This window comes from Citrobacter sp. Cy070 (assembly GCF_030332245.1).
Classification (GTDB): Bacteria; Pseudomonadota; Gammaproteobacteria; order Enterobacterales; family Enterobacteriaceae; genus Citrobacter; species Citrobacter youngae.
The window spans coordinates 57,672-100,147 of record NZ_JAOWIG010000043.1 but is presented as its reverse complement, the minus strand read 5'-3'; the positions used below and the strand labels follow the sequence as shown (position 1 = coordinate 100,147).

Here is a 42,476-nt window from a genome sequence, read left to right as displayed (position 1 = left end):
TCGGTCACATTGTCGTGACGTATGCCATTTTTCTCGTAATGCCAGGTCATTGTTTTTCCTTCTTAACAGAGGTCATTAAATCAGTGTGTTGCCCGGCTCCTCAGAGGGCCCAGGAGACAGGACTTCGCGGATACAGCTGAAGTGCGGAAGGGCCCGGATAAAGCCCGCCTGTATGGTTAACTGGCTGAGACGTTTTTGCGGGGTAAAAGTGGTGTTCAGAACTGTCACCGCATGGATGGTCGCCAGAGGATGCACGGTGATATGCCCGTTAAGTTCACCGGTAAGGTACCAGCAGCCATCGAGTGATATCAGGCGGTACGGAGCCAGTCCGTCACAGCGTTCACCATCAGCGAGCAGCAGTACCCGCTGGCAGGCGGTAATGGCACTGACGAGACGGTAGAAGACCAGTGAGCTGGTCGGTGACACAGACTGTGGCGGCTGCCATACCAGACACGGCATCCCTCCTGCAGTGAGCAGCATGCCCGCCAGACGCCGGTCCAGCCCCGGAAAAATATCGGCCAGTCCAGCCCGGTGAGCAAAGGTCAGCGCATCCAGTTCACCCTGTACGCCTCCACCGGTGCTGCGCAGGCGGCATTGCCCCCGTAGATACTCCAGGTCCAGATACATCAGCCGTTCGCGAAAATCCCGTCGCAGGGTACGGACTGACACACCAAACTCAGCAGCCAGTCGGGCCATGTTCAGCGTCTCACCGGCAACCAGGCGGCTGATTATCAGTGACAGCCTGACAGCCAGTCGGTCATGACGGCGCTCTGCCTGTGTCATCTTAAATCTCCGTAATAATTAACTGACTGAATATGAAATGATTCTAAAGAGGGGGGCGGACAGGGTATGGACATGGAATGAACTATTTTTTATCTGCCACCGAAGGCAGGCCCGACGCGGCATTCCGTAGAATACGGTGATAAAACACCCAACCCAATGGAGGTAAAACGGACAGGGAGTGTCCCTTCCCAACATGCTGATAACAAGCTCAGGACTGAAGCCCATTCAGCATCGCTTCCGCCATCACCCAGAGAGCCCGGTTGAGCTTCACATCTCCGTCAATACCACGCACGGCGCGGGTATGCGTTCGCCCACCTTTCGCACTCCGGCCACTGAGCCCGCCCTTAATCAGGTTCTCCTGAATACGCTGGTATGTGGTCCACAGGTCGTTGCTCTCATCCTGCCAGCGGCGTGGGGAGAGTATCTGAGGTGCTGTCACCGGCTGGTGGTCCTCACCGAAACGGTACGTCAGTGCAGCCTGTGCCAGAGCCTGTTGTGCAGGTGGCGGCAGCATCAGCGACTGCATGGCATCCCGCTTCTCTTCCACACGGTCAAAAATCCCCAGCACCTCATACGCTCCCTCAATCACCTGGCTTACGACATCTCCTTTGTGCGGCACCCGCACCTCGCCAAACGACTCGCCGCAGACGAGCCCGTTCTGGCATACCGCGCGGAATAATCCCGGCAGCATCTGATACGAGCTGGTGCCGTCATGAGAGTTCAGCAGAATGATTTCCGGGACTTGCTTGCCGGTAATCTGCCCTTCTCGGCGCAGGCGCAGCATGTGCTTTGTGTGATCGCGGCGACCTGGGTCACGCACTCTGGTCTGACAGGCAAAGAAGGGCTGAAAGCCTTCGCGCTGCAGGCTGTCGAGGAGAGAAATCGTGGGTATATATGTGTATCGTTCACTGCGGGATTCGTGTTTGTCCTCGCTGAAAACGCTGGGCACCACAAGAAACAGTTCTTCGCGGGTTAACGGACGGTCGCGACGGATAAGATTTACTGCGCCAAAGCGCGAAGCCAGACGGGTCATAAGCAGACTCCTCATGATGGAAAATAAATACAAAAAGCCCTGCCGCAAAGTCGCGGCAGGGCTCAGGAAACTACGGGTTAGATTAGAAGGGTTAATTTTCAGAAGAAGAAATTCCAGACTGCACGAGCGACTGATACCACGATGTCGCGTACAGACTGGATGACTGTCCGAACCGGGGCCGGTATCAGGGGCATGGAACTTACTGTGTCCAGTACCGAGCCGACCGTTTCACCAAAATCGTCACGGGCTTTTTTATTAACGGTATCGGTACGAAGTGGAGCACTAAGCTGTACCGCTACCGGACTACTGGCCTCCCGCGGCAGGCAACGAATCATCCGTTCAGCCATCACCCGCAGTCCCCACTGCAAACGTACCGACACCGCACAGACAGGGTTTACAGGTTGGAACAACTCATGCAATAGACAGATTTTGCGGCTGATATTTTGTTTCTGTTCTGTTGACAGCTTTTCACCACCGCAGGTGGGGTCAACCTTGTCGGACTGACTGATAACAAAGAGCACCTTTTGCCGGTATGCCCCGCCAATCACCTGATGATAAAAATGCTCATCCACCGCCAGTGCCCGGTCATCGGCCTTGATCAACCACAGCACCAGGTCGAGCCGGGGAAGCTGTTGACAATACAGCGCGGCATACTCGTTATCGCGAACGCTACTTTCGCCCACACCGGGCAGATCCACGATGGTCATATAGCGCTTTCCCAGCTGCAGGCGAAAGCGCAAAGGTTCACGTGTGCAGGCGGCCACGTCGCTGACCGGTGAAACGTCCCCGGCAAACAGCGCATTGCACAGACTGCTCTTGCCTGCGCCGGTTTTCCCCATAATGCCTATTGTAGGCTCGTAGTGGGTTAACTGATTTATCTGCTGCAGAATGCGTTCAGAGACCCACTGGGGCAGGCCGGAAAGCGTTTGCTGCAGTGACTGCAGACCGTCAAATTGTTTCATTACTGCTCCTCTGAAAAAGAATACAAAAACGGCAGAACCATAAGGTTCTGCCGTTAAGGGGTATGTTCAGGGAGGTGATATCTGTCTGAAGTTTTTTATAATGCTGGTATGCGTTTCCATTCGTTGGACTCACGGCACTAGCGAACCGTCTGAAGCAACGAGGGATCTGTTATGAGCGATGTACAGCTATTCGAACCCTGATAATTACACTTTGAAGTGATTCAGGGTATCCCCAAAAGTTTAAATCATTAAACCCGACAACGTAGATACCTGCATAACTTCTATCACACCTCACAGAAAGGTAGCACTGACAACTGGTACTCCACTCAATTTATATATCATCAAGAAGTTATCAGCGTTGTAAGCCACCAAGAACCATAAAAAACGTTTAATTCTTACTGCAAGATGAAATCAAGCTCACTATAAAACCCTTGCTAATTCGGTTAGCATATCCCTAATTTTTTTAGGGCAGAAAATGCAATAAGGAAAATCTGAATGCTCAGAAGGTTCCGGTTAGAGCGGAAGTCTGACTATGAAAAGCTGGTAATTGCTCAGCGTCTGGCGGACATGCTTGAGAAATTCTTAAGTGGAAGGCTGGCACCTCTGTCGATTGGTGCTGAACAAGGTGGCATTGAGGAGTGGGACGATGTGGTAATCATGCACACCGCAGACCACTATGAGCATTTACAGATTAAGCGTCAGTCGACTGACTTTTGTACCAAAGATCCTGATAAAGCTGTACAACTCGCTAAAAAACCCAGAAAGGGTTCCTCGCCCATCTCCCCGACCAATTCCGTTTTAGACTCGGCATTTTCCAGTCTTGCCAGAATCGCGAAAGCGGGAAAACTTGATGAATCTCCTAACCGTGAGTTTAGACTCACCCTCGTGGGTCTGCATCTACAAATAAAAGATAGTTTTTCAGTCAATCATTTAGAAGAAGTCTGTGATCTTTGTCGTCAAAATGGACTCAGTATAGAGGAATTAGCTAAGCGTCAGGATGGTCCAACCACGAGGGCTTATTTATGGCTAACAACCTGGTGTGGATTCGAAGACTGGAGTCAGATACGAAATGTACTTCGCCGGGTTAAAATCAATTGTATCGGTAACGATGCGACATTAAAAGATCGGACAATTCACTCGCTTGGTCGTTACTTCAGCGATCCGAATCGTACACTGGACCGTTTAATTACCTATATCGCGGCAGAAACATCTGACGTAGCAGCCTTGGGATGCCATGACGTCGTCCAGGAACTGCGAAGTGAACTGCGCCCTGATGTTGAAACCTGGGTGCAGTATCAGTTAAGCGACGGTTCTACTATGGCTGGTAAAACTTGGTCATTAGCCGGAACGCTTGATCTTGCCGGTTCAACAGAAAGGTCCGCAAAAGGGGTCGTTGAGCACATGTGGAGTCGTGAGCCCGGCAACCGCAAACTCAGAGTTTATGCCAATTACTCCCCCCCTGCAGGCGATAATCTGACTCTTCTTTCTGCCATTGTGCGTATGGCTTTGCATTTACCCCAAGGCAGTCAGGGGCTGATGTTAGGTGAACCAGCGTGGCGTAGTAGCATTGGTCATGAAATTGGACACACACTTGGCTGTGCAGAACATGACTTCAGCGACCTACCTTGGCTTGAAAATGCCGAACGCCTATCCTGTGCACAGGATTATGAATTTAAGACAGTAAATGCTGCTCGAGGAGAAGCTGAAGCGCTTGCTAAAGCTATGGACGACGTGCTGTGGCAACGCCTTCTTCAAGGGGTTTCAGAAAAGCTTGGCTCAATCTCAGATTCGGCGCTAGCAGATGCGATGGAGACGGTTTGGCAGTCATGGCTGAGCGGGTTCGCAGCTGCACCAGAAAAACGCCGAAAATTCATGGAGCAGCTTCTCTATCCGAAAACGGAGAAAAAAAATGAAAGACATGCGCTTCGCCTGGGCCTTCGTACTTTAAATCTTCTTGTTACCGCTGTTGAAACCTTATTACTGGTTGCTGTGGGTTTGCCTGAGGACAGTAATAACTGGGAATCTTTTCAGGAAGGTGGCCCAGTATTGAGCATTGCTCTTAAGTACTGGTCTGGTCCTGCGGGTGGTTTTTCGGGAGTACGTGAGCTTTCTGACGATCCGTTAATAGACGTTATTGGCCCTAATCCGGATCCCATCGTTATCTTATCGGGTGTGAGTACATCCCCATCAGAATTATTGAATATAGGTATGGCTGACGACGCAGAGACTGCGACCAGTATGGCCGCGGAGCGTCAACCTCACCTGCTCGTCACGCGGTCTGGTATGTTTCGTCATTTACATAACGGAACACTTGACTCCGTACGCCAACATTTCACTAAGCAGTGGCAAGATCGAAAGCTCGCTCGTGAATCGGCCATTGAGAAGAATGCGAAGGGATCCTGAAATGCCGACAATCCAAGAACTCGTTACTGCTATAACCAAGCGTGCTAAGGGCCGCTATGAAGTTCATTTTCCAGATGTGGACGAAATGGTTTCACCCTCAATTGATATCGGCATGACTGCAATACAACTCAGACGCATTAATCGGGAGAATGCTGGATGGCGAACAGTGCTGATCACAGCATTTCCTAGTAACGTGGATAATATCCAGAGTGCTTTCCGATGGGCCGCTGATATCCGAGACATACTTGCAGAGCCTCAGACAGCAGACCTTTACATGTTTATGCTCATCGATGGAGTTGAGTCAGAAGATGCTGCCCGTTTTGAAACGGACGATCGATTTTGCAGGAAGGTGGTGCTCAGAAAGCAGGAAGATATTGACTCCTTCCTTGATCGAAGTTTTCTGGCGTCTTTAACACCTGCGAGAGGTGGGAATGATATCAGCGATCCTCTGCTAGCGTCTCTGAACTCGATGGGGCAAGCACACTCTTGGGTAGAACCTCATCTCGAAACATGGCGTGAATTGTTGCTCTCTGAGAAATCTGGCGATGAAATTGTTAATGCGCTGAGGGATATGATGTTTGGAGAGAAGGACTTTCAATGAAACAACTTAAATCTATCACGCTCTCAAATGTCCGCCGATACGGTACCGACACCAAAATTGAGCTCAGTGGCGGTGCAACCATTTTACTGGCCCCTAACGGTACGGGGAAAACGGCCTTCTTCGAAGCGATCGAATTTAGTCTCACGGGTAATATTTCTCGTCTAGGCGAGAATCTTTCACCCATTATCAGGGACAGCCAGACTGTCGCTAAGGTGGTCTTGGATTTTGGGGATGTACAAGCCTCTGCGCAGGTGAGCAACGAAGGTGACGTCGAAAGGACTGGTGATTTAAGCTCTCTTTTTCCGGATACGAATTCGGAGGACATCCCCTTTTTATTAAGACTTACCCACTTACTGGATCAGCGCGAGGGCCAATGGCTGGTCAAAGCGGATGCAAAAGTTGCGGGCGCTCAACTGGCTCGCTTGCCAATCGGTAAAGATGGAACCCTAGTTAGTAATGCTCTTGGCGGCATTCGCCGCGTTCTCACTGAAAAGCTGAAGCAAGCAAAGGGAGCCCTTGAGGCGCTCGAAGCTGAGTTTGGGGAGTGGCAAAGTCTGATTCTTGATCGGGACCAGGCGGCATCACAATCTCAGGGGGCCCTGCGCAGTAAAGAAAACATCGCAGAATCAATCTCAGACATAGCTCGCAATACTCAGAGTGCAGAACAATTGCCAGTAGGTTTACTGGTTCCGCCAGTGGGTATCAGCAATCTGGAAACAATGCACGAGGCATTAGAGCAAACAGTACAAGCAAAGCTGAACCGACTTCGCGAACAGATTACTGCGCTTATGGAAGTGGATGGACTAATTGGCCGGTTCGTTTCTGAGCAAGCGCGTTCTGAGCAGCTTGGCAATGCGCTTATAACTGCTAAAGAGGAACTGACACAAAAACAACAGGAACGAGCCCAGCTAGTTGATAAAAAAGATAAACTCCAGAAGGAACTTGTCACAGCTGAAGCAGAACGTGATGTAATTATACAGCAGCTTAACCGGCTCAATAGTGAGGCGCGAACCAAAGAGGCCTTCGAGCAATGTAAGCTTGACTTGGCGTCAGCTGACAAAGCGTTGGCCGACGCCCAGTCTCTGGCATCAACCTTGCGTCACATACATGAGGGGAACGAACAGCTACGTATTGAACATGAACTTATAAATAAACAGCGTAAGTCTCTGCAGCTTGTAGATAGTGAAGTACTCACTGCTCATCAACTTATCAAGCGCTGGGAAGACATTCTTCAACACATTGCGACAATTACCGACTTGGTTAGCAATGAGGAAATTCAGGAGCGTGTACTTCAGGAGCATCTTCATACCGCGAATTCGTTAAAGGTATCAGCTGAAACAGATGAGCTTTCAGCGAAGCAGTTCCATGAGATGCTCACGTCTACTGCTGACTCTATAAGGCAATCCGTAGCCACCATTGCCGCACATTTACCAGAGGATCGCGGGGACTGCCCTTTATGTGGAGTGGAACATGGCGCTGCCGTTCTTCATAAACGCATTACTAGATCATTAGAGGCTATAGACCCCAAAGTCATCGAAGCAGAACAGCGCGTTAAAACAGCATCCGATCACTTGCGGAAATGCATAGAAACAGTGACGCATACCGAAACAGAATTGAAAGCGTGCCAGAGTAAAATTGTTGAATTGCGAGGCGATATCGTTCGCTCAGTAGCAGAGATCAATCAACTCAAAACAAACATCCTTCTTGACGGAGATACGGTACAACTAGCGAAAGCATCTATCCAACGTCGCGAAGAATCAAATGCTTCAGCGAAACAGCAGATTGACGAAAAACAGCTTAACCTTGCCCCCTTACCGACACCTGAAATATTGGAAGCGTCTAAAAACGCATACCAATTGTCGACTCGCGAACTGGATACTGCGCGGCATAATCGGGCCGGAGCCTTGGCTAGCCTTGAACAAACAACCGCTGCATTAGCTGCAATAACAGCAGGGGCACTCCCTTCAAAAACGTTGGCTGATTTATCCACTGAACAAAACAAAAATACGATTCAACTAGCTGAATTAAAATCAAAAATTGAGGCTGGGCAATCTGCATTGGATAGACAGAATATCCCTTTAGCTGAAGTTAATAATAAGATAAATGGCCTCGAAAAGCAGATCACTGACGCTCATGCTCAGCTAGCCTCAATTCGGTATTCATGGAGACAACTGTCCTTTCCCGGCGATCCCGCTCTCGAAGTGGCGAGCAGTAAAGAGATTCAACTGCAGTCATCCGTTGCTGACCTGTCCCGACATTCAGAACAGTTACAAACACTCAAAATTGAGATTGGCACTTGGAACAAGCTGGAACAGACTCGTTTGGCACAAGGGCTTATAGATCGTCGCCGAGGAACATCATCTGAGCAGGAATTCGCTACAAGTCTTAGCCAGCGAATTGATAACGAGAGAACAAATCAGATGCAGTTGCTGCAATTATCTGAAGCGATGGAGACGCTCAATCGATGCCTATCTACTGAGATCTCGAATGTACAAAAACATGTGCTCTCTGTCGTTCCAAGGTGGCAGGCTTTGCTCAAACGCGTAGTCAGAGAACAGCGCTTTACTGGCACCAGTTTGGGTTTTCGCAGTATCTACAGAAAGGAACATGCTGAAGTATCTGTTCCGTTACATGGGGAGTCAGTACCGGTTCCGGCGATAGCAAGCGAAGCTCAGCTTACTGATCTACAGCTTACCTTCTTGCTCTCCATGGCATTGGAACACCAGTGGTCCTCATGGCGCTGCCTGCTTCTGGATGACCCAACACAGCATCATGACTTGGTCCACGCAGCGTCCGTATTCGATTTACTGCGTGATTACATAGTTGATCATGGCTTCCAGGTTGTAATTGCAACACATGATGCCCTTCAGGCGCGTTATTTCATGCGCAAACTGCAAAATGATGGCATTGATGCACGCTTGTGGTCACTCGTTCCTACACCTGAAGGGGTGACGGCATCTGAGATGCGGATAACCAGGTAACCTAACAGCGCTGGGCCAGGTGATAAAGCAGGGCTGTTAGGATCTCAACCTGAGAAAACTCGAGGGCTGTTCATTTTAGGAGGAAAGGATGGAATCTGCTCGTGACAAACGCACCGGAGAAAAAGTGGATGCTGAAGAGCTCTGGTTGTTGGATATCGTTGATACCAGTGGTTATGTTTGCTGGGGATGCGGAATCGAAATGTATCCTTCCGCCTGGCAAAAAGGCAGTAAGAAAAGACCGTCGTTTAATAAAATGCCAGGAAAAGAACACATCAACTGCGATGCTGATGCTGAGAGCACTGTTGTTAAGCAGGGCCAGAAGAAAAGCGTCCGCCATCTCTTGGACAGTGCACCGGGTTTGATGCCTGCAGGGTTAAAGTTGATTGAAAAACGCCCGGTTGTTGATCCTGACACAACGGGTGGTGAAAACAATTCGAGCACAACGCGTTCTGCATCATCAACATCCAGTAAAGGCAATCCCCCAACACGGCAATCGCGTCGTCCGGTTAATGCTATTCGTCAGATTTGTAGAGCGTTTATTCGTTTCCCGTATGATCGAGGTATGTCACTACATATACCGGATATTGATGCCGATACTTACATGACTGTCTTTAAAAAACTTAAAGATCCGATTCAGCCCTATCCGGAACTGCGAGTTTTCTACTCACAGTTGTTGTGGCAGAAATTTGAGCAAGATGAGAATCGGATTGTCATTCCGCTTTCGGGAGAATGGGTTAAAGATGAATCCGGAAAGCTCAAGCCTTCTCGAAGTTATAAACTCCATGTGGAATGGAGCGGCTGGTCCCAAGCTAAACGCACAGCACTTCGTAACGAGTTGGAGGCCGCCCAGGAAGAAGCGAAAGATGCGGGGAAGAAAAAGCTAAAAGACAGGGCTCAGATTTTCTTCATCGGTGAGCAAAGTACTGAGGACCATGAGGTCTTCTATGTAGCCGATTACAGGTTGATTTGTGCGATCATTGGGCATATCACTTATCCGAGAATTGAAAATATAATCAGGTAGTTGAGTTGCAATTTTTAACAAGTTGATAACCGAGGCGACATCTTTAATAAACCTTGCCCTGGGATTTGAATCTTCCATCAGCCAAGAGAAAAAAGGATAAATAGATGTGGTCAGATAAGGAATCATCAGAGGATTACCTAAATTTTGGTGAAGTATCCCAGTTAGCTGTAGACGTGCTTACTACCGAAAACATGTTACCAGTATCAATCGGCATTTTTGGGAATTGGGGGGCAGGCAAATCTTCACTTTTGAAATTGATAGAGCAAAAACTTGAGCAAGATAAAAAAGATTGGATTGTAATTAACTTTGACTCCTGGCTCTATCAGGGCTATGACGATGCGCGAGCAGCTCTACTTGAAGTCATCGCTACAGCATTGACAAAAGCTGCTGATGGAAATACGCCTCTCATCTCAAAAGCGAAGAGACTTCTGAGCCGAGTTGATGGGTTTAGAGCAATGGGGCTTCTGGCGGAAGGAGCTGCTTTATTTGCTGGAGTCCCTACTGGCGGTTTACTTTCTAGGGGAATTGGCGCGTTTAGGAATGTTACCGACGGTATCCAAAGCCAGGAAGAATATGAGGCTTTGGGCAATCTGGCTAAAGAAGGCAAAGAGAAGGCTGGTGGTTTGATTAAACCTGAGGCTAAAAAAAGCCCTCCTCAGCAGATTGATGCATTTCGTAAGGAATATGGAGAAATTTTAGAAGAGCTTGGTAAGCCACTCATTGTGGTAATTGATAACCTCGACCGCTGCCTACCGGCTAATGCTATCCATACACTTGAAGCAATCAGGTTATTCCTTTTCTTAACTAATACAGCCTTTATCATTGCAGCAGATGAGGACATGATTCGTTCTTCAGTAGCTGATTACTTCAAGGGAGCATCACAGCGGCATCAAATAGACTATCTTGATAAGCTCATCCAAGTTCCTATTCGGGTGCCAAAAGCTGGGGTTCGTGAGATTCGTTCATATCTGTTCATGCTTTATGCCATTGAACATGGCTTAAAAGGCGAAAAACTTACTACGCTCCGTGACGGCCTAGAAAAGGCATTACAGCAATCTTGGAAAGATGAACCTATTACACGCCAGGACGCTCTGAAAATGACTGGTGAGTCTGAGGATAGTAACCTCGCTTTGGCATTTGCTCGTGCGGACCGTATTGCTCCTGTGTTAGCCAATTCGCCAATTATCCATGGCAATCCTAGAATCGTTAAGCGCTTGTTGAATGTTGTCAAAATGCGATCTCAAATTGCCAAGCGGCGAGCAATGCCTTTGGATGAAGCAATCATCACTAAGTTAGTAATCTTTGAGCGATGTGTTGGAGTAGATGGTACCGCTGACTTATATCATCTAGTGGATATTGAACAAGGTATACCACAGTTGCTTAAACAGCTTGAGGAAGCTGACGGTCAAATACCTACTGAAGCGCCAAAGACATGGACTGATAATCCAACAACTAAAGCTTTCATTGCTCAATGGGCTCAGCTTGAACCGCGCCTTGGTGGAATCGATTTGAGAGCCGCCATATATCTGTCCAGAGAAACTATGCCAATAGGTGCATATGTGGTTGGTTTATCGTCGTATGGGCGGGAAGCACTGAATGCACTCATTGAAATGAAAAATACCAGTTCTCCCGCAGCAGAAGCTCTTTTGGAAACGCTTCCTCGTGAGGAACAAGTGCCTGTAATGGAAGGTTTAATTAGCCAGTTAAGGCAAGCATCGGATTGGACTCGTAGACCTAAGGGGTTTTCTGGTGCATGCCTTTTGGCTCGCCACTCGGCAGATGCTGCCAGTATATTAATTCGTTACTTGCAGGAATTGCAGCAGGGAACGAAGCCACCTGTATGGATGGCTGCAGCATTGAAAGATGAGCAATGGAATAAGGACGCTTAATGGGAACTTCACAATCAAGTATAGGCCCGGGTGGTGGTTCTCCACTGGTTCCACCATGGGCTGATGATCAGCCACAGCAACCCTTAACCCCGCCACAAGAACGAAGGTTTGCGCCTTTTAGGGAGTCTTTGGGAAATGCAGTTTCAAACGGCAATAGAGCAGACTTTAGAAAAGCAATAGGGCATTACGCGCGAAAAGCGTCTGGAGGGAGCAGTAGTGCAGCTCGACGACTAGGGAGTGTCACACAGGCTGGGGGCGGATTGTTTGGGGCTCTGGCGGGAGTGCAAGCGGCTCCAGGAGAACCAAGCATTGATTTGGGAAGCTTGGCTGGCCTTCCATGTGAAATAGCAATATCGGCTATTGCTCAAGCTTTAACATCACAGGATGGTGATTCAGAAAAGATTTGTGCTGCCATGAATCATGCCTTAGTGGAAGCTCTCGATGGTGTGGCAATTTTCGATCCTCAAAAAATAACTGATAGTGTGATCGTTGACACAATGATTTGTTATTTAGCTGAAAGCATTTTTCTGCAAATGGTCATGGATTCTAACAAGGCATGGAATAAAGCGGACACTCCTTCAAAGGCCATTCATGCAGAAATTGAACTTCGAGAATTGATCAAAGTTGTTGTTGATAAGCATATGGCTCCAAAACTTGTCGGTAACATTAGGACTTTTACGAAAAACCAAATGGTTAAAATCGAGCGTCAGGTAATTACTGAGGCTTGGCAAGAATGGGAGGCCTATCAATGACACACTTAGTTTTTCATCATGATCATCGTCTCTTACCGCCAGCAAGTGAGAACTTGTTGCCCGTACAGCTTTATGGATTAAGTGGGCAGGGGCGGGGTGATATATCCATTATTGGGAATCCTGCGATTGAGCGAATTAAGCGCTTGGGAGTCAAAATTCCAGCTCAGGTCATGGATTTTTTGAGCATCGCACTAGCGGTTACAGCGGCTGATACCTTCGTTCAGCGTGAAAGCTCTGAGGATGGTTGGACTCGTCAATTCTCGCTACGACTTCCCCTTCATGAGCCATCTCGATGGATTGCTCTAAAGAAGGAACTTGAAAGCGCTTTGCATTTCCTTAGCGGAGACATCTGGGATTTCGAGTTTTGCACTGGTGGTTATGCACCGCCAGAACCCTATAGTCAACATTCAAGATTTCACCTAATCAAGCTCAAAGAACTTGATTGTGTCTGCTTGTTTTCGGGAGGATTAGATTCGGCTATTGGCGCAATAGATCTTCTGACAATGGGGCGCGCTCCGCTTTTAGTTAGTCATGCTTATAAAGGAGATAAGTCACGCCAAGATCAAATCGCTGAAAGATTAAATGGTCGATATTCACGGTTTGAAATTAATGCTGATCCGCATCACTATCAAGGTGTGACTGACATTACGATGCGAACGCGGAGCCTCAATTTTCTTGCTTTTGCGGCAGTGGGCGCTTGTGCTATTCAAGAAGTATCTCAACAAAAAAAGGTCGATATTTTTGTGCCCGAAAACGGGTTTATCTCGTTAAATGCACCACTAACCCCACGCCGGATCGGTACGTTGAGCACACGAACAACACATCCATATTTTATTGCCAGCATCCAACAGCTGTTTGATGCGGTCGGAATTCCTTGCCAAATAATCAACCCATATCAGTTCAAAACAAAAGGGCAAATGGCTTATCAATGTTTGAACAAGCCACTATTGACTGAAATTGTAGAAAGTACAGTATCTTGCAGTCATTGGAAACGCACTAATCAGCAGTGCGGGGTATGTGTACCGTGCATCATTCGACGGGCATCGCTTCATGCAGGGGGAATTAATAGAGACGCTGGTTACACTTTCCAGTCCCTGGCTAAAGTAATGAATGAAATTGATCGTAGGGATGACCTTATCGCTCTAAGGATTGCAATCGCCCAGAAATCCACTTTGAAAATAGGAGCATGGGTCGCCAAGAGCGGTCCCTTGCCTGTGGCCGCTTTCAGTAATTTTAAGCAAGTGTTTATGGAAGGGCTAAATGAGGTCGAAAACTACTTATTGAGTGAGGGCATTGTGTGAGTATCGACATGCACTGTCATCTTGACTTATATCCTCAGCCAGAACAAGTGGCTGAGGAGTGCAGACGTCGAGGGACTTATATACTGTCGGTTACAACGACACCGAGAGCATGGCATGGGACTTCTTTACTGGCTAAAGGAAGCCAACGAATCCGAACTGCTCTTGGGCTTCATCCCCAAATTGCGCATCAAAGATCTCATGAGTTAGAGCTGTTTGATTCGTTACTTTCGGAGACCAGGTATGTTGGCGAAATAGGGCTTGATGGAGGTAAGGGGTTTAAAGAACATTGGGACGTCCAGCTGAAGGTATTTCGACACATACTTAATAGTGTGCATCGTGCCGGAGGTAAGATTATGACTATTCACAGTCGGGGATGTGCATCAGATACTATTGATGAGATTGAAAATATTGATGGTATAGCGATATTACATTGGTTTACTGGGACTCCAAAGCAGCTAGAAAGAGCAATTGATTTAGGGTGTTGGTTCTCCGTAGGACCCGCTATGCTCGAAACAATTAAGGGGAAAGCGTTAGTTTTGAAAATTCCTAAATCACGCATTCTTACAGAAACCGATGGGCCATTTGGTAAGTTTCATAATGTTCCACTAATGCCATGGGATAGTGAGATAGCCGAGACTCAGTTAGCCGCATTATGGGGGGTGAGCCTGAAGGATGTTAAAGCTCAGCTTGCTGATAATTTAAGAAGACTGTGTAGTTATTAAGTGCTTAGATAAACTCACATCTTCTCAAAAATTTTTGGTTTTGGCTGTGCACAGATAATTCCGACGTTCAAGCGTCCCTTAAAATGCTTGTTGAAGTCAGGGTTGTTGGTGTCCAGCACGAAGTGGCAACCATCTGGAAAATGCACCTGACCTTAATGCTCTTCGAGTTCCAGCCTTGGGTGCTGTGCCATGCCCCGATAATCATATCTCCTATGTTGTCTTCATGATTGTAAACACCGTGATGGTAGTAGGCATCTTTGTTGAATAACAAGCAAATGTGGTAATGGTATTTATCGCTTCCTAGAAACTGCTACAACCTGCTACATGTAGCAGGTTGTAGCAGGGTACCGAGGCAAACTATAAAAATTTCACTGAGAAATGTGTCAATTATGTTAATTGACAGAATGAGGATAAATACCTCAGCTAGAGAGCTATCAACTGGCTAATCCGCTTAACCGCGGACATTGGCTTGTACCAAAGTTGCGGTAACCGCAGTGGACATCCTTAGTTCTGGTTTTGGCCAAGTACGCCAGTCGAATCAGGAAATCCCAGTAGACTGAGTTACGATCCAAAGCATCGAATCTGCTAAACCTGTAAACAGCATTAGGTGGGAATTCAGCTAATGTCGCGTACTCTTCGTGAGCAAGCCCTATAGCACTGCACCAAGCTTTCTGTATTCGGGTTGCCATATTTTTAGCATTGAGTTCTTGGTAATTGCCCAAGTATCCATACACATCCGCATTAAATAACAGCATCAGGTGGTAATGGGGATGCTCACTTGTGTCACGTTCTCTACACCACCCATAAGATGGAAATGTCGGGTCACCCGGTCTCTTGGACCGGTTATGATCTACCCGTAGCTGACTTTTCAGTGACTCGAAGAAGCGAGTGATTGCCTGCGTATCATCGCGCTGGAAGCAGAGGGGTAGATCAGGCTCTCCCAGTACATGGGACTGGGCAAATCTCAGATCAGAACGAATACCTAGTATTCGGTTATTCTGCACTAGTGCGCCGTAGACCATGTTAAGTAGTGGGATGAGAATATCGCGGTCGATAGGTGATCTATACTTTTTGGAGGCTATTTCTACCAAGTCATCAATTTCTTCGTTGGTAAGTGTATATTGTGATTCCATAATAATCCTTAAGTATGTAAATAATAATCTTTGGCTAATGGGTAGCCCTCACGCTACCCATGTGATGTTGGATATAACTCCTGTAGGGGAGTTATTATTACTATTGATAAGTACTGATTAGGTATAGAACCTTAATTAAGGTATATTACATATACCACCTTAAAATCATGAGTTGCCCTCCCTAGTCATTTAAGTTGAGGCCGCAGGATTATTGAGCTTTAGAACAAAAAAATATTATCCAGAAAAACTTAGCTACTCTGAAGTTATTCGTTCTTTGGTAGTTTATTAAAAGCAACAGATCCAGATGAAATTAAAGGTATGTTTGATGCTTTAGCCATATCAAAAGGATGCACGTCTGAACCAATATATTTTACATAGTCAACGCCGTCCATTTTAAATAACTGCACTATGCCATCTTTCTCAAGTTCCTTTAAAACGGGTATCAGACGCTCTATGTTTCTAAGAGAGTATGGACCATCTCTACGAATAGTGTGCCTCCTAAAATCGTAAGATTTATTACTGATAACATGTTCCTCAAGCCAAAATAGCAACTTTTCTTTCTCGCTAGGTTTTCTGGTAGAATCTACTTTTAAAATTAAGTGGGTAATACACCATTCACTTATTTTAGCTGCTGACAGAAAAGTATCCCTAGTAATTATTGGTGAGTCGGGTGTAATAAACATTTGCATTACTGCTGCGATTCGCGTAGCTTGTTCCATTATTCTGGAACCAAAATCATCATAGTGATGCAACTCACCTCCTGATTGCATAAGTTCCCTGATTCGCTTATTTTGTGTTTCCCATAATGCTTTCGCCTCTTCAGATAAAGTAATACAGATACGTTCTTCATTGTTTTCTCTACGCTGTATGCCGTCTTGCAAGTGCTTAACAAGAATAGAGAAAAAACCATCAAGCCCTGGTTCATCAGACCATGAACATACATCAGGGATATCGCATGGTTCAGGTACTTGCTCCAGATCAATTAATAATAAACGGGCTAAGAACCCTGAGTTTCTTAATTTTTTTCCTTGCTTGCTTAGGAAATCGTTAAATATTGCAGGTTGCAGTAACAGCAATATGGTCAGCCGGACATCATCAACATCGTAGCTGTCACGAGATGCTCTGCTGTCTGAAATTCTCCCTTCTCCCCAAAGAGAGTTGAGAACTGATATATCGCGAAAAAGGCTACTGTCAAACACCCCTCCGGCTTCATCAGAACCGAGCATCAAGGACGGAGATCCCAGAGCTAATGTCTTTTTAAGTCCCTCGCTTGTTGAATCATTTTTAGTAAGATACTTTCTAACCGGTGCTACCGGTCCACTTTTCTGACATTCCTCCAGTGCTTCGCGTGTTTCAGCTACATCAACCTTCTGGCGAACAGCTTTGCTAAATTGCTTTTTAAGTTCTTTTAATTCCGTATCCCAAGATACTTTTTTCAGTTCATAAATTTTTTCCTTTTCCAGAAAGATATTCTTCATTCCCTTTTCCATTTGATGGATTGTTTCCATCAGTGCTTTGAATACCGTTGACTTCCTGCTACCTGACCGTGCTAATAAAAGGAGATAAAGTGATGTAAATGTTCTCCCATTTTTAAGCTGAACATCAAATTTATCCTGACAGGAAAATGCCATTACCCCAAGTAATACTATTAAAATAAGCTCAATGGGAGCTCCTGTTTTGTAATGTATGTAACTTATCAATCGCTGTGCAAAAGTGGGCAGCGTATGAAACTCCAGACAAAGTTCTTTATTTTGCTTAGATTTTTTTTCCTTAGACATGCATTGTATAGCTCCTCTTTTTTAGAAAAATTATACTGTTTTTGAAGCAGTCCACTTATCTATAGAAGTGGACCGCCATCCTACCAATGAAAAGCCAAGTTGATGGACTAAGAAATATTTCCAGAATCATTTTTAATGATGAATAAATATCTCACAAACATTTAACGTTGGCTGTTTTTAACGTTTTTAGATAATTTTTAACATCATCTTCAAACCAATAATTTCTATTGTTAATTTTGATTGGTCTGACTAGACCGAAGGGAAGGCGATCTTCATGCAACCACATTCTTATCGTTTGAGGTTTGCGCTTTAGAAAATCAGCTAACTCAGTAGTAGATACCAAGGAAATATTATCTAGATCTAATGAGTGTAACATTTTAGATTGATTCATGCTGCCACCTCTGTAAAAGAGTTGTTGGCAAATGAATTAAAGAGGAAATTTATATGACAAAAACAAGAAGGGAATATGGAACCAAAAGCCTCAGCAGGTTCGGGATCACTTCCATCGCTAGAACTAGAAGACAAAGAATTTTTAACTGATTTGGTGGTGCTGCGACGTGACCTTGCAGCCGAGCCTGTATGAGGCACACTCCGAAAAATTACATTCTGAAATGCAATGCTAAGTGACTTAATTCTTACGTGTTTCCGTTTCATAGCAAGGTTCATTGCATGAAGAGCAACTTTCTTGTAATGATTTTTAAACCATTGAGCGAGTGGTCCTGCATCTGCTGATGGGGCATGGTAATAGATTTCAAAAGCCGCATTATTTAATCCCAGCATGTTCGCCAGAATCTCTTGGTCATTGTCTAAAGCGCTGGTCTTTGAATCAAACATTCTGATACATCTCCTTTATGGTTGAGGTTTATGAGTCGATTTTCATCTAAGTTTGTATTCCTGTCAATATATCCACACTCCGTTTAACTTATTGATAATATTGAATATCAACGCAACTCAACATTCTTTTTTTTACTGGTTTTGGTTTGTTCTAAGATCCAAGTCTCAATTTTTTCATGCCATTTGCGCAACAGATCTAAGGGACGACGGCGGTAGTGTTTTTCCGCCAGTGCACTTGGTTTGTGTCCCATAATTTGAGCAACAATACCTGTTGGCACTTCAACCCATTCTGCCAGGGTTCCAAAACTACGGCGTAAGCCGTGAAGGCTGATATGTGGCAACTCAGCTCGAGCTAACGCTCTGTTGTGTGCTGAACGCGGTTCAATAATTTTGCCACTTTTGCTGTTACTTCTGAAAACCCAACACTCCTTATTTACGTCAGAATTTGGGAATTGCACTAGTGCACTTAACAGCTCAGAAACATAAGGAGTGAGAGGGATGATACGTTCGCCTTCGATCTTGTCTTTAATCCTCATGCTTGACCATTTGAAATCTACGTCAGACCACCGAAGTGACGCAATTTCTTCACGCCGTGCACCGGTGAGCAAAAGTACCTGGAGATAGGCCGATGCAATGGGATTATTGAGGCTACGTACGGCACTGAACCAGCTTTTTAACTGTTCTTTTTGTAAGCAATCTCCCGCTTTACTCGCTGATACTGGAACCATTTTTCTCACGTTATGATCTTGTGCAAGATCGCCATGGATTATTCCCTGATATTTTTTCTGGTAATTAGCCCATTTGATAAATGCACGCAACAGACGGTAGGCATGAGCAGTGACGGTAGGCCGATTTTGTCTCTCTGTACTTAGCCATACGGCAATGTTCTCTGGTGTTAGTTCCGATAACGGTAGGTCGAGTAAGCTAGCCAATGGTCCAGACGAGGTTGGGCCCCGGCCTCTTTTTTTACTTTCGCCTCCACGGCTGGACAAGTTCACGTGATCGGCAATATAACGTGCAGAGTAAGGACGTTTAGTTTTTGCGCTGATTCCGGTTCTCAATTCTTGAAGATAATCTTCCCAAGCGCTTGAGAAGGTTACCTTCGTTTTACGAGATTCAGCCTGCTGTGATTCCGCTTCAGCAATTTTTTCTGCTTTAGCTATACGCGGATCTATCCCAGTATCGATTAATGTTTGCAGCCGCCTGGCTTCGGCCCTGGCATCATCAATCCTCCAATCGTTAATGTTGCCAATGGTCATGCGAAGGGTTTTTCCCGCATATACGCTTTGGAACACAAAAGCTTTTGTTCCGCGAGTTGCCCGGCATGCCAGAGTTGGTACATCCGCATCCCAAAGAAATGCTTGGTTTTTACCTTCAGTTAAAGCAAATTTTCGAATGCGCTCGAAGGTGAGTTTTTGTCTCGGAAGTGCCATTTTTGGTCTCCAGATGAGAAAGGTTACATCACCATAATGTAACGGCTGGTGTAAGTAAATTGGGGAAATACACATCAACACCTGTCAATTTTTATCAACAGGTGTTTTTTATAAGTTAATGTTTTATAATGAAATAATTGTTTTAAGAGTAGGTTTTTAAAGGGGTAAAAGTATAATAACTTCGCATTCGTAATGCGAAGGTCGTAGGTTCGACTCCTATTATCGGCACCATTTCTCTATTTCCTCGGACTGATTTTTCCCATTTCCTGTACTAGGCCCAGGCCGTTTGATGTCATCATCATCTCATTGTACTCAAATATATCTTCTGTATTACCGCTATCCTTCCTCCAGAAAAGGGAGCAGCGACAGCCGCTCCCTTCTGGCATCAGGATTTTGGGAACACCCAAACATGTTTTTCGGGTAACGCCAGGTGGCAATGCTGAGGATCGCGTACTTCGTTGCCGTAGGCGCGGATGACAAAATCATCAGCCACGGTGCGGAACAGGTACTCCCAGCGGTCACCGAGATACATGCTGGTGAGCAACGGGAGAGCCAACTGGTTTTCGCCTGGCCCGTCGGCCAGCGCCACACGTTCAACGCGGATCACCGCGGTGCCCTCATGGCCAACCTGAACGCCGTCGCCCGCCTGACCCCACAGGACCCAGTCGCGTCCTTCAATACGTGCTTTGCCGTCACGCACGTCAGTGACTTTGCCATGCAGACGGTTGTTGCTGCCCATAAACTCAGCGGTGAACAGCGTTTTTGGGGAACCATACATCTCTTGCGGCGTACCCTGCTGTTCAATTTTGCCGTTGTTGAGCAACAAAATGCGGTCAGAAATCGACATCGCTTCTCCCTGGTCATGCGTCACCATTAGCGCGGACAACCCGAGATTAATAATCAGCTCACGCAGGAATACGCGCGCTTCTTCCCGCAGTTTTGCATCAAGGTTGGATAATGGCTCATCGAGCAGGATCACGGGTGGGTTATAAACCAGCGCCCGGCCAATCGCTACGCGCTGTTGCTGGCCGCCAGAAAGTTGATGCGGATGGCGCTTACCCAGATGTCCCAGGCCCAGTTGATCCAACACACCCTGTACCCGTTGGTTGATCTCTGCGGTGGAGACTTTGCGCAACTTCAGCGGGTAGGCCACATTCTCAAATACGGTTTTATGCGGCCACAAGGCATAGGACTGGAATACCAGCCCCAGATTACGCTCTTCGGCGGGGATTTCGCTGCGCGGGGTGCCGTCGTAGACCTTGTTGTTGCCGATGGTAATTGACCCTTGTGTCGGTTTTTCCAGCCCGGCCACCGCGCGCAGAAGGGTGGTTTTACCGCTCCCGGACGGCCCGAGTAACGAAACCACTTCGCCCCGTTTGAGGTCCATGGTCACGCCCTTTAGCACCGGATTATCACCGTAGGTTAAGTGCAGGTTCTCGACCGATAATTCAATCATGTAATTTCACTCCAAAACGTAGGGCAATACCCAGGCCCACCACCACCAACAGAATATTGATAAACGAGAGTGCTGCGACGATGTCGATAGCACCTGCCGCCCACAGAGATACCAGCATCGAGCCGATGGTTTCCGTACCCGGCGACAGCAGATAGACGCCCGTGGAATACTCACGCTCAAAGATCAGGAACATCAGCAGCCATGAGCCAATCAGCCCATAACGCGAAAGCGGAATGGTAACGTGGCGGGTAATCTGGCCACGCGTCGCACCGGTGCTGCGTGCCGCTTCCTCCAGCTCTGGCCCCACTTGTAGCAACGTTGAGGAGATGAGGCGCAGGCCGTAGGCCATCCACACCACCGTATACGCCAGCCAGACGCTGAAAATGGTGCTACGCAGCGAGCGCAGCCAGACAATCAGCGTGTCTCGCAACCACTGCGACCACGGCATGCCGGATAACCAGCCGGATTTCAGCGCGTTATCGAGCCACATCGGTAAGAACAGAAACACCCACAAAAACGCCAGACCCGCGAGCAGGCCCGGCACCGCACGGGGCACCAGCACGCTGTAGTCGAGAAAACGCGTGGTGTTATCCGGCTTGCGGTGCATCGCGATACCAATAAACAGATAGCAACCTACCGCCAGTGCGCCGCCTATTACGCCAATCGCCATGGAGTTGACGATGGCCCGCAACAGGTTCGGCTGTTCCCAGATGGTGCGAAAGGTGCTAAGCGACAGCTCATCCCACAGCGGAACGCCTACGCCCCAGTTGGAGATAAACGCACGCAGCACCACGCCCATTAGCGGCACGCCAATGGTGATGGTTAGCCAGAACGCCACCACAGCCCCCGCTATCCAGCGCCATTTACCCAGCGGCAGCGCGCGGGCCTGCGAGGCTTTACCCTTCATGGTGACGAAGCGGTTAGCGGTACGCATCAGGCGGCGTTGCAGCATGACCAGTGGGATGGTCAGACAAATCAGCACCACCGCGACCGCCGCCATCAGGTGATACGACGGCGTACCCAGTTTATTGGTCAGTTGGTACAGGTAGGTCGCCAGCACCATGTTGCCTTCCGGATCGCCCAGCACCAGCATCAGACCAAAGACTTCCAGACCGAGGAAAAACAGCAGCACAACGGCGTACAGAATCGAGGGGCGAACCATCGGCAGGCTGACCGAGATCATCACCTGTAGCGGGGAAGCGCCGGAGATACGCGCGGCTTCCTCCACGTCTGAGCTCACGCTGCGCAGCGCTGACGAGATATACAGATAAGCGTGCGGCACGTGCGTCAGACCCGCAATCACCACGATGCTCGACATGTCGTAGATATTCCACGGCACGAAGCCAATCAGCGATTGTGCCCACAGTGACAGGAAGCCTACCGGCCCTGCGGCCACCACATAGCCAAAACCCAGCACCATCGGTGAAACAAAAATAGGTACAAGGATCAATGGCTCAATTAACCGTCTGCCGGGCAGGTCGGTACGCACCATCAGGAAGGCCAGAATGCCGCCCAGTGGAATGGCGATAATGACCAGACCGAATGCGAGAATAAAGCCGCTTTTCAGCGCTTTATAGAAGTCAGGGTCGGTAAAAATAAAGCCAAAGGATTCAAGGCTCCAGTCCTTTGCCGGCGAGAAAAACGGCGCGGACAAAAAGCTTTGTATCACGATGAACGACAATGGCGTGTAGATAACCAGCGCGGTTAACAGCACGACGATGCCGCGCGGCAAGCTTTGCCACTTTCTGCGTAATGCATTCATAAGCGGAGATCCGGTAACACGAATTCAGGAAGCGAGTACCAGGCGCACCAGTGAACCGTACGCCTGGTTCTGGCTCTTATTTGGCCGCGGCTTCACGCCACTGTTTGATGTAGTCCAGACGTTTTTTCGGTTGCAGGTATTCAAGTAATGACTCATCAACCGGGATCGGCTTCAGCGCTCTACCCAGCATTTGGGTCATTCCGTCGATGTCATTTTTACCTTCGATGTCGTTACGGATAGAGGGAATATCGGCCTGGTTGGCGAGGATGTTTTGCCCTTTTTCAGACAGCACATAGTCCAGCCACAGTTTGGCGGCATTGCTATGTTCAGCCTGCTGGCTGATGAAAGAAACTCGTGACAGCACCAGGGTGTAGTCCTTCGGATAGGAGATGCCCAGTGACGGGTCGTTTTTGGCACGCGCTTCGGCGTAAGAGCCGAGGATATTATAACCAATCAGGTTTTCACCCGATGAAACCCTCTCCATCATCGTACCGGTGGACGATTGCACGGCTAACCCGCCTTTCGCCACGTCGGCCAATGTTTTGAAGTAGTTCGGATCGGCCTTATAATCCAGCACCGATAGCATGAAGCCAACCCCGGATTTTTCGATATCGTAGGTGGTGACTTTGCTTTTGAATTTATCCACCTGGCCTGCAATCAGCTTTGCCAGCGCGGCGTGAGAATCCGGAACCTCGTTCGCCGGGATGAGGCGCTTGTTGTAAATAAACACCACTGGCTCGTAGGTGGTGCCGTACGCTTTGTTGTGCCAGACAGCCCATTTCGGCAGTTGGTTCTGCTCTGCTGAAACATACTCCATCGCATAATCGGTCGCGAGCTTCATCGCGGTATCCATGGAGGAGCTCCAGATGACGTCACCGCTGCCGCCGCCAGCAGCCTGTTCGCTGATATAACGGTTATACAGCTCGGTGCTGTTCATATCGTTATATTCAACTTTGATGCCCGGATAGGTGGCTTCAAAGCCCTGAATCAGCGGCCCCGCCGCTTTGGTATCCGTTGTGGAGTAAACCACGACTTTGCCTTCTTTGGTGGCGGCATCAACCACCTTTTGGTAGTCAGCCGGATACCCCTGCGGTAGCGCGGACAGGGCAGAAAACGACATGAAAACAGCAGCAGAGATCAGAGAGATGCGGAATGTGTTTGTCATTATTATTAACCTTCTAGTTACACTTTGGGAACTAAAAGTCAACATAGCGGATGGGAGAGGAGAGACAAGAGGGGAGAGAGAGCCGGCTGGTGGAAATGTGATTGTTGGCGTTGTTTCGGTAATTAACACCATAGAAACCGTGAGCGCGGGGATTTGAGAGAATGGAATGCTCACCGTTGTAGGCCGGATAAGCGAAGCGCCATCCGGCACTATACGGAACACAGCCGGATGGCGCTTCGCTTATCCGGCCTACGGAGTTGTCAGTCAGCCCCCTTCCGATACAACCGCCGCGGATGCCCAATACTCCCATACTGAATCTCAATCACAACAAACCCAATCTCCACGCAGTACTCCAGATACCGACGCCCCGTCGTTTTACTGATCCCCGCCTCCTCGACCACCTGCTCAACCGACCAACTCACCGCCGGATGATCGCTAAAAATCCGCTGCACCCGCGCCAGCGTCGCAGGCTCAATCCCCTTGGTCGACGGCTGCCCCGCAGCCTCCCCGGCAGGCAAATTGAACAGCTTATCCAGCGCGTGCTGATCCACCACTTTCACCTGCCGCAGCGTGTGCTCCAGCAGCATAAAGCGCTCCAGCGAGGCCCGCAGACGGTGGGAAAATACGGGTTTTAGCAGGTAGTCAAACGCGCCGCTGCGCATAGCATGGCTGCAGGTTTGCATATCGCTGGCGGCGGTGATGAATATCACCGAGCACTCAAACTGTTTGAGCAGCGGGCTATCAATAAGCTCAACGCCCTGACCGTCCGGCAAATAGTTGTCCAGCAGCAGCAGACGTGGCTGATGACGGAGGATCAGTTCGCGGGCCTGTTCCAGCGATCCCGCGATTCCCACGATGCGCAGATGGAAGTTTTGCTCAATAAACTCCCGATGCAGCTGTGCGAGATGTGGCTCATCCTCAACAATAACAACCTCAAGAGGGCGGATATCAGTCATGGGAAGGTCCTGTCGAAAGAGAAATCTGGAACGGGATGAAAACCGAAAATACGGTACCCTGCAGGATGTTATCGCTTATTTCGATGCTGCCACCAGCCCGACGAACGTAGCCCGCGACCAGGTACAGGCCAATACCATGTTCTGAACCGGTGAGTTCACTGCAGTCAGTGGGTTTACTGGTAAAGCCTTGCTCAAAAATATGCGGCTTCATGGCCTCATCAACGCCACAGCCCCGGTCAGCCACTTCAATCACCAGTTCGTGGTTGCGATCCGATATATACACTTCCACCGGCGCGGTACGTGCTGGCGTTTTCAGCGTGGCATCGACAGCGTTGTCCACCAGATTACCAATTACTGACATCAGCTCCGTTTCGCTCAGCCCTTCCGGTAGGCGCGAGAGCTGACAGGCGGGGTCGAAAACCAGCTCAACACCTTTCTCGCGGGCACCGACATATTTCCCCAGCAGCAGGCCGCACAGCGCCGGAGAGACAAACTGCCTGGAGAGGAAATCCAGCACCTGCTGGGCCCCCTCTGACTGTACCTGAATATAACGCAGCGCATCGTCATAGCGCTGCATCTGCAGCAGACCGACGAGCGTCGCCGTCCAGTTGAGCTGCTCGTGGCGCATGATGCGCAGGTTATCGGCATAGCGGGTCACCTGGCTGAGTTGACTGCTGAGCGTATTGATATCGTTCTTATCGCGGAAGCTGAATACCCAACCGCTTTGGGTGCCCGGCTCGACTTCAATAGCCACGCGGTTGACGATGGTTTCCCGTTGATTCAGGACGGTAATATGATCGTGATGGCGGCTGTCATAAGCGGTATTGCCAGGCGCGAAAAATGATGGCGGCAGTTGAATCACCTCATCCAATGGCTTGCCGAGCAGCGCTTGTTCACTCTGGCGAATATTGAGCATCTCCCGGGCGGCACGATTGATGAGGATGAGCTGTTTATCGGCATTGACCGCAAAGACACCTTCGTACATCGCCTCCAGCAGCGCTTTTTGCTGTAGCACCAACTGGGCGATATCTTTGGGTTCCAGGCCGAACATCTGTTTTTTCAGCGTACGGGTCAGTAACCAGGAAAAAATAAACAGCAGCAGCAGCAGGGCAAGGCCGTACATTCCGGTGCGCCACAGCAGGCGGGCGTTGATATTGGCGATGTAGGAGGTGAGGTAACCGACGGAGACAATGCCGATTACCTGATGATGGCTATCGAAAATAGGTGCTTTACTGCGTAACGAGACACCGATCCCACCTTTACGCACAGTGATAATGGTTTTGCCCTTCAGTACATCAGCATTGTCGCCGCCGATCATCGGCAGGTTAAGGCGCTCCGGGGATTCTGAGTGGTAAAGATGCTGTTCACGCGCATCACCAATCACAATATAGCTGGCGTCGCTTTCGGCGCGCAGCGGCTGAATCAGTTGTGCGATACCAGGAATATCCCGCTGCTGTACTTTTTCTGCCAGACCGGGAATCAGGGCAATTTCGCTGGCCTGTACTCGCGCGCGTTGGCCCAAATCGTGGTGCAACTGACGGTCGATAAAGTGAAACAGCAATACGCCAAGCAGCGCCAGCAGAAGGCAGGAAAAAGCCACCAGCGAAAGGAACAGCTTTACCTGAAAGGACAATCTGAGTTTCATGTAGTCCGCAGCGGCCAGAGCAGAAAGGGTCATCTGAAAAGCCTATCATGCGAAAATACGAACCGTAATCGAGGGACGACAGAGTTGTGAACTGCCTACATTCTCCGCGAATTTCTGAGGCAATAAACGGTATGTCGACGATGCGATCCAACGGCTGTATCCATTGAAAATGCGCATCGTTGACGGTGATTTTTTTGGATCTTCCGGTCTATGACTCTGGGTGTCCGTCGATCGCGGCTTTCAGATCGCGATACTCTTCGCATTGGGTGCCGCAGATATTCTTAATGGTTGCCAGCTCCGCTTTCGCCAGGTCGGGGCGGCCTTTAACCATCCATGCTTCCCCAAGATATTCGCGCACTTTCGCATAGTGCGGATCAAGGGCAATCGATCGTTGGTAGTAACTTATCCCTTCATCCGTACGCCCTAGCTTGCGTGTCGCGTAGCCTCGATAGTTCCAGGCTTCACGCGTATTGGGCTGCTGTAAGGTATCGAGTAAATTGATGGCATCCTGATAATGGCCGGTTTTCGCCAGGTGATACGCATACTGCGTTTTATCCTGATCGTCGATCATGCTGCTTTTTTCGGGCAAACATTTTTGGGTTTTGTTGTCGTAAACCTGACCCTTCGGGCATGTTGGGGTGGTGGTATCGTCATTTCCCATGGCGCTGGCTGCAGCGGAGTAAAGCAACCCGCCTGAGATCAGGCAAATCAACGGCAGTATTTTCGTCATGGCGTGCATCTTCATGGTCCTGTCCTCTCGGTATGAGTGAAGGTTCTTGCATGCTGTAAACCGCGCAGCCCATGCTTTATTCATTATCGATGCCTATAAATTGACCTGCCGTTTATTTTTAATACACCGCTTTATTAGCAAAGAAGGAGTAGCCGCTAACGCGGCTGTTGCTGGGTCGCACAGTGAATACCGCCGCCACCGGCCGCGATACCGTCGATATTCAATTGAATAATCTCACGCCCGGTAAATTGCTCCTGCAAAATATCGCGCGTGTTACGGTCCGTGCGTTTATCGCCAAACTCCGGCGCAATGACCGCATCATTACACAGATAGAAATTGATATAACCGGCGGCAAAATCACTGTTCGCATAGCTCTGGCGAATAGTTGATGGTCCTTCCAGCGTGATCACGTTCAGGTGCCGTCCTTTTGCATCTGTGGCTGTGCGTAAGATTTCCAGATGTCGCCGGGTTACAGCGTAGTCAAACGATGTAGGGTCCTGCTCAAGACCCGCTACCACCGTACCCGGATGTGTGAATCTGGCGTAAAAGTCCGTATGGCCGTCGGTAATATCCTTTCCGGCAATACCTGGTAGCCAGATGATCTTATCCAGTCCCAGCAGGCGCTTTAATTCGGCTTCACATTCAACTTTACTGACGCCCGGGTTGCGGTTGGGATTGAGTACACAACTTTCGGTAATAATGGCTGTCCCTTCGCCGTCTACCTCTATCCCGCCACCTTCAAGGATCAAGGTTGAGCGGATAAATTCAGCTTTAGCATAATCTGCGACAAATTCAGCCACTTCGGCATCGCGATCGTGTTCCTGCTTCTCGCCCCAGCCGTTGAAGTTAAATCCAACGCCACCGGGCATGCCGTGGGGGCTTTTCACAAATACTGGTCCGGTATCGCGGATCCACAGATCGTCAATTGGATGAGCCAGCAGGTTAACTGATGGCCCACATAGTTTTGCCGCGAGCGCGTGGTCTTCTTCGCGCACCAGCATATTCACGGGTTCAAAGGCGGCAATGGTGTTCGCGACCAGCGCCAGATTTTTCCGTACCACGGGAAGCAGGTGAGGTTCCCAGATCGCCACACTGGCACCAAACGCCATCCAGGTGGCAGCATGAGGTGCTCCTTCATCCGGCATCTGCCAGCGGCGGCTCTCTGCTGCGCGGGCAACCTGGCTTAAACTGATACCCGTCATGCTGGCGAGTAGCATACTCGTTGACGTCACCAGGCTCTGCCTGACAAATGAACGTCTTGTTATCATGGGATTAACCTTTGCGTATATTTATCTGATATTGGATGAATAAAATAATAATAGATAATTAATGTTCTGCGTATTTTAAATATTGAATAATAAATAAATTGATTGCGGGTAAGTTTCATGCGGAATATAGCACAGGAGATATTCGTTGCAATCTCTTAGTTTTATATTATGAGTGAAATTGACTACTATTAAAATTTCTCAACTATATATTTATATATAATTTATATTTATCAGCATGAACATGTGTCACGCCGTTGGCTCTGAAGCCTCGTCTGACGGGCCTTGTCGCGGATTGTGATCTGGCCGGTTGTTCTGTTGTATTTATTAATGCCATGAACAGTGTGGACTATAGTAAAGATGGCCGTTATTTCTCATCATTAATAACCGTGAGTGGGGGATGTGCATGAAGAAGATACTGATGCTGGTCGGAGATTATGTCGAAGATTATGAAACGATGGTGCCTTTTCAGGCTTTGCAAATGCTTGGGCATCGTGTGGATGCCGTCTGTCCGGATAAAAGTCAGGGTGACTACGTTCAGACCGCCATTCACGATTTTGATGGGGCGCAGACCTACAGTGAGAAACCCGGGCATCGCTTCACCTTGAATGCGAATTTCTCTGATGCGCGCGAGGCGGATTATGATGCCTTGTTGATCCCTGGCGGGCGGGCGCCGGAGTATTTACGTCTGAATCCGGATGTCATTCAACTGGTACAAGACTTTAACTCTGCGGGTAAACCTATCGCCGCGGTGTGTCATGGCCCGCAACTGCTGGCGGCAGCCGGAGTGTTAGAAAACCGGACCTGCAGCGCGTATCCAGCGTGTGCGCCAGAAGTTCGGTTGAGCGGTGGGCATTATGCCGATATCGGGATTGACCAGGCGCACGTCGACGGTAATCTGATTACCGCGCCGGCATGGCCTGCTCATCCTGCCTGGTTGGCTAAATTTGTTGAAGTATTAATGAAGTAACGGGTACCGGCTTTGCAGGTCGGTATAACCCATCCGGCTATACCGACTGCAAAAAATTACCGTTGCATGAGTGCGAATACTCCCCAGCCGAGATATTCCCGGGTGAAGGTGACATGGCGTCCCGGTGACGTCCTCAGTTGCTCTCTGACTTCCTGCGCAAAGTCATCATTTGGGTTCGCCTCCAGCCATCGACGCATCGTCAACCACTTAGCGGCTTCGTATCGATCCCAGCCTTCCTGGTCTGCCAGCACCATTTCAACCAGGTCGTAGCCCAGTTTGTCGAAAAACGAAACGAGGTCGGCAAGGGAAAGAAAATCGGCCACCGAGCCGGCTCCGCATGCCTGGGCAATATCTTCTGCGGCGGGCATTTGACGCCAGTACGGTTCACCGATCACGATGATTCCGCCAGGTTTGAGGCTCTTTGCCAGCAGCGTGATTGTCCCGGCGACACCGCCTGCAATCCACGTTGCGCCGACGCAGGCAGCGATATCGCATTTTTCATCCGCGACATAACCTGCCGCATCGTTATGGATAAAGCTCACGCGATCGGTGAGGCCCAACTGTTCCGCGCGTTGTCTGGCTTGTGCGCTAAACAGTTGGCTCATATCAATACCGATCCCCGTAATGCCATGGTCGCGTGCCCAGGTGCAGAGCATCTCACCGGAACCACTGCCCAGATCCAGAACACGGGTTCCTGGCGTCATACGTAGCGCCTGACCTAATGTGGCATATTTTTGCGCGGTGAACGGATTATGAATGCGATGAGCGCTTTCGCTGATCGTAAAAATCTTGGGAATATCCATCACTCTCTCCTTAGCGATTATCTAACTGGGCGCGAACATTGTTTAATCCGGTGGTGTTGATGCGGTAGGGCTGACCATTGACGGATTTGATCAACTTTTTGGTTCTGAGCTTTTTAAACACCTCAAGCGTGCAGTCGCAGAGCAGCAATCCTTCACGGCTATAACATTCAACGGATGTGACGCGGCCAGCGCTGTCGCGGACGTGCGCAATGCGGCCACCTTTGGCGAGAACGTGTAAGGTACGTTGTTCCTGACGGGATAAATTCATACTGGGAAACCTGTTTAATCATCATGTGCAAAACGTGCAAACACACAGCGGTGTCCGCATTCGATTTCAGCGCATTGATAACCAGTCCGGCCTGATAAGGTCGGCAAACTGATTATCTGATGATGACATTCTCCAGCATCAAAGCCTCAGGTTGAGTTGAAAGGTATTTACACGGTGTATGATAGCAGTGGAATGTTGGATGGGAATCTTGCGCCAGTAAAAGTGTGACCCGCAACGGAAAAATGGCCTGGAAGGACATCTCGTCGCATCGAATAGCTTTAAATTGTTGTAATGTTATTAACATATTAAATCATTAAAATATTTTATATTTAAATGGCTTTAAAAAATATGGATTTGAGTTATTCTGCATTCTTCGTTCTTATGTTTCACGCTAATATATTAGCCTGATTTAAGCGTGTCGGGATTGATTGTTTTATTTATGATAAGCAGTATTTATTATAGCTATCGCAGGATGATGTTCTGTAAATTATTTCTGTTTAAGAATTCTCTCTATGGTGAGAAATGTGTATACTTGTTTCTGCAAGAGACTCTTCTGTTATCATTAAAATTATAAATATGTCCTTTACACCCGTATTTCCTCTACTCTGTATCTCTTCTCAGGGTAGAGGTTTTTTTACCTGTAATTCATCGGGTAGTGCCTATTAATAATAATTTAACACCGTGCCAGGTGTTATTGTGGCTACTATGACTAATGATGCCGGATATCATGACTTTATAATAGTACCGCGGCGTTTCTATTCTGTACTGAATTGTTCAGCTATCCCTCTGTTTACCAGGGTATAGTATAGTGGCGCTTATAATTGTCTGTTTTTCAGCGTGATATGTTTTTCTTGTCGTTGGGATAAATGTGACCTTGCTCATGGATTTTAATGCACTAAATGGCTATTTCTAGAGAAGTGCAAACGGTTGCACGTAGCTGTAATGGTATTCGTTCATTAAAAAAATATAGCGATGGTTTGCCTTGTGTCTTTATAGGATATGGAGATTTAAATGATTTCCATTATCTCTTGGGTAGACGGAAACTGTTATGGCTTCTGTTAGCTTAACACCATGTAAAATAGTCGTAAAAACAAGCAGGGAATATGATGTGATCATCAAAAAGGCGATTTTTGATTACAAACATAACGATCGGTTTTTTATCTTCCTTAATATAAATCGTTGTCAGAACACTCATGAGATCAGTGGTCTGGGATGAGCGCTGATTTTATTTGACACTTCAGATGTATCCCTCTCGCGCTGCATGCAGGTATCTCCTCGCAGTACCCCATAAATGAAACATTAAAGGATGTCCCACAATGGATATTGTTGAACGCTTTATTAACTACACCAAAATCAATACCACAACCTCACGGGAAAATGGCGCAAATGGCATCATGCCGTCTTCCCCAGGCCAAATGGTGCTGGCAAAACTGCTCGCAGCAGAGCTTGAAGTATTAGGGATGCAAAACATTGAAGTCAGGGATACGGCGATTGTAACGGCAACATTACCTGGAAATACTGACGATAATATTCCTGTCGTTTCCTTTTTTGGACATCTGGATACCAGTGCCGAACAGACTGCAGACACGCATGCGCAACGCCTTCACTATAGCGGTGGCGATTTATGCCTGAACAAAGAACATAATATCTATCTGCGCGAAAGTGAATTTCCAGAACTGAAAAACTATATCGGTGATGACCTGCTCGTGACGGATGGAACCAGCCTGTTAGGTGCTGATGATAAAGCTGCCATCGCTGCCATCATGAATGCCATACAGTATCTGGTTGCACATCCGGAGATTAAACATGGACCGGTGAAGGTCGGTTTTGTTCCTGATGAAGAGCAGGGGCTACGGGGTGCCAAATCTTTTGATGTTGCCGCGTTTGGCGCAAATTTTGGCTATACCCTGGATTGCTGCGGCATAGGTGAGTTTGTCTATGAAAACTGGAATGCAGGTGATGCGGAAATTATCTTCACCGGTCAATCTGCGCACCCAATGTCAGCTAAAGGTAAACTGAAGAATTCTCTGCTGATGGCGCATAAGTTTATTGCGATGCTGCCGGGCGGAGAAGCGCCTGAATATACAGAAGGTCGTGAAGGATATTACTGGGTAAAACAGCTGCAGGGTAACAGTGCCCGTACCGTACTGAAACTGGATATTCGCGACTTTAGTGAAGAAGGTTATAAGTCCCGTATGGCATTTATTCGCCAGCTTGCAGTAAGTGCCTGTGCACTATGGGGCGAAAATAGTGTGGTCTGCCATTTAACCGACCGCTATGCGAATGTGTTTAATAGCCTGCAGGGCGATTCGCATTATCCTATTGATATTGCTATACGTGCTTATCAGAAATGCGGAATCACTCCGCAACCTGTCGCCATGCGTGGCGGGTATGATGGCGCGGTTCTGTCGCAGAAAGGGTTACCGTGTCCGAATATTTTTACCGGTGCGCATAATTTCCATTCAATTTATGAATACTTGCCGGTGCGATCGCTACGGGCAGCCAGTGATGTTGTAGTCGCAGTTATTGAAGAAACCTACGCTGAGTTCGCCGAAGGGAGAACTCAGTCATGATTCAGGTAATAATTGCCCTTCTGGTTATCGTTGTGGTCGCTCGTCTGATCCTGAAGGGGTACCGGGCCGAACCCGTGTTATTTATCGCGGGTCTGGTGCTAATGATTTGTACCGGATTAACCGGATGGGGCTCCGTATTGCCGAAGGGGGTTGCCAGTACCGGGATTGCTTTTCTCGATCCATTTGAAGTTATGCGCGATCTGTTCAGCACACGTGCAGCCGATCTCGGTCTGATGATCATGGCGTTGATGGGATTTGCTCACTACATGGATCATATCGGGGCAAATGAAGCTGTGGTGCGCGTGGTGACGAAACCGTTACGGGCACTGCGATCTCCTTATATTCTGCTGTTTTTTTCCTACCTGCTTGCCAGTCTCCTGCAACTGGCCATCCCTTCAGCGACCGGGCTTGCCGTGTTACTGATGGGGACAATGTTCCCGATTATGCTGGGCCTGGGGCTCTCTGCGGCTTCGGCCGCCGGGGTCATCGCCACCTCGCTGGGGGTGGCATACACCCCAACAGCGATTGATGCCATCAGGGGAGCGAAAGCAGTCAATATGGATGTGGTGGAATACGTTGTTTACCACCAGGGGCCAGCAGCGCTTGCAACCGTACTGGTTGTCGGCGTTTGCCATTTTTTCTGGCAACGTCATTGCGATCGCAACGCGGGGACGTTACCTCGGGAAATCGGGAGCGCTGAGATTGTCGATTCAGGAAAGGCGCCGGCTTTTTATGCTGTGCTTCCCATGCTGCCTATACTGATGGCGGTAGGATCATCCGCGATGTTTGTCAGTGGAATTAATCTAAACATAATCACCATCGTGCTTATCGCAATGGCTATTTGTATGCTGATTGAATGGATACGAGCGCGTGATTTAAAGTCGGTGTGTGAAGGGTTCAGCCATTTTCTGAAAGGAATGGGCGCGGCGTTTACCGGTGTTGTGGGCCTGCTGGTCGCAGCCGGAGTTTTCGCGCATGGCATCAAAGTCATTGGTGCCATTGATCAGTTAATTTTGATGGCAGAACATGTCGGATTACCACCCTTTGCGATGGCCGTCGTCTTTGCGCTGGTGACGCTTGCGGCAGCAATTATTATGGGCTCGGGGAATGCGCCATTCCTGGCATTTGTTGAGTTAATCCCACAAATTGCCGCGAGCATGGGCGCTAACGCGGTTGCTATGATCCTACCTATGCAGCAGGCATCACATATGGGGCGGGCTATTTCGCCGGTATCCGGTGTTGTTATTGCGGTTTCAAGTGGGGCAAAAATTACACCTTTCGATGTAGTTAAACGTACTGCTGTGCCGCTTATTGTGGGCTTTGTCACCCATACTTTGATTATCGGTATTTTCTATTAGTCGTAACTGCTGCAAGCAAACCTCCGGGGCGCGGAGGTTTGCTTGATAATGTTATTTATAATCTCAAATAAAACTGGTTGTCATGAGTTATTATTTGTTTTCATCTTTATCGCATTATTCTTATTGTTCTACTACGGTGTCGTATATAGATGAATGATTAAGGAAGGTAATATGTTAATCCGGCGTTTTTTATACGTGAGAATTAATTAATCTGGATCATATTATGCTGGTTTTAATTGTAGTAGTTTTTTAAATGAAGTGATGCCAAGTCCAAATGTGATAACGATTTATCTGGGTGGGTTTTAAGTGGTCAGTGATTTAGGAAAGATCAGCGCATCGAGGCACAATTACCAGGATGAACTTGAAACGTTTACCTGGAGTGCGTTAGTTGCCGTGGGTATCGCAATACAGGACCAGAAGGTTTATTCTAAAATATCAGAACATCTCTTCATTATGAACTGGCTGGCGATTGCGAAAAAAAGGAAGATATTTTCAAAAACTATCGCCAACGAACTTCAGTGGTTAATAGAAGAGGGGAAAAGGAAAAGCATTAATGCCCAACTTAAATTTAAGATAGAGTATTTATATGCTACATCAAGTGGTGATGTCACAATGCAGAGCTACTATTTTAAATTTACTCATGTTATTGAAAATCTAAGGAATAATGGCTGGGAGAGTTTTCTTCTCACACCCGGGAAATGGCGTGATTTGAGTGAAGATGTTAAGGTTCGCAAAGGCAATTTTATTTTTATGGATGACACCCGACTTCAGGAGTGCTTTGGTACTCAGGGCGAGATATTAAAACCTTTCTGTCTTCGGGTTTATGGTGATGTCGAATTTGCAAAGTCGCTGTTCATCAAAAATAATCTTCCGGTTGAGTTTGTAAAGCATACTTCAAATGAGTTTTACTACTTTTATTTTAATCTGGATGGGTGATGAACACTGGCGATACATAAATGAAATTTGCCAGTCATAATACGTTGTTGTAGCCAGATTTTACATTCTGAGATATAAATCGCGATAGAGGGATCGGGGATGTTTACGCGAAAGTTAACGATCACGACTGAATGGATAAAGTTATCTGATGTTCCTGACCGCGTGTTCATCGCTTTTCGAGGGGTAATCGAAATATGCGAAAGTTCATCTGTTCCTGACGACAAGACTCCCCTGCTAAGGTTGGAAAATGAAATGGCGATTATCACGGTTGACGCATTATCCTGGGTCAGAGTTCCGGCAGAAAGTCGGGGAAATATTACGGTATATATTCTCTGATGTGCTGAATATTAACACCGATAAATTACATCAGACATCGGTAAAATCATCATGACCTGATTATGCGGGCTACAACATTCGTATTGCATTGGTGTTATAGATAATGCCAAACACCGCTACCGCCAGCAGGAACAGGGATGAGATAAAAACGCTGTATCTGACAAACCGCGTGGGCATCCAGCGTTTGAAAATCACGATATAAAATGACAGAACGGCAACGTCAAAAATGATCCATACCAGCGTGAGTATCAGCATGCTGGTGGCGAAATTATGTGTAATGGTGATGAACTGTGGAAAGAATGAAGCGAAAAACAGAATATCTTTCGGGTTTGATACGCCAATCAGAAAACCGTTGATAAATCCCCCATGAGACGGCTGGCGAGAGTCTTCGCTGGCGGCTTGATTTCTTGCCCACAGACTGCAAAACGCGCTATAGCCGATATACAGCGATCCGGCGAGACCCAACACACACAGCAGCAGAGGAGAGAGTGATACCACCCCCGCCAGCATCAGCGCAGCGAGCGCAAGCAAGAGCAATGAAGCACCGTTAGTTCCGCATAGCGTCATAAAGGCCTGGCGATAGCCGTACTGTGCCGCCGTCGCGGTAATCAGTGCCACAACAGGACCAGGCGTTAGCAACAGTGTTAGCACCGAGAGGCTGTATACAGCCAGTAAAGCGAGATTCATATCTGATGATCCTGACGTTATTTTTCATCAGTATTCCGCTTGCGTGTCACATTGAAAAACGAATAAAACTGCGCTCTACTGTGAGTAAAACTCAACATAGAAGCCGATGATGACGCTACCCCCGCTGTATGCCCTGAGAGCTTTCGAAGCTGCTGCCCGTCTGGGGTCCTTTAGTAAAGCGGCTATTCAACTGAACGTCACGCCTGGTGCGGTAAGCCGTCATATTCGCACACTGGAAGCCTGGTTTGGCTGCGAACTGTTTGTTCGTAGCGGCCCCCGTATTGAGATAACGCCTTCAGGGCAGGGGTTAGCGCAACAGCTGACGGCCGGGTTTCAGAGTTTAGAACATGCCTGCCATGCTTTTCGTAGCAGCAGTCATGAGCTGCGGTTGAAAGCACCCTCAACGTTGACCATGCGCTGGCTGCTGGATGTGCTGCGGCATTTCCGGGAAGCCCATCCAACGCCGGTGATTGAAATCTCCAGCGTGTGGATGGACACCGATTCCGTCGCATTCAGTCGCGAACCGTATGACTGTGCAATCCTGTTGGGGAATGGTTATTTTGGCGAGGATACGGACAGTCGTTTGCTGTTTCAGGAGTGGCTAATCCCGGTCTGTGCGCCTGCGTTGCAGGCTCTGGCGCAAAGTGATATCGCCGCCTGTGAATTGATTCATCCTTCCGCCGATCGCCGCGACTGGCGTCGCTGGCTGCAGCGTACCGGGGCGTTTCCTGCGTTGAACCTGGCACGTGGCAACGTGTTCGACACCCTGGAGCAGGGGAGTCTTGCGGCAATGAGCGGGCATGGGGTAGCGGTCGCCGATCTGCTATTAAGCCTGACGGCTATTGAGAGTGGGATGCTGGCGTTACCGTTTAAACAGGTGGTCGCGACAGGGGACGGTTATTATCTCGTCTGGCCAAAAGCGTCAACCCGGCTTCGAAATATTGAGTTGCTGTATCGCTGGTTAAAAGAAGCTGCGCCTGAGGCTGACATAGCAGAACTGCTCTGGCTGGAGTAACCCGCAGAACACCATATTGATAACAATTCTCATTATTATTGTTGTGTTGTGCGGGTAATGGTAATGTTGCCACCCATCGTACGTTGCAAATTCCATTTCTTGTGCAGAAGACAGCATGAACAACACCACCATCCAGAATACATCCGGACGTTTTACCCGCACCTTCTCCGTCAGTGAGTTTAGGGACTTTGGTGAGCGTTACGGGATCGATTACCGTTTTCCGTTGCTGGCGCAAAAAACGGGTCTTCCGTGTTCCAGTGCTGTATTGCAAGGGGAAGTAGAGGAGATGATGCTCCCTTGCGGGATGTGCGTCACACACTCTGATGTACAGGTGCTGCAACCGTATGAAACTACCTCCCGGCACAGTAGCCCCTTGTATATGCTGGTAGTGCTGGAAGGTTGCGTGATACTGACGCTCAACGGGCAGGAACATGTGGTACGTTCCGGCATGGCGTTTAGTTCGCGTCTGAGTGAACGCCAGGCAATGAGCGCTCGTCACCCTGCCGACTGCAAGCTACGGACGCTATCACTCGGGTTGTATCCTGACGGAGCATGGCGCAAAGGATTACTTGAATCCCTCATGCGTGAGTGGGAAAACTGTCAGACGCCAACGCTTATTTGGCAGGTGCCGGGGTTTTTACTCAGCGGATTACAGTATGCGCAGCAGGGCTCACTTAGCCATGTTTCCCGCCAGTTGATGCTGGAAGGACTGATTTTACAATTATTTGGTCACGGTCTCAGCGTTTGTCAGGTGGAAAGCGGCAAATGCCTCGCCGCCAGTGGCGAACAGCAGCGGCTGGAAAGGGTGCGCCGTCTGTTGGAGCAATCCCCTGAAAATGACTACACGCTTAACGAGCTGGCGCAGCGCGCAGCGATGAGCCCCAGCAGTTTGCGCAGCAAGTTCCGTGCGGCATATGGCTGCTCCGTTTTTGACTACCTGCGCGACTGCCGTCTGGAACGTGCGCGCGGCTATTTACTGGAAGGATACAGCGTACAGCAGGCGGCCTGGATGTCGGGTTATCAGCACGCAACTAACTTCTCTACCGCTTTTCGTCGTCGCTATGGCTTCCCGCCTGGTGATGTTCTCAAACTTTGCTAATCCATTTTCCCGTTTTATGCGCGAAGCTGATTCATAATTTGGCGCTGCGCATACGCAACCTGGCATTCGGCATAGCGACTCCTGATACAAAAATGGCAATAATTCTCATTTACAGATAGATATGCCTTGGGAGATGTTCATGTTCGCGAAGACTCGGTTGGCGCTGCTGATAGGATGGGTGACCGGCAGTGTGGCTTTTCCTCTGCTGGCGCAGGAAACAACAAAAAACGATACGGTGGTTGTCACTTCGCAAATGCAGAGTGGGGCGACCAAGCTTGCCACACCGGATATCGAAACACCGCAGTCGGTATCGATCGTTACCCGTGAACAGTTTGAAGAGCAGGGCGCAACCAGCGTGCGGCAGGCTGTTAGCTACACACCTGGGGTGTACAGCAATCAGATTGGTGCCTCCAACCGCTTTGACTACATTGTGCTGCGCGGTTTCTCCGATGGTAGTCTGGACAACGTCTATCTCGACGGCCTGAAAATGATGGGCGACACTAACTCGCACAGTTCGCTGGTGGTCGATCCGTGGTTTCTCGACAATATTGAAGTGGTGCGCGGCCCGGCTTCCGTGCTGTACGGCCGTTCCTCTCCGGGCGGGATCGTGGCGCTGACATCGCGTAAACCGTCGTTTGATGCGGGCGGAGAAGTGAAGCTGTTTGCTGGCAACAATAATCAGCGCGGCGCGGCGTTTGACGTCACCGGGGCGCTGGATGATAACGATCGCGTCGCCGCACGACTGAGTGGAATGACGCGTTATGCGGACTCGCAGTTTGGTCCCTTGAAGGAAGAACGTTACGCGCTGATGCCGAGCCTCACCTGGCGCATCACCGATCAAACGCGTCTTGACCTGATGGCCTATCTGCACCGTGACCCGGAAGGCGGTAGCCACTCCGGTCTGCCGTATGACGGCACTGTGGTTCCCCATTACGGGCAAAAGATCTCCAATACCTTTTACGAAGGCGAGGATGATTATGACAAATACGATCGCCGTGAAAACATGGTGGGCTACAACATTGAGCATATGTTTGATAGCGGTTGGTCGGTACGGCAAAAGTTACGCTATTTGCATACCGACGTTGAGCTGAACCAGGTGTATGCGGCGGGCTGGTTGAATGAAACCGAGCTTAATCGCGGCTACTCCGGCTCCGATGAAAAAATGTCGGCGATTACGCTGGATAACCAGCTCGACGGCAGCTTTGATACCTGGCAGGTAAACCATCGTCTGCTGGTGGGGATCGACTATCAGGATCGCAGCAACAATACCACCGGCTACTACGGGGCGTTCCCGCCGATTGACGCCTTTAACCCGGTGTACGGCGCGAAGCCTGATTACATCAATATGTATGCGCGCGAGAAACACAAGTTGCGCCAGACGGGCTACTATTTGCAGGATCAGATGTCATGGGATCGCTTCCGTATAACGCTCGGTGGCCGCTACGATCAGGTGAGCATATCTAATATTGATAAGCAAAACGGCACTCGCAGCGATCTGGACAAAAATAACTTCAGCAGTCGCGCTGCTCTGCTTTATTTGTTCGATAACGGCGTTGCGCCGTACATCAGCTATTCCACCGCCTTTACGCCAACCAGTTTTGCTGATGAGAACGGTAACCTGTTGGAACCGATGAAAGGCAAGCAGTGGGAAGCCGGGCTGAAATATGAACCGGAAGGGTTGAATAGCCAGTTTAGCGCGTCGGTGTTCCGCATTAATCAGACCAATATTGCCACCAAAGAAGAGCCGACCGATCCGTACCGTTCGATTGGCGAAATTGAATCTGAAGGGGTAGAGCTGGAAGCTATTAGCCAACTGACGGACAGTTTCCGTTTGCAGGCGGCGTATACCTATACCGACATTCGCTATAAGAAAAGCAGCCCGGAAGAGCAGGGCAAGCGTGCCGTTTATGCGCCGCGCAATCAGGCCAGCACCTGGTTAAGCTACGATGTGAAAAATAGCCCACTGGCGGGGCTAACGTTGGGCTCAGGCGTGCGTTACGTCAACGGTATTACCAGCGATCGCCAGAATACTCACACCCTGCCATCGTATACGCTGGTGGATCTGGCGATTGGCTACGACTTAACGAATATTGGTATTAAAGGTTTGAGCACGCAGTTGAACGTCAACAATCTGACCGACAAGCGTTACGTTGCAGCCTGTAATTCGCTCTCATACTGTTATTTCGGTGCCGAGCGCAGCATTGTTGGCAGCGTTTCGTGGAAGTTCTGATGCTTAAGCCGGATGCGGCGCTGGCGCCTTATCCGGCATACGGCAGCGTGCAAATTGTAGGCCTGATAAGCGCAGCGCATCAGGCATAGTGGATTGCGGCTATTTGGTAAAACCGTTTTGCATACAAATCTGTGCGCTGGTTCTCAGGGTGAAGGCTAACTTGTCAGGATACTGGCGGTAATAGTTATGTTCTTCTTCCAGCCCTTTTGCCTGCGCCAGACGTACCGTTTCCAGCGAACAGGTTCGGTAGATCAAATCTTTATTCATATTGCTCTGCTTCTCGCGCTGTTTATCTGCGGACAGCGCCAGCCAGCTCTCGGACAGCGTATAATCGTAGACCACCCGATTCCCTTTCGCCTGCACGTTCTCAATGGTAATGAATTCGTCGATCTTCAGTCTTGGCTGACCACGCATTTTTTTCTTATCTTCTGCGGCGGCATATTGTGCCAGTGCATTAATATCCATCCCGGCTATTTTCTGCTTATAGATATCGACATAGGCGGCGGGTTGCTGATAATGCTGAGCATAAGCATTTCTTAATTCTCCGTCACTCATTGAACAGCCAGCTAAAAATAAAGGTAATAGCAGCGTCAGTTTTGTTTTAGTCATGATGTTATCCCATTCATTATTGTGGTCCCCAGTCGCCCATAACAAAATAAAAGTCATCAAATTACAGGTGATCTTTAGGGTTGTATAAACGGGGCGACGACAGCACAAGTGCAATTATCTTAAAATGACGGAATAAGCGGGAAACCCTGCCAGAATTGGCAGGGTTAATGGATGAAGAGGATCAGAATTCCATTTTCACCGTGAACTGCACTTCTCGTGGGTCGCCGATCTGATTACCCAGATTATTGGTGGCAATGGATGAGGTGTAATAGGTCTTATCAAACAGGTTTTTCACATTGAGCTGCAATGTGACCGGATATTGCAGCTTCATCTTATAAGCGGCAAAGGCATCGGCGACAAAATAGCCTGGCAGATAATAGTCTGCGCCATTGGTTGCGGAACGGCGACTCACCCCATGACCCCCACCGCCAATCGTCAGGGTATTGCCCATAAAGGCATTCTGAATATCGTAGGTGAGGAATAATGAGCCGGTATGCTTCGGTACATTAGGCAGCGGCTTACCTTTGTAATCAGGATCTTCCGTCACTTTCGCGGCGGTATAACCGTAGCTGGCGATAATATTGGTGTTGGTGGTCAACGAACCGGCGACATCCACTTCCACGCCTTGTGAACGCACGCGACCCGCCGTTTTCGCCACGGTTTCGCCATTGATCATTTCGTTGTACAGCACATTGCGTTTATCAATATCAAACAGGGCAATATTGGCGGTGATACCGTCAAAGATATCGAATTTTGCCCCCACTTCATAAGCCGTTGAGGTTTCAGGTGGCAGTTCGCCAATATAACTGGCGATAGAATATTGCGGCATGAAGGATCGCGACACGTTACCGAACAGCGATACCGACGGCGTCAGTTTGTAAACCATACCGAATTTGGGCACCCACTGTTGGTCGGTACTGTCGGTGTTGGCGTTGAACGGACGCCCTTTGCCAGCGTATTCGGTGTAGTACTGATAACGCATCCCGG

The 42,476-nt window shown here is 48.6% G+C and carries 36 protein-coding genes (1 of these 36 only partly in view); 15 read left to right on the top strand and 21 right to left on the bottom strand.

Annotated elements, in window-relative coordinates:
• Positions 1-75: 75 nt before the first annotated feature.
• From OGY19_RS04500 to OGY19_RS04490, 3 genes are all read right to left on the bottom strand, one after another.
• Positions 76-783 (bottom strand): DeoR family transcriptional regulator, encoded by a 708-nt coding sequence (locus OGY19_RS04500; RefSeq protein ID WP_286596241.1) that lies wholly within the window; start codon positions 781-783, stop codon positions 76-78.
• Between the two features lie 208 nt (positions 784-991).
• The gene (locus OGY19_RS04495; RefSeq protein ID WP_062856123.1) at positions 992-1,816 is read right to left on the bottom strand and encodes a DUF932 domain-containing protein; all 825 of its coding nucleotides are present in this window, start codon (positions 1,814-1,816) and stop codon (positions 992-994) included.
• A gap of 98 nt (positions 1,817-1,914) precedes the next feature.
• Complete coding sequence (locus tag OGY19_RS04490; protein WP_062856124.1) at positions 1,915-2,778, bottom strand: GTPase family protein; 864 nt, start codon at positions 2,776-2,778, stop codon at positions 1,915-1,917.
• A 495-nt stretch (positions 2,779-3,273) separates the two neighbouring features.
• Between OGY19_RS04490 and OGY19_RS04485 the strand changes: the two genes are divergently transcribed.
• From OGY19_RS04485 to qatD, 8 genes are all read left to right on the top strand, one after another.
• Positions 3,274-5,181 (top strand): ABC-three component system protein, encoded by a 1,908-nt coding sequence (locus tag OGY19_RS04485; RefSeq protein ID WP_039026474.1) that lies wholly within the window; start codon positions 3,274-3,276, stop codon positions 5,179-5,181.
• Between the two features lies 1 nt (position 5,182).
• On the top strand, positions 5,183-5,782 hold the full coding sequence (locus tag OGY19_RS04480) for an ABC-three component system middle component 1 (RefSeq protein ID WP_039026475.1): 600 nt from the start codon (positions 5,183-5,185) through the stop codon (positions 5,780-5,782).
• Entirely contained in the window at positions 5,779-8,763 is a 2,985-nt protein-coding gene (locus tag OGY19_RS04475) for an AAA family ATPase (RefSeq protein ID WP_062856125.1), read from the top strand. The genes OGY19_RS04480 and OGY19_RS04475 overlap by 4 nt, the downstream gene beginning before the upstream one ends.
• Positions 8,764-8,851: 88 nt before the next feature.
• Entirely contained in the window at positions 8,852-9,784 is a 933-nt protein-coding gene (locus OGY19_RS04470) for a hypothetical protein (RefSeq protein WP_039026476.1), read from the top strand.
• A gap of 104 nt (positions 9,785-9,888) precedes the next feature.
• A complete protein-coding gene (locus OGY19_RS04465; RefSeq protein ID WP_039026477.1) occupies positions 9,889-11,673 on the top strand; it encodes a KAP family P-loop NTPase fold protein in 1,785 nt (594 codons plus the stop codon).
• On the top strand, positions 11,673-12,425 hold the full coding sequence (locus tag OGY19_RS04460; protein WP_039026478.1) for a Qat anti-phage system associated protein QatB: 753 nt from the start codon (positions 11,673-11,675) through the stop codon (positions 12,423-12,425). The genes OGY19_RS04465 and OGY19_RS04460 overlap by 1 nt, the downstream gene beginning before the upstream one ends.
• On the top strand, positions 12,407-13,726 hold the full coding sequence (gene qatC, locus OGY19_RS04455) for a Qat anti-phage system QueC-like protein QatC (RefSeq protein WP_181033768.1): 1,320 nt from the start codon (positions 12,407-12,409) through the stop codon (positions 13,724-13,726). The genes OGY19_RS04460 and qatC overlap by 19 nt, the downstream gene beginning before the upstream one ends.
• A gap of 8 nt (positions 13,727-13,734) precedes the next feature.
• Positions 13,735-14,448 (top strand): Qat anti-phage system TatD family nuclease QatD, encoded by a 714-nt coding sequence (qatD, locus tag OGY19_RS04450; RefSeq protein WP_039026486.1) that lies wholly within the window; start codon positions 13,735-13,737, stop codon positions 14,446-14,448.
• 67 nt (positions 14,449-14,515) lie between these two features.
• On the opposite strand, the gene OGY19_RS24410 is transcribed toward qatD, so the two are convergent.
• From OGY19_RS24410 to OGY19_RS04390, 13 genes are all read right to left on the bottom strand, one after another.
• A complete protein-coding gene (locus OGY19_RS24410; RefSeq protein ID WP_072038564.1) occupies positions 14,516-14,719 on the bottom strand; it encodes a hypothetical protein in 204 nt (67 codons plus the stop codon).
• A gap of 163 nt (positions 14,720-14,882) precedes the next feature.
• Positions 14,883-15,581 (bottom strand): inovirus Gp2 family protein, encoded by a 699-nt coding sequence (locus OGY19_RS04445; RefSeq protein WP_039026480.1) that lies wholly within the window; start codon positions 15,579-15,581, stop codon positions 14,883-14,885.
• A gap of 263 nt (positions 15,582-15,844) precedes the next feature.
• A complete protein-coding gene (locus OGY19_RS04440) occupies positions 15,845-17,359 on the bottom strand; it encodes a YfjI family protein (RefSeq protein ID WP_039026481.1) in 1,515 nt (504 codons plus the stop codon).
• 151 nt (positions 17,360-17,510) lie between these two features.
• Positions 17,511-17,750 carry a helix-turn-helix transcriptional regulator gene (locus OGY19_RS04435; protein WP_064753720.1) on the bottom strand — a complete coding sequence of 80 codons (240 nt, stop codon included), beginning with the start codon at positions 17,748-17,750 and terminating at the stop codon, positions 17,511-17,513.
• Entirely contained in the window at positions 17,747-18,193 is a 447-nt protein-coding gene (locus OGY19_RS04430) for a hypothetical protein (RefSeq protein WP_039026482.1), read from the bottom strand. Before OGY19_RS04430 ends, OGY19_RS04435 begins: the two co-directional genes overlap by 4 nt.
• Positions 18,194-18,300: 107 nt before the next feature.
• Positions 18,301-19,701 (bottom strand): tyrosine-type recombinase/integrase, encoded by a 1,401-nt coding sequence (locus OGY19_RS04425; RefSeq protein WP_077781699.1) that lies wholly within the window; start codon positions 19,699-19,701, stop codon positions 18,301-18,303.
• A gap of 310 nt (positions 19,702-20,011) precedes the next feature.
• Complete coding sequence (locus tag OGY19_RS04420) at positions 20,012-21,082, bottom strand: ABC transporter ATP-binding protein (protein ID WP_101742737.1); 1,071 nt, start codon at positions 21,080-21,082, stop codon at positions 20,012-20,014.
• Positions 21,075-22,844 carry an ABC transporter permease gene (locus OGY19_RS04415; RefSeq protein WP_286596240.1) on the bottom strand — a complete coding sequence of 590 codons (1,770 nt, stop codon included), beginning with the start codon at positions 22,842-22,844 and terminating at the stop codon, positions 21,075-21,077. Before OGY19_RS04415 ends, OGY19_RS04420 begins: the two co-directional genes overlap by 8 nt.
• Positions 22,845-22,920: 76 nt before the next feature.
• On the bottom strand, positions 22,921-24,009 hold the full coding sequence (locus tag OGY19_RS04410) for an ABC transporter substrate-binding protein (RefSeq protein WP_115600902.1): 1,089 nt from the start codon (positions 24,007-24,009) through the stop codon (positions 22,921-22,923).
• 260 nt (positions 24,010-24,269) lie between these two features.
• Positions 24,270-24,965: a response regulator gene (locus tag OGY19_RS04405; protein WP_115600901.1), complete on the bottom strand. Its 696-nt coding sequence runs from the start codon at positions 24,963-24,965 to the stop codon at positions 24,270-24,272.
• Entirely contained in the window at positions 24,958-26,610 is a 1,653-nt protein-coding gene (locus tag OGY19_RS04400; RefSeq protein WP_115602359.1) for an ATP-binding protein, read from the bottom strand. The genes OGY19_RS04405 and OGY19_RS04400 overlap by 8 nt, the downstream gene beginning before the upstream one ends.
• A 208-nt stretch (positions 26,611-26,818) precedes the next feature.
• Positions 26,819-27,349: a tetratricopeptide repeat protein gene (locus OGY19_RS04395; RefSeq protein ID WP_370528846.1), complete on the bottom strand. Its 531-nt coding sequence runs from the start codon at positions 27,347-27,349 to the stop codon at positions 26,819-26,821.
• A gap of 146 nt (positions 27,350-27,495) precedes the next feature.
• Entirely contained in the window at positions 27,496-28,608 is a 1,113-nt protein-coding gene (locus OGY19_RS04390; protein ID WP_115600900.1) for an agmatine deiminase family protein, read from the bottom strand.
• 397 nt (positions 28,609-29,005) lie between these two features.
• On the opposite strand from OGY19_RS04390, the gene OGY19_RS04385 reads away from it, so the two are divergent.
• Positions 29,006-29,575 (top strand): DJ-1/PfpI family protein, encoded by a 570-nt coding sequence (locus OGY19_RS04385; RefSeq protein ID WP_048212523.1) that lies wholly within the window; start codon positions 29,006-29,008, stop codon positions 29,573-29,575.
• Between the two features lie 56 nt (positions 29,576-29,631).
• On the opposite strand, the gene OGY19_RS04380 is transcribed toward OGY19_RS04385, so the two are convergent.
• Both OGY19_RS04380 and OGY19_RS04375 read right to left on the bottom strand, forming a co-directional pair.
• Entirely contained in the window at positions 29,632-30,378 is a 747-nt protein-coding gene (locus OGY19_RS04380) for an SAM-dependent methyltransferase (RefSeq protein ID WP_115600899.1), read from the bottom strand.
• Between the two features lie 10 nt (positions 30,379-30,388).
• Positions 30,389-30,646, bottom strand: a complete 258-nt coding sequence (locus OGY19_RS04375; RefSeq protein ID WP_048212521.1) for a YjhX family toxin — start codon at positions 30,644-30,646, stop codon at positions 30,389-30,391.
• Between the two features lie 1,316 nt (positions 30,647-31,962).
• Between OGY19_RS04375 and pepT the strand changes: the two genes are divergently transcribed.
• From pepT to OGY19_RS04360, 3 genes are all read left to right on the top strand, one after another.
• Positions 31,963-33,219 carry a peptidase T gene (pepT, locus tag OGY19_RS04370; RefSeq protein WP_115600897.1) on the top strand — a complete coding sequence of 419 codons (1,257 nt, stop codon included), beginning with the start codon at positions 31,963-31,965 and terminating at the stop codon, positions 33,217-33,219.
• Positions 33,216-34,577, top strand: a complete 1,362-nt coding sequence (dcuC, locus tag OGY19_RS04365; protein ID WP_061067362.1) for a C4-dicarboxylate transporter DcuC — start codon at positions 33,216-33,218, stop codon at positions 34,575-34,577. Before pepT ends, dcuC begins: the two co-directional genes overlap by 4 nt.
• 306 nt (positions 34,578-34,883) lie before the next feature.
• Positions 34,884-35,513: a DUF2913 family protein gene (locus OGY19_RS04360; protein ID WP_101742734.1), complete on the top strand. Its 630-nt coding sequence runs from the start codon at positions 34,884-34,886 to the stop codon at positions 35,511-35,513.
• Positions 35,514-35,918: 405 nt separating this feature from the next.
• Here OGY19_RS04360 and OGY19_RS04355 read toward each other — a convergent pair whose 3' ends face one another.
• Positions 35,919-36,536, bottom strand: a complete 618-nt coding sequence (locus OGY19_RS04355) for a LysE family translocator (RefSeq protein ID WP_115600896.1) — start codon at positions 36,534-36,536, stop codon at positions 35,919-35,921.
• 109 nt (positions 36,537-36,645) lie between these two features.
• Here OGY19_RS04355 and OGY19_RS04350 point away from each other — a divergent pair, with 109 nt between their 5' ends.
• The 3 genes from OGY19_RS04350 to foxA all read left to right on the top strand — a co-directional run bounded on the left by OGY19_RS04350 (position 36,646) and on the right by foxA (position 40,880).
• Positions 36,646-37,551: a LysR substrate-binding domain-containing protein gene (locus tag OGY19_RS04350; RefSeq protein WP_115600895.1), complete on the top strand. Its 906-nt coding sequence runs from the start codon at positions 36,646-36,648 to the stop codon at positions 37,549-37,551.
• A 115-nt stretch (positions 37,552-37,666) separates the two neighbouring features.
• A complete protein-coding gene (locus OGY19_RS04345) occupies positions 37,667-38,650 on the top strand; it encodes an AraC family transcriptional regulator (RefSeq protein ID WP_048212515.1) in 984 nt (327 codons plus the stop codon).
• Positions 38,651-38,771: 121 nt separating this feature from the next.
• Positions 38,772-40,880 (top strand): ferrioxamine B receptor FoxA, encoded by a 2,109-nt coding sequence (gene foxA / locus OGY19_RS04340; protein ID WP_286596239.1) that lies wholly within the window; start codon positions 38,772-38,774, stop codon positions 40,878-40,880.
• A 99-nt stretch (positions 40,881-40,979) separates the two neighbouring features.
• On the opposite strand, the gene OGY19_RS04335 is transcribed toward foxA, so the two are convergent.
• Both OGY19_RS04335 and OGY19_RS04330 read right to left on the bottom strand, forming a co-directional pair.
• Positions 40,980-41,489, bottom strand: a complete 510-nt coding sequence (locus OGY19_RS04335; RefSeq protein ID WP_048212514.1) for a hypothetical protein — start codon at positions 41,487-41,489, stop codon at positions 40,980-40,982.
• 181 nt (positions 41,490-41,670) lie between these two features.
• On the bottom strand, positions 41,671-42,476 hold the end of the coding sequence (locus OGY19_RS04330) for a TonB-dependent siderophore receptor (RefSeq protein ID WP_115600894.1). The gene runs 1,357 nt beyond the window's last position; 806 of the gene's 2,163 nt are visible here — the last part of the coding sequence; its start codon lies off the right edge, out of view — the gene reads right to left on this strand; the stop codon is at positions 41,671-41,673.

Bases quoted from the DNA above. Each gene is read 5' to 3' on its own strand.
- OGY19_RS04500 (WP_286596241.1), bottom strand. From the start codon at position 783: ATGACACAGGCAGAGCGCCGTCATGACCGACTGGCTGTCAGGCTGTCA.
- OGY19_RS04495 (WP_062856123.1), bottom strand. From the start codon at position 1,816: ATGACCCGTCTGGCTTCGCGCTTTGGCGCAGTAAATCTTATCCGTCGC.
- OGY19_RS04490 (WP_062856124.1), bottom strand. From the start codon at position 2,778: ATGAAACAATTTGACGGTCTGCAGTCACTGCAGCAAACGCTTTCCGGC.
- OGY19_RS04485 (WP_039026474.1), top strand. From the start codon at position 3,274: ATGCTCAGAAGGTTCCGGTTAGAGCGGAAGTCTGACTATGAAAAGCTG.
- OGY19_RS04480 (WP_039026475.1), top strand. From the start codon at position 5,183: ATGCCGACAATCCAAGAACTCGTTACTGCTATAACCAAGCGTGCTAAG.
- OGY19_RS04475 (WP_062856125.1), top strand. From the start codon at position 5,779: ATGAAACAACTTAAATCTATCACGCTCTCAAATGTCCGCCGATACGGT.
- OGY19_RS04470 (WP_039026476.1), top strand. From the start codon at position 8,852: ATGGAATCTGCTCGTGACAAACGCACCGGAGAAAAAGTGGATGCTGAA.
- OGY19_RS04465 (WP_039026477.1), top strand. From the start codon at position 9,889: ATGTGGTCAGATAAGGAATCATCAGAGGATTACCTAAATTTTGGTGAA.
- OGY19_RS04460 (WP_039026478.1), top strand. From the start codon at position 11,673: ATGGGAACTTCACAATCAAGTATAGGCCCGGGTGGTGGTTCTCCACTG.
- qatC (WP_181033768.1), top strand. From the start codon at position 12,407: ATGGGAGGCCTATCAATGACACACTTAGTTTTTCATCATGATCATCGT.
- qatD (WP_039026486.1), top strand. From the start codon at position 13,735: ATGCACTGTCATCTTGACTTATATCCTCAGCCAGAACAAGTGGCTGAG.
- OGY19_RS04445 (WP_039026480.1), bottom strand. From the start codon at position 15,581: ATGGAATCACAATATACACTTACCAACGAAGAAATTGATGACTTGGTA.
- OGY19_RS04440 (WP_039026481.1), bottom strand. From the start codon at position 17,359: ATGTCTAAGGAAAAAAAATCTAAGCAAAATAAAGAACTTTGTCTGGAG.
- OGY19_RS04435 (WP_064753720.1), bottom strand. From the start codon at position 17,750: ATGAATCAATCTAAAATGTTACACTCATTAGATCTAGATAATATTTCC.
- OGY19_RS04430 (WP_039026482.1), bottom strand. From the start codon at position 18,193: ATGTTTGATTCAAAGACCAGCGCTTTAGACAATGACCAAGAGATTCTG.
- OGY19_RS04425 (WP_077781699.1), bottom strand. From the start codon at position 19,701: ATGTGTATTTCCCCAATTTACTTACACCAGCCGTTACATTATGGTGAT.
- OGY19_RS04420 (WP_101742737.1), bottom strand. From the start codon at position 21,082: ATGATTGAATTATCGGTCGAGAACCTGCACTTAACCTACGGTGATAAT.
- OGY19_RS04415 (WP_286596240.1), bottom strand. From the start codon at position 22,844: ATGAATGCATTACGCAGAAAGTGGCAAAGCTTGCCGCGCGGCATCGTC.
- OGY19_RS04410 (WP_115600902.1), bottom strand. From the start codon at position 24,009: ATGACAAACACATTCCGCATCTCTCTGATCTCTGCTGCTGTTTTCATG.
- OGY19_RS04405 (WP_115600901.1), bottom strand. From the start codon at position 24,965: ATGACTGATATCCGCCCTCTTGAGGTTGTTATTGTTGAGGATGAGCCA.
- OGY19_RS04400 (WP_115602359.1), bottom strand. From the start codon at position 26,610: ATGAAACTCAGATTGTCCTTTCAGGTAAAGCTGTTCCTTTCGCTGGTG.
- OGY19_RS04395 (WP_370528846.1), bottom strand. From the start codon at position 27,349: ATGCACGCCATGACGAAAATACTGCCGTTGATTTGCCTGATCTCAGGC.
- OGY19_RS04390 (WP_115600900.1), bottom strand. From the start codon at position 28,608: ATGATAACAAGACGTTCATTTGTCAGGCAGAGCCTGGTGACGTCAACG.
- OGY19_RS04385 (WP_048212523.1), top strand. From the start codon at position 29,006: ATGTGCATGAAGAAGATACTGATGCTGGTCGGAGATTATGTCGAAGAT.
- OGY19_RS04380 (WP_115600899.1), bottom strand. From the start codon at position 30,378: ATGGATATTCCCAAGATTTTTACGATCAGCGAAAGCGCTCATCGCATT.
- OGY19_RS04375 (WP_048212521.1), bottom strand. From the start codon at position 30,646: ATGAATTTATCCCGTCAGGAACAACGTACCTTACACGTTCTCGCCAAA.
- pepT (WP_115600897.1), top strand. From the start codon at position 31,963: ATGGATATTGTTGAACGCTTTATTAACTACACCAAAATCAATACCACA.
- dcuC (WP_061067362.1), top strand. From the start codon at position 33,216: ATGATTCAGGTAATAATTGCCCTTCTGGTTATCGTTGTGGTCGCTCGT.
- OGY19_RS04355 (WP_115600896.1), bottom strand. From the start codon at position 36,536: ATGAATCTCGCTTTACTGGCTGTATACAGCCTCTCGGTGCTAACACTG.
- OGY19_RS04350 (WP_115600895.1), top strand. From the start codon at position 36,646: ATGACGCTACCCCCGCTGTATGCCCTGAGAGCTTTCGAAGCTGCTGCC.
- OGY19_RS04345 (WP_048212515.1), top strand. From the start codon at position 37,667: ATGAACAACACCACCATCCAGAATACATCCGGACGTTTTACCCGCACC.
- foxA (WP_286596239.1), top strand. From the start codon at position 38,772: ATGCCTTGGGAGATGTTCATGTTCGCGAAGACTCGGTTGGCGCTGCTG.
- OGY19_RS04335 (WP_048212514.1), bottom strand. From the start codon at position 41,489: ATGACTAAAACAAAACTGACGCTGCTATTACCTTTATTTTTAGCTGGC.